At 73.0% G+C, this 56,600-nt stretch carries 48 protein-coding genes and 1 pseudogene (1 of these 49 only partly in view); 31 read left to right on the forward strand and 18 right to left on the reverse strand.

From position 1 onward, the window contains the following. From ACWEBX_RS04420 to ACWEBX_RS04450, 7 genes and pseudogenes are all read left to right on the forward strand, one after another. A protein-coding gene (locus ACWEBX_RS04420; protein WP_451883400.1) for a RidA family protein crosses the window boundary here: on the forward strand, positions 1-412 show its 3' portion. 5 nt of this gene lie to the left of the window's left edge; the window shows 412 of its 417 coding nt (coding positions 6-417); its start codon lies beyond the left edge, outside the window; the stop codon is at positions 410-412. Beyond that, the gene (hisF, locus tag ACWEBX_RS04425; RefSeq protein ID WP_355760004.1) at positions 409-1,164 is read left to right on the forward strand and encodes an imidazole glycerol phosphate synthase subunit HisF; all 756 of its coding nucleotides are present in this window, start codon (positions 409-411) and stop codon (positions 1,162-1,164) included. The genes ACWEBX_RS04420 and hisF overlap by 4 nt, the downstream gene beginning before the upstream one ends. A 517-nt stretch (positions 1,165-1,681) precedes the next feature. Further along, positions 1,682-2,653, forward strand: coding sequence for a bis(hydroxyethyl) terephthalate hydrolase (bdeA, locus tag ACWEBX_RS04430; protein WP_451883401.1), 972 nt, complete (start codon positions 1,682-1,684; stop codon positions 2,651-2,653). Positions 2,654-3,960: 1,307 nt separating this feature from the next. Continuing rightward, a pseudogene (locus ACWEBX_RS04435) lies at positions 3,961-5,148 on the forward strand (helix-turn-helix transcriptional regulator); the annotation flags it as partial. A gap of 112 nt (positions 5,149-5,260) precedes the next feature. Continuing rightward, a complete protein-coding gene (locus tag ACWEBX_RS04440; RefSeq protein WP_451883402.1) occupies positions 5,261-6,742 on the forward strand; it encodes a PucR family transcriptional regulator in 1,482 nt (493 codons plus the stop codon). Between the two features lie 121 nt (positions 6,743-6,863). Next, positions 6,864-7,451, forward strand: a complete 588-nt coding sequence (locus tag ACWEBX_RS04445) for an ArsR/SmtB family transcription factor (protein ID WP_451883403.1) — start codon at positions 6,864-6,866, stop codon at positions 7,449-7,451. A 37-nt stretch (positions 7,452-7,488) separates the two neighbouring features. Continuing rightward, complete coding sequence (locus tag ACWEBX_RS04450) at positions 7,489-8,754, forward strand: MFS transporter (RefSeq protein WP_451883404.1); 1,266 nt, start codon at positions 7,489-7,491, stop codon at positions 8,752-8,754. A gap of 57 nt (positions 8,755-8,811) precedes the next feature. Here ACWEBX_RS04450 and ACWEBX_RS04455 read toward each other — a convergent pair whose 3' ends face one another. After that, entirely contained in the window at positions 8,812-9,447 is a 636-nt protein-coding gene (locus tag ACWEBX_RS04455; protein ID WP_451883405.1) for a TIGR03085 family metal-binding protein, read from the reverse strand. 142 nt (positions 9,448-9,589) lie between these two features. Between ACWEBX_RS04455 and hisI the strand changes: the two genes are divergently transcribed. From hisI to lgt, 11 genes are all read left to right on the forward strand, one after another. Then, positions 9,590-10,003 carry a phosphoribosyl-AMP cyclohydrolase gene (hisI, locus tag ACWEBX_RS04460; protein ID WP_451883406.1) on the forward strand — a complete coding sequence of 138 codons (414 nt, stop codon included), beginning with the start codon at positions 9,590-9,592 and terminating at the stop codon, positions 10,001-10,003. An 11-nt stretch (positions 10,004-10,014) separates the two neighbouring features. After that, positions 10,015-11,517 (forward strand): anthranilate synthase component I, encoded by a 1,503-nt coding sequence (locus ACWEBX_RS04465; RefSeq protein WP_451883407.1) that lies wholly within the window; start codon positions 10,015-10,017, stop codon positions 11,515-11,517. Positions 11,518-11,663: 146 nt separating this feature from the next. Next, positions 11,664-12,317, forward strand: coding sequence for a TIGR02234 family membrane protein (locus ACWEBX_RS04470; protein WP_451883408.1), 654 nt, complete (start codon positions 11,664-11,666; stop codon positions 12,315-12,317). Positions 12,318-12,476: 159 nt separating this feature from the next. Beyond that, entirely contained in the window at positions 12,477-12,722 is a 246-nt protein-coding gene (locus tag ACWEBX_RS04475) for an HGxxPAAW family protein (RefSeq protein ID WP_451883409.1), read from the forward strand. Between the two features lie 92 nt (positions 12,723-12,814). Further along, positions 12,815-13,264 (forward strand): DUF2752 domain-containing protein, encoded by a 450-nt coding sequence (locus ACWEBX_RS04480; protein ID WP_451883410.1) that lies wholly within the window; start codon positions 12,815-12,817, stop codon positions 13,262-13,264. Between the two features lie 165 nt (positions 13,265-13,429). Next, positions 13,430-14,239, forward strand: a complete 810-nt coding sequence (gene trpC, locus ACWEBX_RS04485) for an indole-3-glycerol phosphate synthase TrpC (protein ID WP_451883411.1) — start codon at positions 13,430-13,432, stop codon at positions 14,237-14,239. A gap of 325 nt (positions 14,240-14,564) precedes the next feature. Next, the gene (gene trpM / locus ACWEBX_RS04490) at positions 14,565-14,684 is read left to right on the forward strand and encodes a tryptophan biosynthesis modulator TrpM (RefSeq protein ID WP_451883447.1); all 120 of its coding nucleotides are present in this window, start codon (positions 14,565-14,567) and stop codon (positions 14,682-14,684) included. A gap of 289 nt (positions 14,685-14,973) precedes the next feature. Then, on the forward strand, positions 14,974-16,266 hold the full coding sequence (gene trpB / locus ACWEBX_RS04495) for a tryptophan synthase subunit beta (protein WP_451883412.1): 1,293 nt from the start codon (positions 14,974-14,976) through the stop codon (positions 16,264-16,266). Further along, the gene (gene trpA, locus ACWEBX_RS04500) at positions 16,263-17,078 is read left to right on the forward strand and encodes a tryptophan synthase subunit alpha (RefSeq protein ID WP_451883413.1); all 816 of its coding nucleotides are present in this window, start codon (positions 16,263-16,265) and stop codon (positions 17,076-17,078) included. Before trpB ends, trpA begins: the two co-directional genes overlap by 4 nt. A 126-nt stretch (positions 17,079-17,204) precedes the next feature. Further along, the gene (locus ACWEBX_RS04505) at positions 17,205-17,981 is read left to right on the forward strand and encodes a DsbA family protein (RefSeq protein ID WP_451883414.1); all 777 of its coding nucleotides are present in this window, start codon (positions 17,205-17,207) and stop codon (positions 17,979-17,981) included. A gap of 118 nt (positions 17,982-18,099) precedes the next feature. Then, on the forward strand, positions 18,100-19,248 hold the full coding sequence (lgt, locus tag ACWEBX_RS04510; RefSeq protein ID WP_451883415.1) for a prolipoprotein diacylglyceryl transferase: 1,149 nt from the start codon (positions 18,100-18,102) through the stop codon (positions 19,246-19,248). Between the two features lie 113 nt (positions 19,249-19,361). Here the strand turns inward: lgt and ACWEBX_RS04515 are convergent, their stop codons facing one another. The 7 genes from ACWEBX_RS04515 to ACWEBX_RS04545 are packed head-to-tail and all read right to left on the reverse strand — an operon-like array spanning position 19,362 to position 27,424. Next, positions 19,362-20,201, reverse strand: coding sequence for an HpcH/HpaI aldolase/citrate lyase family protein (locus ACWEBX_RS04515; protein WP_451883416.1), 840 nt, complete (start codon positions 20,199-20,201; stop codon positions 19,362-19,364). Further along, the gene (locus ACWEBX_RS04520) at positions 20,198-21,400 is read right to left on the reverse strand and encodes a CaiB/BaiF CoA transferase family protein (protein WP_451883417.1); all 1,203 of its coding nucleotides are present in this window, start codon (positions 21,398-21,400) and stop codon (positions 20,198-20,200) included. The genes ACWEBX_RS04515 and ACWEBX_RS04520 overlap by 4 nt, the downstream gene beginning before the upstream one ends. Then, positions 21,397-22,290, reverse strand: a complete 894-nt coding sequence (rbsK, locus tag ACWEBX_RS04525; RefSeq protein WP_451883418.1) for a ribokinase — start codon at positions 22,288-22,290, stop codon at positions 21,397-21,399. Before rbsK ends, ACWEBX_RS04520 begins: the two co-directional genes overlap by 4 nt. Beyond that, the gene (locus ACWEBX_RS04530) at positions 22,287-23,651 is read right to left on the reverse strand and encodes an ADP-ribosylglycohydrolase family protein (protein WP_451883419.1); all 1,365 of its coding nucleotides are present in this window, start codon (positions 23,649-23,651) and stop codon (positions 22,287-22,289) included. Before ACWEBX_RS04530 ends, rbsK begins: the two co-directional genes overlap by 4 nt. Next, positions 23,639-24,808 (reverse strand): ADP-ribosylglycohydrolase family protein, encoded by a 1,170-nt coding sequence (locus tag ACWEBX_RS04535; RefSeq protein ID WP_451883420.1) that lies wholly within the window; start codon positions 24,806-24,808, stop codon positions 23,639-23,641. The genes ACWEBX_RS04530 and ACWEBX_RS04535 overlap by 13 nt, the downstream gene beginning before the upstream one ends. Before the next feature lie 7 nt (positions 24,809-24,815). Continuing rightward, complete coding sequence (locus ACWEBX_RS04540; RefSeq protein ID WP_451883421.1) at positions 24,816-26,309, reverse strand: ADP-ribosylglycohydrolase family protein; 1,494 nt, start codon at positions 26,307-26,309, stop codon at positions 24,816-24,818. Next, positions 26,306-27,424: an ADP-ribosylglycohydrolase family protein gene (locus tag ACWEBX_RS04545; RefSeq protein WP_451883422.1), complete on the reverse strand. Its 1,119-nt coding sequence runs from the start codon at positions 27,422-27,424 to the stop codon at positions 26,306-26,308. Before ACWEBX_RS04545 ends, ACWEBX_RS04540 begins: the two co-directional genes overlap by 4 nt. Positions 27,425-27,696: 272 nt before the next feature. On the opposite strand from ACWEBX_RS04545, the gene ACWEBX_RS04550 reads away from it, so the two are divergent. From ACWEBX_RS04550 to ACWEBX_RS04560, 3 genes are all read left to right on the forward strand, one after another. Then, positions 27,697-28,428 (forward strand): VIT1/CCC1 transporter family protein, encoded by a 732-nt coding sequence (locus ACWEBX_RS04550; protein WP_451883423.1) that lies wholly within the window; start codon positions 27,697-27,699, stop codon positions 28,426-28,428. Positions 28,429-28,823: 395 nt separating this feature from the next. Continuing rightward, complete coding sequence (gltB, locus tag ACWEBX_RS04555; RefSeq protein ID WP_451883424.1) at positions 28,824-33,419, forward strand: glutamate synthase large subunit; 4,596 nt, start codon at positions 28,824-28,826, stop codon at positions 33,417-33,419. After that, the gene (locus ACWEBX_RS04560) at positions 33,412-34,872 is read left to right on the forward strand and encodes a glutamate synthase subunit beta (RefSeq protein WP_451883425.1); all 1,461 of its coding nucleotides are present in this window, start codon (positions 33,412-33,414) and stop codon (positions 34,870-34,872) included. Before gltB ends, ACWEBX_RS04560 begins: the two co-directional genes overlap by 8 nt. Before the next feature lie 138 nt (positions 34,873-35,010). On the opposite strand, the gene ACWEBX_RS04565 is transcribed toward ACWEBX_RS04560, so the two are convergent. Continuing rightward, a complete protein-coding gene (locus tag ACWEBX_RS04565) occupies positions 35,011-35,901 on the reverse strand; it encodes a chitosanase (protein ID WP_451883426.1) in 891 nt (296 codons plus the stop codon). Positions 35,902-36,227: 326 nt separating this feature from the next. Continuing rightward, complete coding sequence (locus ACWEBX_RS04570; RefSeq protein ID WP_451883427.1) at positions 36,228-37,148, reverse strand: rhomboid family intramembrane serine protease; 921 nt, start codon at positions 37,146-37,148, stop codon at positions 36,228-36,230. A 217-nt stretch (positions 37,149-37,365) separates the two neighbouring features. Here ACWEBX_RS04570 and ACWEBX_RS04575 point away from each other — a divergent pair, with 217 nt between their 5' ends. Then, on the forward strand, positions 37,366-38,085 hold the full coding sequence (locus tag ACWEBX_RS04575) for a vWA domain-containing protein (RefSeq protein WP_451883428.1): 720 nt from the start codon (positions 37,366-37,368) through the stop codon (positions 38,083-38,085). A 132-nt stretch (positions 38,086-38,217) separates the two neighbouring features. Then, positions 38,218-39,936 (forward strand): cytochrome bc1 complex cytochrome b subunit, encoded by a 1,719-nt coding sequence (gene qcrB / locus ACWEBX_RS04580; protein WP_451883429.1) that lies wholly within the window; start codon positions 38,218-38,220, stop codon positions 39,934-39,936. Here the strand turns inward: qcrB and ACWEBX_RS04585 are convergent. After that, positions 39,908-41,023 (reverse strand): acyl-CoA dehydrogenase family protein, encoded by a 1,116-nt coding sequence (locus ACWEBX_RS04585; RefSeq protein ID WP_451883430.1) that lies wholly within the window; start codon positions 41,021-41,023, stop codon positions 39,908-39,910. The two genes, qcrB and ACWEBX_RS04585, sit on opposite strands and share 29 nt — an antisense overlap. Further along, entirely contained in the window at positions 41,023-42,168 is a 1,146-nt protein-coding gene (locus ACWEBX_RS04590) for an acyl-CoA dehydrogenase family protein (protein ID WP_451883431.1), read from the reverse strand. The genes ACWEBX_RS04585 and ACWEBX_RS04590 overlap by 1 nt, the downstream gene beginning before the upstream one ends. 58 nt (positions 42,169-42,226) lie before the next feature. Here ACWEBX_RS04590 and ACWEBX_RS04595 point away from each other — a divergent pair, with 58 nt between their 5' ends. Genes ACWEBX_RS04595 through ACWEBX_RS04605 form a run of 3 tightly spaced genes read left to right on the forward strand, consistent with a single transcriptional unit; the run spans position 42,227 to position 44,840 of the window. Further along, positions 42,227-43,018 (forward strand): SDR family oxidoreductase, encoded by a 792-nt coding sequence (locus ACWEBX_RS04595; RefSeq protein ID WP_451883432.1) that lies wholly within the window; start codon positions 42,227-42,229, stop codon positions 43,016-43,018. Positions 43,019-43,033: 15 nt separating this feature from the next. Beyond that, the gene (locus tag ACWEBX_RS04600) at positions 43,034-43,651 is read left to right on the forward strand and encodes a TetR/AcrR family transcriptional regulator (protein ID WP_451883433.1); all 618 of its coding nucleotides are present in this window, start codon (positions 43,034-43,036) and stop codon (positions 43,649-43,651) included. 31 nt (positions 43,652-43,682) lie between these two features. After that, positions 43,683-44,840 (forward strand): acetyl-CoA C-acetyltransferase, encoded by a 1,158-nt coding sequence (locus ACWEBX_RS04605; RefSeq protein WP_451883434.1) that lies wholly within the window; start codon positions 43,683-43,685, stop codon positions 44,838-44,840. Between the two features lie 45 nt (positions 44,841-44,885). Here ACWEBX_RS04605 and ACWEBX_RS04610 read toward each other — a convergent pair whose 3' ends face one another. From ACWEBX_RS04610 to ACWEBX_RS04625, 4 genes are all read right to left on the reverse strand, one after another. Further along, the gene (locus ACWEBX_RS04610; RefSeq protein ID WP_451883435.1) at positions 44,886-45,980 is read right to left on the reverse strand and encodes an NAD(P)H-dependent flavin oxidoreductase; all 1,095 of its coding nucleotides are present in this window, start codon (positions 45,978-45,980) and stop codon (positions 44,886-44,888) included. Further along, positions 45,980-46,753, reverse strand: coding sequence for a CoA-transferase subunit beta (locus tag ACWEBX_RS04615; RefSeq protein ID WP_451883436.1), 774 nt, complete (start codon positions 46,751-46,753; stop codon positions 45,980-45,982). Before ACWEBX_RS04615 ends, ACWEBX_RS04610 begins: the two co-directional genes overlap by 1 nt. A 68-nt stretch (positions 46,754-46,821) precedes the next feature. Beyond that, the gene (locus ACWEBX_RS04620) at positions 46,822-47,688 is read right to left on the reverse strand and encodes a CoA transferase subunit A (protein WP_451883437.1); all 867 of its coding nucleotides are present in this window, start codon (positions 47,686-47,688) and stop codon (positions 46,822-46,824) included. Next, complete coding sequence (locus ACWEBX_RS04625; RefSeq protein ID WP_451883438.1) at positions 47,685-48,437, reverse strand: enoyl-CoA hydratase family protein; 753 nt, start codon at positions 48,435-48,437, stop codon at positions 47,685-47,687. The genes ACWEBX_RS04620 and ACWEBX_RS04625 overlap by 4 nt, the downstream gene beginning before the upstream one ends. A gap of 100 nt (positions 48,438-48,537) precedes the next feature. Between ACWEBX_RS04625 and ACWEBX_RS04630 the strand changes: the two genes are divergently transcribed. Both ACWEBX_RS04630 and ACWEBX_RS04635 read left to right on the forward strand, forming a co-directional pair. Next, positions 48,538-49,314 carry an SDR family oxidoreductase gene (locus tag ACWEBX_RS04630; protein ID WP_451883448.1) on the forward strand — a complete coding sequence of 259 codons (777 nt, stop codon included), beginning with the start codon at positions 48,538-48,540 and terminating at the stop codon, positions 49,312-49,314. Then, entirely contained in the window at positions 49,311-50,225 is a 915-nt protein-coding gene (locus ACWEBX_RS04635; RefSeq protein WP_451883439.1) for an SDR family oxidoreductase, read from the forward strand. The genes ACWEBX_RS04630 and ACWEBX_RS04635 overlap by 4 nt, the downstream gene beginning before the upstream one ends. Positions 50,226-50,470: 245 nt before the next feature. Here ACWEBX_RS04635 and ACWEBX_RS04640 read toward each other — a convergent pair whose 3' ends face one another. Beyond that, positions 50,471-51,217, reverse strand: coding sequence for an ankyrin repeat domain-containing protein (locus ACWEBX_RS04640; RefSeq protein WP_451883440.1), 747 nt, complete (start codon positions 51,215-51,217; stop codon positions 50,471-50,473). A gap of 151 nt (positions 51,218-51,368) precedes the next feature. After that, positions 51,369-52,262, reverse strand: coding sequence for a hypothetical protein (locus tag ACWEBX_RS04645; RefSeq protein ID WP_451883441.1), 894 nt, complete (start codon positions 52,260-52,262; stop codon positions 51,369-51,371). A 242-nt stretch (positions 52,263-52,504) separates the two neighbouring features. On the opposite strand from ACWEBX_RS04645, the gene ACWEBX_RS04650 reads away from it, so the two are divergent. From ACWEBX_RS04650 to pepN, 3 genes are all read left to right on the forward strand, one after another. Beyond that, positions 52,505-53,287: a S1 family peptidase gene (locus ACWEBX_RS04650; protein ID WP_451883442.1), complete on the forward strand. Its 783-nt coding sequence runs from the start codon at positions 52,505-52,507 to the stop codon at positions 53,285-53,287. A gap of 105 nt (positions 53,288-53,392) precedes the next feature. Further along, positions 53,393-53,764, forward strand: a complete 372-nt coding sequence (locus tag ACWEBX_RS04655) for a chorismate mutase (RefSeq protein ID WP_451883443.1) — start codon at positions 53,393-53,395, stop codon at positions 53,762-53,764. A 280-nt stretch (positions 53,765-54,044) separates the two neighbouring features. Beyond that, on the forward strand, positions 54,045-56,600 hold a 2,556-nt coding region (pepN, locus tag ACWEBX_RS04660; protein ID WP_451883444.1), incomplete at its 3' end, for an aminopeptidase N.

Raw genomic sequence — 56,600 nt, forward strand, 5'->3', positions numbered from 1 at the left:
CGCCGTCCGCCGCGTCACGACCGGCGCGCCCTGGGAGGAGGCCTTCGGGTACTCCCGAGCGGTGGAGCTGCCCAACGGCCTGGTGCTGGTGTCCGGCTGCACCTCCGTGGTCGACGGACAGATCGTCGATGGCGCCCCGTACGAGCAGGCCGTCAACTCCTTCGGCGCTGCGTTCGCGGCACTGGAGCAGCTCGGCCTGGGCCGTGACCACGTCGTCCGAACGCGTATGTACATCACCCATGCCCGGGACGTCGAGGATGTTGGACGCGCCCACAAGGAGCTGTTCGACGCCGTCCGCCCCGCCGCATCCATGATCATCGTCGAGGGTTTCGTGGACCCGCGTCTGGTGGTCGAGGTCGAGGTAGAGGCGTTCCGCGCAGACCACACGGAGCAGGGAGAAACGCGGTCATGACCCTGGCGGTCCGAGTGATTCCCTGCCTGGACGTGGACAACGGCCGGGTCGTCAAGGGCGTCAACTTCCAGAACCTGCGGGACGCGGGCGACCCCGTCGAGATGGCCAAGGTGTACGACGCCGAGGGCGCCGACGAGCTCACGTTCCTGGACATCACCGCGTCCTCTGGCAACCGTGAGACCACGTACGACGTGGTGCGCCGCACGGCCGAGCAGGTCTTCATCCCGCTGACGGTCGGCGGCGGTGTCCGCACCGCCGAGGACGTCGACAAGCTGCTGCGTGCCGGTGCCGACAAGGTCGGCGTCAACACGGCCGCCATCGCCCGCCCCGAGCTCATCCGCGAGATCGCGGAGCGGTTCGGGCGGCAGGTGCTCGTGCTGTCGGTGGACGCGCGCAGGACCGAGGGCGGTTCCTTCGAGGTGACCACCCACGGCGGCCGCCAGGGCACCGGCATCGACGCCGTCGAGTGGGCGCACCGGGCCGCCGAGCTGGGCGCGGGCGAGATCCTGCTCAACTCGATGGACGCCGACGGCACGAAGGACGGCTACGACATCGAGATGATCGAGGCCGTACGCAAGCACGTCACCGTTCCGCTGATCGCCAGCGGCGGCGCGGGCCGGCTCGACCACTTCCCGCCGGCCATCGGGGCGGGCGCCGACGCGGTGCTGGCCGCGTCCGTCTTCCACTTCGGCGACCTGCGGATCGGCGAGGTCAAGGAGACCCTGCGCGAGGCGGGACATCCCGTCCGCTGACGATCCTGGCCGGGGGCCTTCAACGGGGCCTCCGGTCGGCCGGACTCCCCTGGTGGCCGCCCCGGGCGGGTACAGCTCACGTCATGGCCCGCACCCGGCAGCCTTCGCTGCCGGGTGCGGGCCCTGGCCGTTTTCCTGGGCCGGTGGGGCCGGCGGGGCGGTGTTCTATGGGTCGGCGCGGTCATGCCGTGGGGCGGGCACGGTCGTGTTTCGCGGGGCGGGCGCCCTCGTGTCCCGGGGAGACGCGTTCGCGGGAAACGGGGCTCGTAGTGGGGCGATGAAGCCCCGTTCCGGGAAGTGAGGGAGAGGCGGGGGCGGCGAGGGTGGCGCGCACGGCTGGTGGTTCTGCCGATGTGCGGGACGGGGCCGGGGCGGACAGTTGCCACCGCAACCACGGAGACGGACCCCCGCCGTGACGTGGCGCGCGCCTTCCGGTACCCCGTGCCAGGGCGGCGCTCGGACCACGGCGCGGGGTCCGTACTCCCTCACCCCGCCTCACCGAGAGGACGCACCCACCGTGCAGCAGCCGAACCGCGCACTCCCCGTCGGACCCGAATCGTCCCCCCGCCGACCGCACCGGCCGGCCGGCCGTCTGGTGCGGGCCGGACTCGCGGTGCTCCTGGCCGCGGGCGGCCTCGTCGCCGCGCAGGCCACCGGGGCACAGGCCGTCGTCGCAGCACAGGCCGTCTCGGCGCAGGCCGCGGCGAACCCGTACGAGCGCGGCCCCGCTCCCACGAACGCCAGTATCGAGGCCTCCCGTGGTTCGTACGCCGTCTCCACCACCACCGTCTCCTCCCTGTCCGTGAGCGGCTTCGGCGGCGGCACCGTCTACTACCCGACCTCGACCGGCGACGGCACCTTCGGCGCGGTCGTCATCTCACCCGGGTACACCGCCTACCAGTCCTCCATCTCCTGGCTCGGGCCCCGGCTCGCCTCCCAGGGCTTCGTGGTGTTCACCATCGACACCCTCACCACCCTCGACCAGCCCGACAGCCGCGGCCGCCAGTTGCTGGCCGCGCTCGACTACCTGACCCAGAGCAGTTCCGTGCGGACCAGGATCGACAGCACCCGGCTCGGCGTCATGGGCCACTCGATGGGCGGTGGCGGCACACTGGAGGCCGCGAAGAGCCGTCCCTCGCTCCAGGCGGCGATCCCGCTCACCGGCTGGAACCTGGACACCACCTGGCCGGAGATCAAGACGCCGACACTGATCGTGGGAGCGGACGGCGACACGATCGCACCGGTCGCCACGCACTCCGAGCCCTTCTACGCGAGTCTGCCGAGCACGCTCGACAAGGCCTACCTGGAGCTCAGGGGTGCCACCCACTTCACGCCCAACAGCTCGAACACGACGATCGCGAAGTACAGCATCTCGTGGCTCAAGCGATTCATCGACAATGACACCCGCTACGAGCAGTTCCTCTGCCCGCTGCCCCAGGCCTCGCTGACGATCGCCGAGTACCGGGGCAACTGCCCGCACACCTCCTGACCCGCGCCGCACCGTCCGTTCCGCACAGTCCGTCCCGCACCGTCCGTCCGTGCGCGGGTGACGGCCGCCGATCCCGGTGGCCGTCACCCGCGTGCGTGCGCGTCCGGGGAACCGCGCCGCGGTCCTTGTGAGGGCGCACAAGCCTTGCCCGCCGGGCGTGGGACCGTGCCCAGCAGCGGCCGTGTCCGCGCAGGTCAGAGAGGGTTCCGTGCCCGCTCGGGCAAGCGAACGCGGGGCTTCCGCCGTTGTTTACGCAGAAGTAACGTGACGGCGTGACCGGAAACGCGACTGCGCGAATTTCCCTCGGGGCGCCGGCCCGGACCCCGTTACCGCCGCCCGGGGCGCCCCGCCCGCCCCGGGCTTGTTCCGCGCCCGCGGGGCTCGGGACGTCCGGCCCGATCGGGACGACGTGTCCGGCCCAGCCGGCCGACCCGGCCGACGCGTCGGCCACGCCCGCCGGGCTTGCCGGGCCTGTCGGCCCCGAGGAGACCGGTCCGGCCGAGGCCGGACTGGTGTTGCTGGTGGTGGCCGAGGGGGAGCGGGACGCGAGGGCCGACGGGGTGGATGCCTCCGTGGTTCTCCGGGCGGCCGAAGCCTGCGGCCTCGGGGCGGGTGTCCTCGATGCCGCCGAGGCCGCGGGGCACCTCCGGCTCGACGGAGGCCGTATCCGACTCCTCGATCCGGGCCTGGCCCGTACCGTTCACGCCACCGTCCCGCCCGCCCGTCGGCGCGCGGCGCACCGACTGCTGGCCGATGCCCACACCGGGGGCCCGAGCGCCCTGCCCGTCCTCTTCCACCGGGCCTCGGCGGCCGCCGCTCCCGCCCCGGGTCTCGGCGACGCGCTCGCCGCCGCGGCGCGGTCGCCGGACGGCCGGCCGACGCACGCGGAGCGCTCGGAGGCCTGGGCGAGGGCGGCCGGACTCGCCGTCGACCAGGGGCTGCGCGCCGTCCGTCTGGTCGACGCGGCCGACCAGGCCCGACTGGCCGGACTGCCGCACCGTGCGCGGGAGCTGCTCGTCCGGGCCGGGCGCGAGCGTCCGGCCGGCGCCGTGCGTGGCGCGGCCCAACTGGTGAGCGGGCTGCTCGCGCTCCAGGACGGCCCGGTCGCCGACGCCCGCGACGTACTGCTACTGGCCGCCGAGTCACTGGACCCGGCCGACGTGCGCCGCGCCCTGGCCGCCCGGCTCGCCGCCGTCGAGGCGTCCTGGGTGACGGGAGACGCGGCGGCCTGCGCGGAAGCCCTGGACCAGGGTCCGGCACAGCCGGGATCCGACCCGTGGCTCGCCGCGTACCGGGCGGGGATGTCCGCGGTGATGCGCGGCCGCCTGGACTCCGGCCGGCAGCCCTTGCGGGAGGTGGTGGCCGGGGCGGGGGCCGCGGCCGGGGTCCACGACGGCCCGGAGACCCTGCTCCGGGCCGGGAGCGCCGCCCTCGTCGTCGGGGACCTCGCCGCCGCCGCTCGCGCCAACTCCCGCGCCCTCGCCGTCGCCAGGGCCACAGGCCCGTACATCCTGGTCGCCCAGGCGCTGGAACGGCTGGCCTACGGAGAGCTGCGGGCCGGCCGTCACGCCCGTGCCCGCGCCCACGCCGAGGACGGCCTGCGCACGGCACTCGGTGCCGGCCAGGACAACCTCGCGGCGCACCACCACGCGATCCTCGCCCTGGTGGCGTCCGTGGAGGGCTCCCCGGAGACCGTCGCGGAGCACGCCGCGGCCGCCGAACGCGTCGCCGCGGCCCACGGTCTCGCGCAGGCGGCCACGCTGTCCCAGTGGGCGCGGGCCCGCGCCGATCTGGCCCGCGGCCGGCTCCCCGAGGCCGCGGCTCGGCTCGGCCCCCTGGTCGGTGCCGGCCCGCGCCGCGGTCACTTCGCGATACGGATGCTCGCCGTCCCCTGCTTCGTGGAGGCGGCGGCCCGCACGGGACAGACGGAGGCCGCCCGGTCGGCGGTCGCCGCGTTCGCCCGCTGGTCCGAGCAGGGCTCGGATCCCCAGGCCCCGGCCCAACTGGCGCGCTGCCGGGCGTTGCTGAGTGGCCCCGAGGAGTGCGAGGCGCTGTTCGCCGCCGCGCTGGTCCGGCACGACGAGGTGGCCGGGGACTTCGAGCGCGGCCGCACCCAACTTCTCTACGGGGCCTGGCTGCGGCGGCGGCGCAGGCCCGGTGAGGCGCGGGGCCGGCTGCGGGACGCGCTGGTGTCCTTCGAGCGCGGCGGGGCGCTCGGCTGGGCCGCGCAGGCGCGGGCGGAACTGCGGGCCACCGGGGACGCCGGACCCGGTGAACCGGCCGGTCCGCTCACGCTTCTGACGCCCCAGCAGCTCCGGATCGCCCGGTGTGTCGCGGAGGGGGCCACCAATCGGGAAGTCGCGCTGCGCCTGTCCGTGAGCCCCCGCACCGTGGACCACCACCTGCGAAATGTCTTCGCCGCGCTGGGGGTCCGCTCCCGCGTCGAGCTGTCCCGACTGGTGGACCGGGCCGAGAAGACCACCGCACACCCCTAGGTACCGACCGGGCGGTATGTCATCCTGCGGGATCAGGAGGTCCGGGCCACCCGTGTGCCGCGCGTCGGCCGAGCGGGCGTCCCGACCGAGCCGACCCCGGTGGAGGACAGCGATGCAGCACCTCGTACCCGCCCACGTCCGGTCCCAGCCCGGGCCCCGGCCCCCGGCCGCCCGCCCGGCCGTCGACGCGGAGGCGCTCTCGGTGCTGCACCGCGCCGCCCGGGCGCTCATCGCGGGGCTGCCCGAACTGTCCGAACGCCTGGTGGACCTCCTGGTGGCGCGTGAACCCGCGTACCGCGCGGCCATGGAGACGGACGCGGAGAGCGTTCGCGACGAGGTGCGGCGCTCGCTGCGGCTCAACGTCGGTTCCCTGATCCAGCCCGGTGAACTGCGCGAGGCCGCCCACCGCTGCTCCTGGGCCATCGGCAGGGCCCGTGCCGAACGCGGCCTTCCGCTGGACGCGTTGCTGCGCGCCTTCCGGCTGGGCGGCGGCATGATCTGGCAGGAGCTCGTCGACGAGACGACCCGCCGCCATCCCTCCGACGCGCGCCTGCTCGTACATGTGGCCGCCGACGTCTGGAACTTCGTCGACGACCACTGCGCCGTGGTCACCGACGCCTACCGCCAGACCGAGCGCGAGCTGATGTGGCGCAGGGAGAACCGGCTGCGGCTGATGACGGCCGCGCTCCTCGACGGCACCGCCCGGATCACCGATCTGCCGGCCACCGCCGCCGCCCTGGGGCTTCCCGAACAGGGCCGGTACGCGGTCGTGCTGGTCCGGCTGCCCGCCGGCCGGGCGTTCTCGGACGTACGCGGTCAGGTGGGCCTCTCCGGCCTGCGGATCCTCTGGTACCGCGACCGCGACCGCGACGCCGAGGGCACCTACGGCATCGTCCTGCTCGGCGACCGCCCTCACGACGGGGGCCGGCCCGGCCGCGGCCACGACGACGGCCTCCTCGACGCGGGCCCCGGGCCGGCGTCCGCCCCGGTGACGGTGACGGGGACGTGTCCGGACGGCGCGGGCCGGGCGTCCGGCGCGGACCGGACGAACGGCGCGGACCGCGCGGACGGTGTGGACCGCGCGGACGGCCGGGGCGGCGAGCGCCCCGGAACGCACGGGCGCGGCCTGGACGCCGGGGAGATCGCCCGCCGGCTGACCGCCCCACCGCCGGCGCGGGTCGGAGTGAGCCCGGTCGTGGAGGGGCTCACGGCGATCGGCGACGCCCGCCGCCTCGCCGACACGGCGCTGCGGGCCTGCCCGCGCTCCGGCGGAACCGTCGTCCTGGAGGAGCACCTGCCCGCCGCGCTCGTCGTCTCCGCGCCGGTCCTCGGCGCGGCACTCTCCGAGCGGGTCCTCGGGCCGCTGCTGCGCCTGGACCTGTCCGACCGGGACATCATGCTGGACACGCTGACCGTCTGGCTCGACTGCGACGGTTCCGCCCAGCGGGCCGCGGGCCGCCTCTACTGCCACCGCAACACGGTCCTGAACCGGCTGCGCCGCTGCGAACAGCTCACCGGCCGCTCCCTGACCCGGCCGGCGGACGTGGTCGAGCTGTCGCTGGCCCTGGCGGCGCATTCACTGCTCGATCCGTGAGGGTTCCTTCTCCGGAGGTGCGGGGCTCCCTTTCCAGAGGTGCGAAGTTCCCTCGGAGACGCGAAAGAAAAGTTGCGCAATATTGGTTGCGCAACTTTTCTTTCGTATCTACGGTGAGGGTATGACACGCAAGGAAGGCCGCCGGATCACGGACATGGGCGCGCTCAAGGCGATCGCCCATCCGCTGCGCATGCAGCTCTACCGCGCCTTGCACATCGCGGGTGCCGCAACCGCCTCCCAACTGGGGGAGCAGGTCGACGAGGCGCCCTCGCTCGTCAGCTACCACCTGCGCAAACTCGCCGAGCACGGGCTGATCGAGGAGGCGGAGCCGCGCAGCGGGGACGGCCGTGAGCGCTGGTGGCAGCCCGCGTCGGAGGGGTTGAGCGTCCACGACGAGGACTTCCGGAACGCACCGGAGACGTTCGCCGCCCACACCGCGTTCGCGCGGCTCCTCGTCGACCAGCGCGCCGACCTCTACCGGCGCTATCTGGACGAGCGGCACGCCTGGGGCGCCGAATGGGCCGGCGCGTCCTCCGACACCGAGTCCACCCTGCGTCTGACGCCGGCCGAACTGACCGAACTCAACCAGGAGTTGCTCGCCGTCATCCGGAAGTACGACGAGGCGGGCCGCGCGGACGAAGCGGCCGGTGACACCGAAGGACGCGAGAACGTCGCGCTGCACGTGTACGGATTCCCGTTCCGTGTCTGACCCCGAGAGCACGTCCGCCCCGAAAGGACCCGGCCCCGTGACCGCGACCGTCATACCCGGCCCCGCCCGGACCGCCGCGCACGCTCCCGGCAAGGCCGCCCACCGCGACGGCAACGTCCTGCGCTGGCTCGGTGCCTACACCTCGTCGATGATCGGCGACAACGTCTACTACATCGCGTTGTCCTGGGCCGCCGTCCAGGCCGGCACCCCTTCCCAGGCCGGGCTCGTGATGTCCGTCAGCGCCGTACCGCGGGCCCTGCTGATGCTGGGCGGGGGAGTGGTCGCCGACCGGTTCGGGCCGCGGAAGGTCGTCATCGGCAGTGACGCGGTGCGCTGCGCGACCGTGCTGGCGCTCGCCGCGCTGCTCTTCGCGACCAGCCCGGGGCTGTGGCTGCTGGGCCTGGCCGCCGTCGTCTTCGGCGTCGTCGACGCCGTGTTCATGCCCGCCGTGGGTGCCCTCCCCGCCCGTGTCACCGGCCGCGACCAGCTCGCCCGGGTGCAGGGCATGCGGGGTCTCGCCATGCGCTCCGCCAATGTGCTGGGCGCCCCGCTCGGGGGCCTCGCCGTCGCCCTCGGCGGTGCGGCCACCGCGTTCGCGCTGGCCGGCCTGCTCATCGCCGTGTCGGTGCCGCTGCTGGTCTCCGTACGCATGCGGGAACTCACCCCGGACGACGAGGCGGACGAGGCCGGCCGCACCGCCTGGCACGACCTCCGCGACGGTCTGTGCTACATCCGCGGCCACCACGTCCTCGCCCCGCTCATCGCGGTCATCGCCCTGGGTGACCTCGGCTTCGTGGGACCGTTCAACGTCGGGCTGACCCTGCTCGCCGACCGGCGCGGCTGGGGCGCGTCCGGGATGGGCTGGGTGATCGCCGCGTTCGGCACCGGCGCCGGAGCCGCGGCGCTGCTGCTGACCCTGCGCGGACGGCTCCCGCGCGCGGGCACCGTCGCCGCCGTGGCCATCCTCGGCGGTTCCGTGGCCATCGGCGCGCTCGCCTTCGTGCCGGGCGTCGCCGGGGCCGTCGGTGTCGCCCTCGTCGTCGGGCTGCTCGCCGGGCTCAGCGGCGCCCTGTGCGGAGCGCTGATCCAGACCCAGTCCGACCCCGCCTACCTGGGCCGGGTCAGCGCCGTCGCCGGCATCGTCAGCCTCGGACTCGCGCCGCTCAGCATGCCGGTGACCGCCGCCGCGATCGGCTGGTGGGGGACCGGCCCGGTCTTCGTCACCAGCGCCGTCGTGTGCGGCCTCGGCGGGGTCCTCGCCCTGTGCGTACGAGACCTGCGACGCGCCGAACTGCCCCGCTGACCGCCGGTCCCGTCCCGGCGGGCTCCGGATCCCTGGATCCCGAGCTGCTTCGCGTCCCTAGATCCCGAGCTGCTTCGCCTCATGGAGCTTGGTGATCGCGTCCTTGTCGCCGTCCAGCTCGACGTCCGCCACGCCCTGCCGGCCGAACGCGAACAGCAGCAGCTCCGAGGGCTCGCCCGTCACCGTCACCACCGGTGTCGCCTTGTTCAGCACCGTCGTCTGGCCGTTCGGGCGGCGCAGCACCACGCCCGTGGGAACGCCGCGGCCCATCAGCCGGGCCGTGCGGTCCAGGCGCGACCACAGGGCCTCCTGGAACACCGTGTCCAGCTCGCGCGGCGTCCAGTCCGGCTGCGCGCGCCGCACGTCCTCGGTGTGGACGTAGAACTCCACCACGTTCGACGCCTCGTCCAACTGCTTCAGGGTGAAAGGCGAGAATCGCGGCGGCCCCGTACGGATGAGCTGGATCAACTCCTCGTACGGCTTGCCGGCGAACTCCGTCATCACCCGCTCCAGCCGGGGCGCGAGCTGTTTGACGACGAGACCGCCCGCGGCGTCGGGGCGGCGCTCGCGCACCACCACGTGCGCGGCGAGGTCCCGGGCGTTCCAGCCCTCGCACAGCGTCGGGGCGTCCGGTCCCACGGCTTCCAACAGATCGGCCAGGAGGAGCCGTTCGCGCTTCGCATGGGTCGACATGCCTGCCAGCCTACGACCGGGCGGCCGCCCCGCCCAGTGGAGAGCGCGCCACGACCGGCCGGGTCCCACCTGTGGACGAACGCGAGGTCCGGCCTGTGGACAACGGACGGGCGGGAGCGCCCGGCGCGGCACAATGGCACCCATGACCAGCACGCCTCCCGCCAGCAGTCTGGACCCCGAGATCGCCGCCCGCCTCAAGCGCAGCGCCGACGGACTCGTCCCCGCCATCGCCCAGCAGTACGACACCGGTGAGGTGCTGATGCTCGGCTGGATGGACGACGAGGCGCTGCACCGCACCCTCACCACCGGCCGCTGCACCTACTGGTCGCGCAGCCGCCGGGAGTACTGGGTCAAGGGCGACACCTCCGGCCACTTCCAGCACGTCAGATCCGTGGCCCTGGACTGCGACGCGGACACCCTGCTGGTGCGTGTCGACCAGGTGGGCGCCGCCTGCCACACCGGCGCCCGCACCTGCTTCGACGCGGATGTGCTGCTCAAGGACGCCGGCGACAGGGCCGAGGACGCCGATTCCGGCGCACCGGCCCGGAATCAGTAGGGTCAGCCGCCATGGACCTCGAGACGTTCCGCAAGCTGGCCACCGACCGCCGTGTCATCCCCGTCAGCCGCAAACTGCTCGCGGACGGCGACACGCCGGTCGCGCTCTACCGCAAGCTGGCCGCCGAGCGCCCCGGCACGTTCCTGCTCGAATCCGCGGAGAACGGCCGGACCTCCCTGTCCTGGTCCCGCTACTCCTTCGTCGGTGTCCGCTCCGCCGCGACGCTCACCGAGCGCGACGGACAGGCGCACTGGCTCGGCACCCCGCCCGTCGGCGTCCCCGTCGACGGCGACCCGCTCGCGGCCCTGCGCGCCACCATCGAGGCGCTGCACACCCCGCAGGGCGAGGGACTGCCGCCCTTCACCGGCGGCATGGTCGGCTATCTGGGCTACGACATCGTGCGCCGCCTGGAGAAGATCGGCCCCGGCGAGCGGGACGACCTGAAGCTGCCCGAGCTGACGATGCTGCTCACCAGCGACCTCGCCGTCCTGGACCACTGGGACGGCTCGGTCCAGCTCATCGCCAACGCGATCAACCACAACGACCTGGACACGGGCGTCGACGAGGCGTACGCGGACGCCGTCGCCCGCCTCGACGCCATGGAAGCCGACCTCTCCCGGCCGGTGTCCCAGCCGCCCGCCGCGCTCCCGCCCTCCGAACTCCCCGAGTACACCGCGCTCTGGGGCGGCCCCGACTTCCAGGACGCCGTCGAGGACATCAAGGAGCGCATCCGGGCCGGCGAGGCCTTCCAGGTCGTCCCCTCCCAGCGCTTCGAAACCCCCTGCACGGCCAGCGCGTTGGACGTCTACCGCGTCCTGCGGGCGACCAACCCCTCGCCGTACATGTACCTGTTCCGCTTCGACGGCTTCGACGTCGTCGGCTCCTCCCCGGAGGCCCTGGTCAAGGTCGAGGGCGGACAGGCCATGGTGCACCCCATCGCCGGCACCCGGCCGCGCGGCGCGACCGTCCAGGACGACCAGGCCCTCGCCGACGAGCTGCTCGCCGACCCCAAGGAGCGCGCCGAGCACCTCATGCTCGTCGACCTCGGGCGCAACGACCTCGGACGGGTCTGCGAGCCCGGCTCCGTCGAGGTCGTCGACTTCATGTCCATCGAGCGGTACTCGCACGTGATGCACATCGTCTCCACGGTGACCGGCCGGGTCGCCGCCGGCCGTACGGCCTTCGACGTGCTCACCGCCTGCTTCCCCGCCGGAACGCTCTCCGGAGCGCCCAAGCCGCGCGCGATGCAGATCATCGACGAACTGGAACCGTCCCGGCGCGGGTTGTACGGCGGTTGCGTCGGCTACCTCGACTTCGCGGGCGACTCCGACACCGCCATCGCCATCCGTACGGCCCTGCTGCGCGACGGCACGGCCTACGTCCAGGCCGGCGCGGGCATCGTCGCCGACTCGGTCCCGGCGGCCGAGGACGACGAGTGCCGCAACAAGGCGGCGGCGGTGTTGCGAGCGGTCCACACCGCCAACCGCCTCGGCCGCCAGGCCGTGTCCGCCTAGGCCCGACCTACACGGCGAGTGGCCTCGGGCGGGGCCGGTCCGGGGCCGTACGACCCGTGCGAACCGCTCCCGAACAGCCCGAACAGCCCGAATAGGACGAGGCTCACGCAACCCCGACTGACGGTTCGCCCGGGGTTCAGGCGATAGTGGGGTCTGTGACTGCTGTACCTCACCCCCGAACCGAAGCCGCGGGACCCGCCCGGTCCGGCCGCCGCAGCCTTGCCGTGACCCTGCTGAGCGGCGCGCTCGGCGCGGCCGTCGCCCTGCTCGCCAGCCGGCAGAGCTGGGGGCGGGGGACCGCGACCGTGGCCGGCGGCGACTTCCCGCTGACCGTCAAGGGCAGCGACGTCACGGGTGTGCCCGCGGCGCTCGCGATAGTCGGCCTCGCCGCGCTCGTCGCCGTCTTCGCCGTCCGCCGCTCCGGCCGCCTCCTGGTCTCCGCGCTCCTCGCGCTCTCCGGCGCGGGCATCGCCGTCGCCTCCGTCCTCGGCGCGAGCGACAGCTCCGCCCTCGACGAGCGGGCCGCCTCCGCCTCCGGCAACACCGCCGCCACCGCGGCCGGGCTCAGCCACACCGCCTGGCCGTACGTGGCCGCGGCGGCCGGCGCGCTCATCCTGCTGGCCGGGCTGCTCGCGCTGCGCCACGGCCGCTCCTGGCCCGCCATGTCCGGCCGCTACGAGCGGGACGGCAGGCCCCGGCCCCGCAAGGCCAAGCCGGTCGACCCGGACCGCCCCGAGGACCTCTGGAAGGCCCTCGACCGCGGCGAGGACCCCACCGGCCCCGACCCGGACACCCCCTAGGCCACGTTCGGGGACGTCCCCGCGTCCGGGTCCTCCGCCGTGAGCGGCCCGGACCGGCACGCGCGGGGGTGACCCCCCGCTCACGGCGGACCCGTGCGTACGGGACAATGGGCGGTGAGCGTCCGACTCACGCACGCATACAGCAACGAGGAGCAAGTCATGGCGGGCAGCAGCCACGGTCACACCCCGGCCGCCTGGACCGGTGTCATCATCGCCTTCATCGGTTTCTGCGTCGCGGGTGCCTTCATGGTCAAGGCCGAACCGCTGGGCTTCTGGGCCGGCATGGTCGTCGTCGCCCTCGGCGGTGTCGTGGGCGTGGTCATGCGGAGCATGGGCCTCGGCCAGCCGAAGGCCGCCCCGCACCCCGCGAACACGGCGCGCTCGACCGTGGGCGCCGACGCCTGACCCACTGAGGCTGTACGGAAGGCGGACCCGGCGATTCGCCGGGGCCGCCTTCCTCGTACCCGGGCGAGCGCCCGGCCCGCGCGAGAGGCAGAATGCGTCGCGTGAACGCCGAAACCCAGAGGGTGACGCGGACCGGGCCGGACGCGGGTGTGCTGCGGCGGCTGGCCGTTCCGGGCGGGCTGCTCGCGGCCGTCGCGGGGGCCTTCGCGTACGTCGGGGCCGTCGACCCCAACGAGCCCGGCCACTACCCCGTCTGCCCGCTGCTGCGCCTCACGGGCGTGTACTGCCCCGGCTGCGGCGGTCTGCGCAGCGCGCACGCCTTCGCGCACGGGGACCTCGCCACGGCGCTCACGGACAACGCGCTCGCCGTCGGCGGGTACCTGGCCTTCGCGGTGCTGTGGGCCGTCTGGGTGATCCGCATCGTGCTCGGACGGCCCACCCGGCTCGACCTCGGACCCGTCCACCTCTGGAGCCTGGGCGCGTTGACGCTGGTCTTCACCGTTGTCCGGAATCTTCCCTCCGGCGGCTGGCTGCACCCTTGATCAAATGACAAATGTCCAGGTAGTGGGACCGGCGTCAACCGGATGCGAGGGCTACGCCTTCCTCCGGATACCATCGCAGTGACCCGACTTTTCCGTCAGAGACGGTGAACCCGGGTCGCCGATCGACTGCTTCAACCGTCCACCGCAGGGAAGGGGGCCGCTCGCGTGAGTGTGCTCGACGAGATCATCGACGGAGTCCGTGCCGACCTCGCGGAGCGGCAGGCGCGCGTCAGCCTCGACGAGCTCAAGGAGCGCGCGGCGAAGGCTCCGGCGGCCAAGGACGGCGTGGCCGCCCTGCGCGGCGACAGCGTCAAGGTCATCTGCGAGGTCAAGCGCTCCAGCCCCTCCAAGGGCGCGCTCGCCGCGATCGCCGACCCGGCGGCCCTGGCCGCCGACTACGAGGCGGGCGGCGCGGCCGTCATCTCCGTGCTCACCGAACAGCGCCGCTTCGGCGGTTCGCTCGCCGACCTGGAGGCCGTCCGCGCCCGGGTGGACATCCCGGTGCTGCGCAAGGACTTCATCGTCACGTCGTACCAGCTCTGGGAGGCCCGCGCGTACGGCGCCGACCTGGCGCTGCTCATCGTCGCGGCCCTCGAACAGCCGGCCCTGGAGTCCCTCATCGAGCGCGCCGAGTCCATCGGGCTCACGCCGCTGGTCGAGGTGCACGACGAGGACGAGGTCGAGCGCGCGGTGGACGCCGGCGCGAAGATCATCGGCGTCAACGCGCGCAACCTGAAGACGCTGAAGGTCGACCGTACGACCTTCGAGCGGGTCGCCCCCGAGATCCCCGACAGCCTCGTCAAGATCGCCGAGTCCGGTGTCCGCGGCCCCCACGACCTCATCGCGTACGCCAACGCGGGCGCCGACGCGGTCCTGGTCGGCGAGTCCCTCGTCACCGGCCGCGACCCGAAGACCGCCGTCTCCGACCTGGTCGCGGCAGGCGCCCACCCGGCCCTGCGGCACGGACGGGACTGACCCGCAGGTGGCCGCCCCGACCCTCGCCCCCGCCGTACCCCGTCCGGGCCTTCGCCCCGACGGCGTACCGGCGCGCGCGGGGTCGGCCGCTCCGGCGTCGGCCGGCGCGCTCCCACGGGCGAGGACCGGATCGCCCGGGCCCGCGGCGCGCGGCGAGGGCCCGCTGCCGCCCGTCGCGCACCCTTCGCTCCCCGGGGACCCGTACGCCGGGCGCCTCGGCGTGCCCGCCGCCGCCGTGCTTCCCGTGCTTTCGGCGGCCCGTGATCCCTACGCCCGACTCGCCCGCGGCTGCCGTCCGCGCGGCTGCAGGGCACCCGCACGCCGGGTGCACGGGCGCCGGGTCCGTTACGTCATCGGCGACGAGCCGGGTCAGGTCAACGGCATGCGATGGCCCGAGCGCGTACGCGCGCTCACGCCCTCCCCGCCCGGTCACTCTCACAGGTGAACCGGGCCTGATCCCCTCGGCCCCGCGCCGGACCGGTCACCGTGTGTGTGAACCGGGCCGCGTCCACGGCCGGGCGGACCGGGCCGCGTCCCACCCCGCACCGAGACCGCGCCGGAATCCGGCACGCGGTCCCCGCGACGGCTCGTCCGTCGGGTGCGCGGGCGGACCGCGACAGGACGGGCGACGTCACCGGCGCAGGAGCCGGTGTCACTGGAGCGTGGGTGCGTCCGGTTCTCCGTGACCCTGTCCGATCCCGTGACCGGGGCTGTCGCCCCTGCGAGGTATCCGTATGCCCAGCGAGTTCTTCATTCCCGACCCCGACGGTCAAGTCCCGAGCGCCGAGGGCTACTTCGGCGCGTTCGGCGGCAAGTTCATCCCCGAGGCGCTGGTCGCCGCCGTGGACGAGGTCGCCGTCGAGTACGACAAGGCGAAGGCGGACCCCGAGTTCGCCCGCGAGCTCGACGACCTGCTCGTCCACTACACCGGACGCCCGAGCTCCCTCACCGAAGTGCCGCGCTTCGCCCGGCACGCCGGTGGCGCGCGGATCTTCCTCAAGCGCGAGGACCTGAACCACACCGGCTCGCACAAGATCAACAACGTGCTCGGCCAGGCCCTGCTCACGAAGCGGATGGGCAAGACCCGGGTCATCGCGGAGACCGGCGCCGGCCAGCACGGCGTCGCCACGGCCACCGCCTGCGCGCTCTTCGGCCTCGAATGCACCATCTACATGGGCGAGATCGACACCCAGCGCCAGGCGCTGAACGTGGCCCGGATGCGCATGCTCGGCGCCGAGGTCATCGCCGTGAAGTCCGGCTCCCGCACCCTCAAGGACGCCATCAACGAGGCGTTCCGCGACTGGGTCGCCAACGTCGACCACACGCACTACCTCTTCGGCACCGTCGCGGGACCGCACCCCTTCCCCGCCATGGTCCGCGACTTCCACCGCGTCATCGGCGTCGAGGCCCGCCGCCAGATCCTGGAGCGCGCCGGACGGCTGCCCGACGCCGCCGTCGCCTGCGTCGGCGGCGGCTCCAACGCCATCGGCCTCTTCCACGCCTTCATCCCGGACGCGGACGTACGCCTGATCGGCTGCGAGCCCGCCGGACACGGCGTGGAGACCGGCGAGCACGCGGCGACCCTGACCGCGGGCGAACCCGGCATCCTGCACGGATCACGGTCGTACGTCCTCCAGGACGAGGAGGGCCAGATCACCGAGCCCTACTCCATCTCGGCCGGACTCGACTACCCCGGCATCGGCCCGGAGCACTCCTACCTCAAGGACAGCGGCCGCGCCGAGTACCGCGCGGTCACCGACGACGCGGCGATGCAGGCCCTGCGGCTGCTCTCCCGCACCGAGGGCATCATCCCGGCCATCGAGAGCGCCCACGCTCTCGCCGGAGCCCTGGAGGTCGGCAGGGAGCTGGGCAAGGACGGGCTGATCGTCATCAACCTGTCCGGGCGCGGCGACAAGGACATGGACACGGCCGCCCGCTACTTCGGCCTCTACGAGAACGGCGTGGACGCGATCGTCGCCGCCGACGCCGACAGCGAGAACGCCGAGATCGAGGGGGACGCCAAGTGAGCGGCAACATCCAGCTGTTGAGCGACACCCTCGCGGGCGCGAAGGCGGAGGGGCGGTCCGCCCTCATCGCCTATCTGCCGGCCGGCTTCCCGACCGTCGACGGCGGCATCGCGGCGATCAAGGCCGTCTTCGAGGGCGGCGCCGACGTCGTCGAGGTCGGGCTGCCGCACAGCGACCCCGTCCTCGACGGCCCCGTCATCCAGACCGCCGACGACATCGCCCTGCGCGGCGGCGTCAGGATCGCGGACGTCATGCGGACCGTCCGGGAAGCCTTCGAGGCCACCGGCAAGCCCGTCCTCGTGATGACGTACTGGAACCCGATCGACCGCTACGGCGTCGAGCGCTTCACGGCCGAGCTCGCCGAGGCGGGCGGCGCGGGCTGCATCCTGCCCGACCTGCCCGTCCAGGAGTCGGCCCTGTGGAGGGAGCACGCCGAGAAGCACGGCCTCGCGACCGTCTTCGTCGTCGCGCCGAGCAGCAAGGACGCCCGCCTCGCCGAGATCACCGCGGCCGGCAGCGGCTTCGTGTACGCGGCCTCGCTGATGGGGGTCACCGGAACCCGGGAGTCGGTCGGGAACCAGGCCCAGGACCTGGTGGCCCGCACCAAGGCCACCACCGAGCTGCCCGTCTGCGTCGGCCTCGGCGTCTCCAACGCCACCCAGGCCGCCGAGGTGGCCGGCTTCGCGGACGGCGTGATCGTCGGTTCGGCGTTCGTCAAGCGGATGCTGGACGCGCCGGACGAGGCGGCCGGCCTCGAAGCCGTACGGGAACTCGCGGCCGACCTCGCGAAGGGTGTGCGCACAACGGTGTGACGCGACGGAGCGGATCCGTGCGGCGACGACCGGCGGATCCGTGCGAAACAGACAATCCGCTCACTCGAACGAGTGGACCTCGGTCCGGGGAGGCGCGCTGCGCCTCCCCGGTTCGTTCTGCCGGATGTGAGCGAGAAGAACCGTGACGGAAAGCGCAACGCCCGCGAGCGGCTGGCGGTCGAGCGAGAGAAGCAGAAGGCCGCGGACAAGCGCCGCCGGGCGCTGATCGTGGGGGCGTCGGTGATCTGCGTCCTCGGCCTGGCCGCCGTGATCGGCGTGGTGGCCGCCAACTCGGGCAAGGACAAGAAGAGCGACACCTCGGGTCCGGTCGTGTCGCCCTCGGGCGCCACCGGCAAGGACAGTCTCGCGATCCCCGTCGGCAAGGACGGCGCCAAGTCGACCCTGACGGTGTGGGAGGACTTCCGCTGCCCGGCCTGCCAGGCCTTCGAGACGGCCTACCGTCCGACGATCCAGGAACTGACCGACGCCGGGAAGCTGCGCGTCGAGTATCACCTCGTCACCCTGATCGACGGGAACATGGGCGGCAGCGGCTCCCTCAAGGCCGCCAACGCCGCCGCGTGCGCCCAGGACGCCGGGAAGTTCCGCGCCTACCACGACGTGCTGTACGAGAACCAGCCCAAGGAGACCGACGACGCCTTCGCCGACAACGCCAAGCTCATCGAGCTCGCCGGCAAGGTCGACGGCCTGGACACCCCGGCCTTCCGCGCCTGCGTCAACGACGGCACGCACGACGCCTGGGTCCGGAAGTCGCAGGCGGCGTTCCAGGCCGGCGGTTTCTCGGGCACCCCGACCGTGCTCCTGGGCGGCAAGAACATCTACGCGGACCAGACGATGACCCCCGCCAAGCTCAAGCAGATGGTGGAAGAGGCCAACAAGGGCTGAGCCGCTCCCGCGGCCCCGGTGCCCCCGTCCTCCACCGGCCGGGGGCACCGCACGTTATGGACCCGTTGCGGGGCTGCCCGCCGTGGGCGGCGTCCGGCACGGTAGCGTCGACCTTGCCATGGAACTTGCCTACATTCCCAGCCCGTCGCACGGTGTGCTGCACCTCGGCCCCATTCCGTTGCGCGGCTACGCGTTCTGCATCATCATCGGCGTCTTTCTGGCCGTCTGGCTCGGAAACAAGCGCTGGATCGCCCGGGGAGGGCGGGCCGGCACGGTGGCCGACATCGCGGTCTGGGCCGTCCCCTTCGGCCTCGTCGGCGGCCGGCTCTACCACGTGATCACGGACTACGAGCTGTATTTCAGCGAGGGCCGTGACTGGGTGGACGCCTTCAAGATCTGGCAGGGCGGGCTCGGTATCTGGGGCGCCATCGCCCTCGGTGCGCTGGGCGCCTGGATCGGCTGCCGCCGCCGCGGTATCCCGCTGCCCGCCTGGGCCGACGCCGTGGCACCCGGCATCGCCTTCGCCCAGGCGTCCGGGCGCTGGGGCAACTGGTTCAACCAGGAGCTGTACGGCAGGGCCACGGACCTCCCGTGGGCGCTGCACATCACGTCCTCCACGGACGGCCGTGTCCCCGGCTACTACCACCCGACCTTCCTGTACGAGTCCCTGTGGTGCGTCGGCGTCGGTTTCCTGGTCATCTGGGCCGACCGCCGCTTCAAGCTCGGCCACGGGCGCGCCTTCGCCCTGTACGTCGCCGCCTACTGCGTCGGCCGCGGCTGGATCGAGTACATGCGGGTCGACGACGCCCACCACATCCTGGGTCTGCGTCTGAACGACTGGACCGCGATCGTGGTCTTCCTCCTCGCGGTGGTCTACATCGTGATCTCGTCCCGGCTGCGTCCGGGCCGGGAGGAGGTCGTGGAGCCGCGCGCCGAGGAGGACGCGCCGGCCGTCGAGGGCGACGAGACCGCGTCCGCCGAGGACGCGGCCGACAAGGCCGAGGACAAGTCCGAGGGCGAGGCCGGGGACGAGACCGGGACCGTCGGCAAGGACAAGGGCAAGTCCGAGGTCGAGGACGGGACCGGCGACGACCCGGTCGATCTCGGCAAGGAGACCGTCGGCGAGTCCGCCGCGACCGTCGACTCCGCCACGTCCAGCGACTCCGCCAAGCCCGCTTCCGCGCGGGAGTCCGAGGAGGACTCCGAGGACGGGTCCGGTGCCGCGTCCGTGGCGCGGGACGAGGCCGGGTCGGCCAAGAAGGGCTGAGTCCTCCCCGTACCCGCACGTACACGCAAAGGGGGCGCCGCGTCCGGGACGCGGCGCCCCCTTCGTGTCGCCCTGGGCCGGCCGCGCTGGGCCGCTTGCCCAGGCCCGTGGTCTCAGGTCAGGCGCTGGGCGAGGGCGAGGATGCGGCGGGCGCCCGTGACCACCGCCGCGTCGACGAAGCGGCCGTCCGGCAGGGCCTGCGCGCCCGGATCCGCGGCGGCCGCCCGGATGACGGCCTCGGCGGAATCGACCTCGGCCGGAGTGGGGAGGTAGGCCCGCTCGATGATGGGGAGCTGGCGGGGGTGGATCGCCGCGCGCCCGAGGAAGCCGAGGGCGCGACCCCGTGCGCAGGACGAGGCCAGGCCCTCGACGTCGCGGATGTCGGGGTAGACCGACTGGGCCGGCGGCGGCAGCCCCGCCGCCCGCGCGGCCACCACCAGGCGGGCCCGGGACCAGTCGAGGCCCGCGTCGTCACGGACGCCGAGGTCGGCCCGCAGATCGGTCTCGCCGAGCGAGACCCCGCGCAGCGCGCGATGGGACGAGGCGATGGAGTAGGCCCGCTCGATGCCCAGAGCGGTCTCCAGTAGGGCGTAGAGCGGGACGGTGCCGCCCTCCGCGGGGGTCGCGCTCTCCGCCACCCGTACGACGTCGGAGCGCGAGGTCACCTTCGGCAGCCGCAGGCCGGACAGGCCGCGCAGCGGCGAGAGCGTCTTCAGGTCGGCGTCGCAGAAGGGGCCGTCGAGGGCGTTGACCCGGACATGCACCGGGACGGGCGGCGGCTCGGCGAGCAGGTCGGCGGTGGCCGAGCGGGCGTACTCCTTGCGGTGCGGCGCGACCGCGTCCTCCAGGTCGACGAGGACGACGTCAGCGCCGGAGGCCAGTGCCTTGGCCACCACCTCGGGACGGTCACCCGGCACGTACAGCCAGGTCAGCGGCAGGAGGTCGGCGGTCACAGTGCCCCCTCCGCCCTCAGTGCCCCGATCTCGGCCGTTGTCAGGCCGAGTTCACCGAGCACGGCGTCGGTGTCCGCGCCGTGCGGGCGGCCCGCCCAGCGGATCGCACCGGGTGTGGCGGAGAGCCGGAAGAGGACGTTCTGCATGCGCAGCGGACCCAGTTCGGGGTCCTCGACGCGGGTGACCGAGTCCAGGGCCTGGTACTGGGGGTCGCTCATGATGTCCCGGACGTCCTGGACCGGCGCGATCGCCGCCTCGGCCTTCTCGAAGGCGGCGAGGACCTCGTCCCGGCCGCGCTCGGCGATCCACGCGCCGACCGCCCCGTCCAGGATGTCCGCGTGGCGTGCCCGGTCCTCGCCGGTCGCGAACCACGGCTCGTCGATCACGTCGGGGCGGCCGACCAGCCGCATCACCCGCTCGGCGATCGACTGCGCCGAGGTCGAGACCGCGACCCAGGAGCCGTCCGCCGTGCGGTAGGTGTTGCGGGGCGCGTTGTTCGCCGAGCGGTTGCCGGTGCGGGGCTGCACATGGCCGAGCTGGTCGTACCAGATCGGCTGCGGGCCGAGGACGGTCAGGATCGGCTCGATGATCGCCATGTCGATCACCTGGCCCTCGCCGGTGCGGTCGCGCGCCCGCAGCGCGGTGAGCACGGCGTACGCGGTCGTGAGGCCGGCGATCGAGTCGGCCAGGCCGAACGGCGGGAGGGTCGGCGGGGCGTCGGGTTCGCCGGTGACGGCCGCGAAGCCGCTCATGGCCTCCGCGAGCGTGCCGAAGCCGGGACGGTGCGCGTACGGGCCGAACTGGCCGAAGGCGGTGACCCGGGCGAGGATCAGCCGTGGGTTGGCCGCGGACAGCTCCGCCCATCCCAGGTCCCATTTCTCCAGGGTGCCCGGACGGAAGTTCTCGATGATCACGTCGGCGTCGGCGGCGAGCCGGAGCAGGGTCGCGCGGCCGCCGCGTTTCGACAGGTCGAGCGTGATCGTGCGCTTGTTGCGGCCGAGGATCTTCCACCACAGACCGACGCCGTCCTTCGAGGGGCCGTGACCCCGGGACGCGTCCGGCCGGGCGGGGTGTTCGATCTTGACGACCTCCGCGCCGAAGTCGCCGAGCATGGTGGCGGCGAGTGGCCCGGCGAACAGGGTCGCGAGATCGAGGACGCGCAGGCCGGCGAGGGAGCCGCCCTCGCTGGGCCCGCTCATGCGCCGGCCTGGGTGTCGATCTCGGAGCGGTACGGCATCGAGGACGTCGCCCCGTGCCGCTGCACCGACACCGAGGCGGCCGCCGACGCCCACACCATGGCCTCCGACATCTCCCGGCCCTCCGCGAGCGCCACCGCCAGGGTGCCGACGAAGGTGTCCCCCGCCGCGGTGGAGTCGACGGCGGTCACCTTGGGCGCGGGCACCGCGATGGTTTTCGCGCCCCGGGTCGCGTACAGGCTGCCCTCGGCGCCCAGGGTGACGACGACCTCCGGGACCTGTTCGAGGAGCGCCGCGGCGGCCCCGCGCGGGTCGGTGAAGCCGGTGAGCGCGGCGGCCTCGTGCTGATTGGGCACCAACAGGTCGATGGTGGAGAGTAGTTGGGGCGACAGGAACTGGGCGGGGGCCGGGGTCAGGATCGTACGGACGCCGTGTCTGCGGGCGGCCTCGGCGCCGGAGAGCACGGCCTCCAGCGGGATCTCGAGCTGGAGGAGCAGCGCGTCGGCGCTGGCGATGAGGCCCTCGTCGCCGGGGGCCAGGCAGGTGACGGTGCCGTTGGCGCCGGGGATGACGACGATCGCGTTGCCGCCCTCGTCGTCCACCACGATGTGAGCGGTGCCCGACGGGCCCTCGGTGGTGCGCAGATGGTCGGTGTTCACGCCGAAGTGCTCCAGTGTGGAGCGGAGCTGGCTGCCGAAGGAGTCGGCGCCCACCGCGCCGATCAGCGATACGTCGGCGCCCGCGTGCGCGGCGGCCACCGCCTGGTTCGCGCCCTTGCCGCCGGGGACCGTGCGGAACTCCCGTCCCGTCACGGTCTCTCCGCGCTGCGGGGCCTTGGCGACATACGCGACGAGGTCCATGTTCGTGCTGCCGAGCACGGCGATATGGGTCATGGGCGAACGGTCTCCCGTTGTGTGAGGTGGGCGAGGGCGTCGAAGCCGATGCCGTTGAAGTCGGCGACGGAGGTGGCGAGCCGGTTCTTGAGGGGGCCCGTGAAGTGGTCGGGCAGAGCGGCGGGGTCGCCCGTGAGGAGGCCGGCGATGCTTCCGGCCGTCGCCCCGTTCGAGTCGGTGTCCAGACCGCCGGACACCGCCCGGCAGACGGAGCCGCCGAAGTCGCCGTCCGCGTGGGTGAGGGCGGCGGTGATCAGCGCGGTGTTGGGGACGGCGTGGACCCAGTGGCAGCCGCGGTGGGTGGCGTGCAGTTCGTCCACGACCGTGTCGAAGTCCGGTGTCGTACGGGCCAGGCGGACGGCGTGGCGGACCGCCCGGGCCAGCCGGGAGCCGGGCGGGACCACTCTCAGTCCGGTGCGCAGGCAGGCGTGGACGTCGCGGGTCGCGCCGGCCGCCTCCGCGATGGCGGCGGCGGTGAACATCGCCGCGTAGACGCCGTTGGCCGTGTGGGTGAGGGCGGCGTCGCGGTACGCCTGCTCCGCGGCCCCCGCCGGGTCGCCGGGGTTGGTCCAGCCGTGCACGTCCGCGCGGATCAGGGCGCCGATCCACTCGCGGAACGGGTTGTGGTGGCGGGCGGTGTCCGGGGGCTCGACCCCGCCGAGGAGGTTGCGGTACGCGACGCGCTCGGCGGTGAAGGTGCGGCCGGCGGGGAGTTCGTCGAGCCAGAGGCGGGCCACGTCCGCGGTGGTGAAGTCCCGGCCGTACCGCTGGAGCAACAGCAGGTTCAGGAGCGGGTAGTTGAGGTCGTCGTCCTCCGGCATGCCATCGATGTTCTCGGCCAGGGAGGTGGCGGCGGAGCGCCGGTTCCAGGGGTGGGCGTCCAGCAGGTCCCGCGGTACACCCCGCGCGGTGAACCAGGTGCGCAGGGGCCGGTTGCCGGAGGCTTCGGCCAGGGCCCGGATCGCTTCCAGGGGGAGTTTCTCCACGGGTTTGCCGAGCAGGCAACCGACGGCCCGCCCGAGCCAGGCCGCCTCCAGGCGGGCCGGGCCGGGAGCGGGCAGGGGCGCGTACCGCGGGGGCGGCCAGTCGGGGCACTGGGCCTTGATCAGTGCCAGATCCGTCGGTTCGTCGTCGGCCAGCCTGCCCGGCAGGGCGGCGAGTTCGTCGAGGAGCCCGGCGGCCAGCCGGCGCAGGGACGGCGAGGCCGGGGCCGCCGACGCGCCCGCGCGCAGCGGGGCGGTCCGGCCGCCCGCCGCGTACCAGCGGGCGGCGACGTCCGCCGGGTCCCGGCCGTCCTGCACGGCCTGGTGGAGCTCGTGCCCGAGGAGGTCCTCGGGCTGCACCCAGGTCAGCCGGAGCACGGTGTTCCCGCCAGCGCGGTGTACGCCGCCTCGTGGGCCCGGCGGCGGTGGACGTCACGGTCGAAGATCTCCCGGGTCACCTCGGCCAGCGTACGCGCGGGGGCGTCGAGGTCGAGGCGGCTGGACTCGGCCACCGTCTTGGCCCAGTCGTGCGGGACCTCGGAGCCGAGCGCGCCCGCGAGGGCTCCGGCCATGGTGGCGATGGAGTCGCAGTCGCGCCCGTAGTTGACCGAACCGAGGACCGCGTGCCGGAAGTCGCCGCCGGACACCAGCAACATGCCCAGCGCGACGGGGAGTTCCTCGATGGAGTGGAGACGTGAGGGGCGGCGGGCGCCGAGCGAGGGGGAGCGGTAGTCGGGGCCGACGGTGTCGAAGGGGGCCACCGCCCGGCGCAGCGGGACGAGCGCCGACTCGAAGTCCGTGTGGTGCGAGGCGACTTCGCAGACCGCCTCGACGGCGGCGCGGGTGCCGTCCTTGGCCAGGGCCAGAGCCGCGGCGACGACCGAGGCGGGGGTCGCGCCGGGGGTGCAGGCCGCCGCCACGGCCGCCGCGAAGACACCCGCGGCCTCGCGGCCGTACGAGGACTGGTGGGCGCCCGCGATGTCGAGCGCCTCGGCGTACGCGCCCGCCGGGTTCGCCGCGTTGACGAGTCCGACCGGGGCCATGTACATCGCGGCACCGCAGTTGACGATGTTGCCCGTGCCGGCCTCCCGGGGGTCGACGTGGCCGTAGTGGAGGCGGGCGACCAGCCATTTCTCGGCGAGGAAGATCCGCTGGAGGGGGAGGGCCTCGGCCTCCAGTTCCGGGATCCAGCGGGGGGTTGTCATCAGGTCGGGGACGAGGTGCCCGGCGACCGCGTAGGCGTCGAGGTGGTCGCGGACTTCCGCGTACACCCGTACCAGCGCATGGGTCATCAGGGTGTCGTCGGTGACGTGTCCGTCGCCCTTGTGGTACGGGGCGATGGGGCGGGCGGTGGGCCAGGCGTCGCCGTTCCAGGGGCCGACGACGCCGTGCACGCGGCCGCCGTGGCGTTCGGCGATCTGCTCCGGGGAGTACCCCTCGACGGGTCCGCCGAGGGCGTCGCCGACGGCGGCTCCGACGAGGGCTCCGGTGATCCGTTCGTCGAGGGTTCCCGTTCCTTCTCCTTTGGGCGTCATGCCCGAATCATCCCTCTGGGGCGGCCAGTTCCGGGGAATCGAGCGGGTCGGCGAGTCCTGTCGCCTCCAGGAGTTCGGCGAGCCCGATGAGATCCGTGCCGGTCAGCCGGGGGAGCGCGCATCCGGACAGAGTGCGGCAGGCGTCGCGCCAGGAGGAGGGGATCGCGGCGGCGCCGCCGAGCGCCCCGGTGAGCGCTCCGGCCAGGGCGGGGGCCGAGTCGGCGACCCGGGAGAGGCAGGCGGCGGCCGGTACGGCCTCGGCGATGCGGCCGCGCGCGGCCAGCGCCAGGGCCAGGGCGACGGGGACGGTCTCGGCGGCCGCGATCCCGTAGCTGTAGACGTGGTCGACGATCCGGTGCTCGAGCAGGGGGACCAGCGCGAAGGTGCTCTCGCTGCCCTGGGCCAGCGCGAGGGCGTCGCGGGCGTTGCGGCCGATCTCCGTGGCGGCGGGCAGTTCGGTGAGAGCCGCCTCCACACAGGTGCCGACGTCGTGGCCGGCGAGGGCGAGCGCCACGGCGGCGGCCATGGCGCGGGCGCCGTGCACCCCGTCGCCGTCCTGGGTGTAGCGGGCGTCGAACTCGGCGAGTTCCGCGGCGAGTCGGGGGTCTCCCGGGTGTGCCACGGCGAGCACGCAGGCCCGTACGCAGGCCGCGTCGTCGAAGTAGTGGGGGTTGTCGTGGCCGGTGGCGGGCGGGCGCAGACCGGTGGCGAGGTTGCCGAGTCCGGCCCGCACCGAGATCCGGGCGCGCAGCGGGAGCAGGGCGGACTCGACCTCGGGGGCCCGGTCCGCGGCGGCGGCGACCTCGCTGGCGACGGCGTTCCAGGACAGGTCGATGGACGCGCGCATCCTGCGGCTCAGGCTCAGGTCGCCGAGCGCGCCGGTCTCCCCGGCCCGCAGGACGGCCTCCGCCGCGAACGCCGCCCACTCGGCGTCGTCCGACGGGCCGAGCCGCAGTGGTTCCGGCGGCTGGTTCAGGGCGATCGGCACGGGCAGGGTGGTCGTCGCGTTCTGCTCCGCGAAGGTGTCCAGCTCGCGGGTCAGCCGCCGGGTCCACTCGGGCATCCGCGCGGCCCGGTGCCGCGCGGCGGGCCACCCGGCGGCATCCCCGGCGGCCAGCCCGAGCAGCAGTCCCTCGATCCGGCGCACACCTGCTTCCCCGGGCGCCCCGGCCGGTGAGCCCCCGGCCTCCCGGACCACGGGGGCGGCCGGCGCGGGGGCGCCCGGCTCCGCGGCCCGGCGGTCCGCCGGATCGCCCCCTCCGAGCAGCGCCCCGGCGCGTACGGCACCGGCGAGGACACCCCCGGCGACAGCCACGGCCTTCGCCCCGGCGGCGAGCACCACGGGCTCCGCCCGCCCGGCGGGTGGCGCGGGGTCGGCGTGGGGCGTTCGGGCCGGTTCGTCGGCTGATGCCGGGGTGGGCGTGTTCTCCGGGGGCGTCGCCGGTGTCGCGCCCTCGGCCGGTGCCGGGGCGCGGTCGTCTCCGGCCGGGCCGGGGCTCATGACCGCGCCTCGTCGTCGTCGCGGCCGGTGGACGCGCGCCTGTCCGCGTCCGGCGACCGGACCGCGTACCCGGGTTCCGGCGTGGGCGGTACGCGGCCCCCCGCGCCCCACTTCTCCTCGTGCTCCGGGGTCAGCAGTTCCGCGACGTCCAGGATGTGGTGGCCCTCCATGGAGGGCAGGCAGCTCCCGCGGGCCGGTCCGATGGCCGCCGCCCACTCGGCGGGGACCGAGGACATCCCCCGGGTCGCGCCGGCCAGCGCCCCGGCCACCGCGGCCGTCGTGTCGGCGTCGCGTCCCATGTTCACGGCGGTCAGGACCGACTCGGTGAACTCTCCGTCCGCCGCCGCGTAGGCGCCGAAGGCGAGGGCCACGGCCTCGGGGGCCAGGTCGGTCCACGGGTAGCCGCCGATCACGACCGCGGAACGCACCGCGCGTTCGCCGCGGTGCGCCACCGCGACCGCGCGGCGCAGCGAGCGGGCCGTCCAGGAGTCGTCCGGGACGACGGCCAGGGCGGAGGCGACGACCGTGGCGGTGGAGGCGCCCGCCATCGCGGCGGCGACCCCCGCCGCGACGGCCTGCCCGCCGTAGATGCCCTCGCCCTCGTGGCTCACCGAGCCGTCGATCGCCACGAGCCGGGCCGCCTCGGCGGGCCGGCCGGCGGCGAAGACGCCGAAGGGCGCCGCGCGCATGGCCAGACCGTCGCTCCAGGCGTGCCGGTGCTGGGCGGAGATGGGCGCCGCGAGCCCCCGGCGCAGGTTCTCCAGCGTGCCGCGCTCGCTGAACCCGGCGCCGCGGAACGGCCCCTCGTCGCGGTCCGCGATCCACTGGTGCCAGGCCGATTCGACGTGCGCCACGGTCAGCGCCGAGCCGTGCCGGGCCAGCAGCAGTCCCGAGAAGATCGCGTACTCGGTGTCGTCCGTCCCGGCCGGATGTTCGGCGACGTACCCGGTGATCCGGCCCCACCGGGCGCGGATCTCCGACGGCTTCATGTTCTCGGCGGGTGCGCCCAGCGCGTCCCCGACGGCGAGTCCGAGCAGTGCGCCGCGTGCCCGGTCACGGAGAGCGGCGGCGCTCCCGGGTGCCGGGGCCGAGGGAATGCAGGCGATGGAAGCCATACGTGCTTCTCCTCTCAGGGCCCCTGCCGGCGCGCGGAATGCGGCGCGCGGAACCCTTTGCGGATCTGTCCCACCTTGGCGGTTGACAGGAGCCTCATGGGCTCCACTGTCACCCGGTCGACATATGTGCATGACATGCCACGGATGAGCGTCGAAGGGTAAAACCGCAGGTTAGCCCAGCCTTTCCTTGCTGGCGGCGGGGAATTTCTCGGCGTACTTTTGGGGTTGTCGAAAAGTGGAAGCAGTCCAATCAGGCTCTCAGGGGGACGAGTATGGCGATCATCGAGACCGAGGCGGCGCTGCATGTGGCGCACCGCGACAACCACACCCACCGCGACGTCAACGGCGGATGGCTGCGCCCGGCGGTGTTCGGCGCCATGGACGGCCTGGTCTCCAACCTCGCCCTGATGACCGGCGTCGCCGGCGGCTCCGTGTCCCAGCAGACGATCGTCATCACCGGACTCGCGGGCCTCGCCGCCGGAGCCTTCTCCATGGCCGCCGGCGAGTACACCTCCGTCGCCTCGCAGCGTGAGCTCGTCGAGGCCGAACTCGACGTCGAGCGGCGCGAACTGCGCAAGCACCCCAAGGACGAGGAGCGCGAGCTGGCCGCGCTCTACGAGGCCCGCGGCGTCGAGGCGTCCCTGGCCCGCGAGGTCGCCCGGCAGCTCTCCCGCGATCCCGAGCAGGCCCTGGAGATCCACGCCCGCGAGGAACTCGGCATCGACCCCGGCGACCTGCCCTCCCCGGCCGTCGCCGCCGTGTCCAGCTTCGGCTCGTTCGCGCTCGGCGCCCTCCTGCCCGTACTGCCGTATCTGCTGGGCGCGACCGTGCTGTGGCCCGCGCTGCTGCTCGCCATGATCGGGCTCTTCGCGTGCGGTGCCGTCGTGGCCAAGGTGACCGCGCGGTCCTGGTGGTTCAGCGGACTGCGGCAGCTCGCTCTCGGTGGCGCCGCGGCAGGTGTGACGTACGCCCTCGGCACTTTGTTCGGCGCGGCCGTAGGATGAGGCCTCGATCACCTATGCACGGGACTGCATAAGTAATTGTTACCCGGCGGTTTCGATTCCGTGGCTGCTGGGAATGAGCCGTAAGCGCCGCGGGCAATGACGCCCGCGCCGCATCCCTCGTGCCGGACCACCACCTCCGCCGCGAACCGGACCGATGGTCATCGATCTGTCCGCTCAGGTCCCAAACCTTCCACCGCTGAAGCCCGACATCCCCGGCGCGGCTCCTATGGTGTCCGCATGTTGGAACGAAGTATCCGGTTCACGAGAACCACTCCATCATGTAACCTGCACGAAATTTTGCACCCAGCAGAGGGCCAGAGTCGTCCCTCGGCAGATGTCTCCCCAGTGCCCGAGAGCCAGGGAGACCCCCCGCCCCGACGACGACGGGAGAGCCGATGCGTACTCCGCGCCAGCCGTCCCAGCACTCCACGAACGACCAGAAGTGGTCCTTCATGGATGCTCGCCCTGCTGCGCAGGGTATGTACGACCCCCGCAACGAGCACGACGCCTGCGGCGTCGGCTTCGTGGCCACCCTCACCGGCGAGGCGAGCCATGCGCTGGTCGAGCAGGCGCTCACCGTTCTGCGCAACCTGGAACACCGCGGTGCCACCGGCTCCGAGCCCGACTCGGGTGACGGCGCCGGCATCCTGTCCCAGGTCCCGGACGCCTTCCTCCGCGAAGTGGCCGGATTCGAGCTTCCCGCAGCCGGTGCGTACGCGGTGGGCATCGCCTTCCTCCCGAACGAGGGCACGGCCAACGCCGTCTCGCAGATCGAGACGATCGCCGCCGAAGAGGGCCTCACCGTCCTCGGCTGGCGCGAGGTCCCCGTCGCCCCCGAGCTCCTCGGCGCCACCGCCCGCTCGACGATGCCGGCCTTCCGCCAGATCTTCGTCACCGACGGCGAGAACGAGGGCATCGCCCTCGACCGCAGCGCCTTCGTGCTGCGCAAGCGCGCCGAGCGCGAGGCAGGGGTCTACTTCCCCTCGCTGTCCGCCCGGACCATCGTCTACAAGGGCATGCTGACCACCGGCCAGCTCGAGCCCTTCTTCCCGGACCTGTCCGACCGCCGCTTCGCCTCCGCGATCGCGCTCGTGCACTCCCGCTTCTCCACCAACACCTTCCCGAGCTGGCCGCTCGCCCACCCGTACCGCTTCGTCGCGCACAACGGCGAGATCAACACGGTCAAGGGCAACCGCAACTGGATGGTCGCCCGCGAGTCCCAGCTCGCCTCGGACCTCTTCGGTGACAACGACAAGCTGCAGCGGATCTTCCCCGTCTGCACCCCGGACGCCTCCGACTCGGCCTCCTTCGACGAGGTGCTCGAACTCCTGCACCTCGGCGGCCGTTCGCTGCCGCACTCCGTGCTCATGATGATCCCGGAGGCGTGGGAGAACCACGACTCCATGGACCCGGCCCGGCGCGCCTTCTACCAGTTCCACTCCACGATGATGGAGCCCTGGGACGGCCCGGCCTGTGTCACCTTCACCGACGGCACCCAGGTCGGCGCGGTCCTCGACCGCAACGGACTGCGCCCCGGCCGCTACTGGGTCACCGACGAGGGCCTCGTCGTCCTCGGCTCCGAGGTCGGCGTCCTCGACATCGACCCCGCGCGGGTCGTCCGCAAGGGCCGCCTCCAGCCCGGCAAGATGTTCCTCGTCGACACCGTCGAGCACCGCATCATCGAGGACGACGAGATCAAGGCCGGCCTCGCCGCCGAGAAGCCGTACGCGGACTGGCTGGAAGCCGGCGAGATGGAGCTCTCCGACCTGCCCGAGCGTGAGCACATCGTGCACACCCACGCCTCGGTCACCCGCCGCCAGCAGACCTTCGGCTACACGGAGGAGGAGCTGCGGATCATCCTCGCGCCGATGGCCAAGGCCGCCGCCGAGCCGATCGGCTCGATGGGCACCGACTCGCCGATCGCCGCGCTCTCGCAGCGCCCGCGGCTGCTCTTCGACTACTTCACCCAGCTCTTCGCCCAGGTCACCAACCCGCCGCTGGACGCGATCCGCGAAGAGCTGGTCACCTCCCTGCGCTCCTCGCTGGGCCCGGCGAGCAACCTGCTGGACCCGACGGCCGCCTCCTGTCGCAGCGTCACCCTGCCCTTCCCGGTGATCGACAACGACGAGCTGGCCAAGCTCATCCACATCAACGCCGACGGCGACATGCCCGGCATGAAGGCCGCGACCCTGTCCGGCCTGTACCGGGTCTCCGGCGGCGGCGACACCCTCGCCGCCCGCATCGACGAGATCTGCGCCGAGGCCGACGCCGCCATCGAGAACGGCGCCCGCCTGATCGTCCTGTCGGACCGTCACTCCGACGCCGAGCACGCGCCGATCCCCTCGCTGCTGCTCACCGCGGCCGTCCACCACCACCTCATCCGCACCAAGCAGCGCACCCAGGTGGGCCTGCTGGTCGAGGCCGGAGACGTCCGCGAGGTCCACCACGTCGCCCTGCTCATCGGCTTCGGCGCCGCGGCGGTCAACCCGTACCTCGCGATGGAGTCCGTCGAGGACCTCGTCCGCGCCGACACCTTCCTGCAGGGCATCGAGGCCGAGCAGGCCATCCGCAACCTGATCTACGCGCTCGGCAAGGGCGTCCTGAAGGTCATGTCCAAGATGGGCATCTCGACCGTCGCCTCCTACCGCGGCGCCCAGGTCTTCGAGGCCGTCGGCCTGGAGAAGGCCTTCGTCGAGAAGTACTTCAACGGCACGGCCTCCAAGATCGGCGGCGCCGGCCTCGACGTCGTCGCCAAGGAGGTCGCCGCCCGGCACGCCAAGGCCTACCCCGCCTCCGGCATCGCCCCGGCGCACCGCGCCCTGGAGATCGGCGGCGAGTACCAGTGGCGCCGCGAGGGCGAGCCGCACCTGTTCGACCCGGAGACGGTCTTCCGCCTCCAGCACTCGACGCGCTCCGGCAGCTACGAGATCTTCAAGAAGTACACCGACCGCGTCAACGAGCAGTCCGAGCGCCTGATGACGCTGCGCGGCCTGTTCGGCTTCGCGTCGGACCGCCCGTCGATCTCCCTCGACGAGGTCGAGCCGGTCTCCGAGATCGTCAAGCGCTTCTCCACCGGCGCCATGTCGTACGGCTCCATCTCCAAGGAGGCGCACGAAACCCTCGCCATCGCCATGAACCAGCTCGGCGGCAAGTCGAACACCGGTGAGGGCGGCGAGGACGCGGACCGGCTGTACGACCCGGCGCGCCGCTCCAGCATCAAGCAGGTCGCCTCCGGCCGCTTCGGTGTGACCTCCGAGTACCTGGTCAACGCGGACGACATCCAGATCAAGATGGCCCAGGGCGCCAAGCCCGGCGAGGGCGGCCAGCTCCCCGGCCACAAGGTCTACCCGTGGGTGGCCAAGACCCGTCACTCGACCCCGGGTGTCGGCCTGATCTCCCCGCCGCCGCACCACGACATCTACTCCATCGAGGACCTGGCCCAGCTCATCCACGACCTCAAGAACGCCAACCCGCAGGCCCGCATCCACGTGAAGCTGGTCTCCGAGGTCGGCGTCGGCACGGTCGCGGCGGGCGTGTCCAAGGCCCACGCGGACGTCGTGCTCATCTCCGGCCACGACGGCGGAACGGGCGCCTCCCCGCTCACCTCGCTCAAGCACGCGGGCGGCCCCTGGGAGCTCGGCCTCGCCGAGACCCAGCAGACCCTGCTGCTCAACGGCCTGCGCGACCGCATCGTCGTGCAGACCGACGGCCAGCTCAAGACCGGCCGCGACGTCGTCATCGCCGCGCTGCTCGGCGCCGAGGAGTTCGGTTTCGCGACCGCGCCGCTCGTCGTCTCCGGCTGCGTCATGATGCGCGTCTGCCACCTGGACACCTGCCCGGTCGGCATCGCCACCCAGAACCCGGTGCTGCGCGACCGGTTCGCCGGCAAGGCCGAGTACATCGTCAACTTCTTCAAGTTCATCGCCGAAGAGGTCCGCGAGATCCTCGCCGAGCTCGGCTTCCGCAGCATCGAGGAGGCCGTCGGCCACGCCGAGAACCTCGACGTCGAGCGCGCCGTCACCCACTGGAAGGCGCAGGGCCTGGACCTGTCCCCGCTCTTCTACGTGCCCGAACTGCCCGAGGGCGCGGCGCTGCACCAGGTCATCGAGCAGGACCACGGCCTGGAGAAGGCGCTCGACAACGAGCTCATCAAGCTCGCCGCCGACGCGCTGGCCGCGGACTCCGCGACCGACGCCCAGCCGGTCCGGGCCCAGGTCGCGATCCGCAACATCAACCGCACCGTCGGCACCATGCTCGGCCACGAGGTGACGAAGAAGTTCGGTGGCGCGGGCCTGCCCGACGACACCATCGACATCACCTTCACCGGCTCGGCGGGCCAGTCCTTCGGCGCCTTCCTCCCGCGCGGTGTCACGCTGCGCCTGGAGGGCGACGCCAACGACTACGTCGGCAAGGGCCTCTCCGGCGGCCGTGTCGTCGTCCGCCCCGACCGGGGCGCCGACCACCTCGCCGAATACTCGACGATCGCGGGCAACACCATCGCCTACGGCGCGACCGGCGGCGAGCTGTTCCTGCGCGGCCGCACCGGCGAGCGCTTCTGCGTCCGCAACTCGGGCGCGCTGGTGGTCTCCGAGGGCGTGGGCGACCACGGCTGCGAGTACATGACCGGCGGTCACGCGGTCGTCCTCGGCGAGACGGGCCGCAACTTCGCGGCCGGCATGTCCGGCGGCGTCGCCTACGTGATCGACCTCGACCGCGACAACGTGAACGTCGCCAGCGTGGACGCCGTCGTGGAGCTCGACGACGCCGACAAGCAGTGGCTGCACGACGTCGTGCGCCGGCACGCGGAGGAGACCGGCTCGACGGTCGCCGAGAAGCTGCTCGCCGAGTGGCCCGTCGCCGTCGAGCGCTTCAGCAAGATCATCCCCAGCACGTACAAGGCAGTGCTCGCCGCCAAGGACGCCGCCGAGCGAGCCGGACTCGACGAGTCCGCGATCACCGAGAAGATGATGGAGGCGGCGACCAATGGCTGATCCCAAGGGCTTTCTGAACCACGGCCGTGAGGTCGCCAGGTCCCGGCCGGTCCAGGAGCGGCTCAAGGACTGGAACGAGGTCTACGTTCCGGGCTCGCTGCTCCCGATCATCTCCAAGCAGGCCTCGCGCTGCATGGACTGCGGCATCCCGTTCTGCCACAACGGCTGTCCGCTGGGCAACCTGATCCCCGAGTGGAACGACTACGCGTACCGCGAGGACTGGCAGGCCGCCTCCGAGCGGCTGCACGCCACGAACAACTTCCCGGAGTTCACCGGCAGGCTGTGCCCCGCGCCGTGCGAGTCCGCGTGCGTGCTGGGCATCAACCAGCCCGCCGTGACCATCAAGAACGTCGAGGTCTCGATCATCGACAAGGCGTGGGACAGCGGCTCCGTCGCGGCCCAGGCCCCCGAGCGCCTCTCCGGCAAGACCGTCGCGGTCATCGGGTCCGGCCCGGCCGGACTCGCCGCCGCCCAGCAGCTCACGAGGGCCGGTCACACGGTCGCGGTGTACGAGCGCGCCGACCGCGTCGGCGGTCTGCTCCGCTACGGCATCCCCGAGTTCAAGATGGAGAAGCGGCACATCAACCGCCGCATCGAGCAGATGCGCGCGGAGGGCACCCGCTTCCGTACGGGCATCGAGATCGGCCGCGACCTCAAGGCGACGGACCTGCGCAAGCGGTACGACGCCGTGGTCATCGCCGCCGGTGCCACGACCGCCCGTGACCTGCCCGTCCCCGGGCGGGAGCTGACCGGCATCCACCAGGCCATGGAGTTCCTGCCGCTGGCGAACAAGGTGCAGGAGGGCGACTTCGTGGCGCCCCCGATCACCGCCGAGGGCAAGCACGTCGTGGTCATCGGCGGCGGCGACACGGGCGCGGACTGCGTGGGCACCGCCCACCGTCAGGGCGCGGCCTCGGTCACGCAGCTCGAGATCATGCCGCGGCCGGGCGAGGAGCGGAACCCGGGCCAGCCCTGGCCGACGTTCCCGATGCTCTACAAGGTCACCTCCGCGCACGAGGAGGGCGGCGAGCGCGTCTACGCGGTCTCCACCACCCACTTCGAGGGCGACGAGGACGGCAACGTCCAGTGGCTGCACCTGGTCGAGGTAGAGTTCACCGGCGGCAAGCTGAACCAGAAGCCGGGCACGGAGCGCAAGATCCCCGCCCAGCTCGTGACGCTGGCGATGGGGTTCACCGGCACGGACGTCGAGAACGGCGTGGTCTCCCAGTTCGGTCTGGAGCTCGACGAGCGCGGCAACATCGCCCGCGACGCCGACTTCGCGACCAACGTTCCCGGAGTGTTCGTCGCCGGTGACGCGGGCCGCGGCCAGTCCCTCATCGTCTGGGCCATCGCGGAGGGCCGCTCGGCCGCCCGCGGTGTCGACCGCTTCCTCACCGGAGCGAGCGACCTGCCGGCCCCGATCCGCCCGACGGACCGTTCGCTGACGGTCTGACCCATGGATGCGTGACCTGACACGGTCACTCGAGAACGTCCCGCACAAAGGCGTGCGGAACACGAGACGGCGCCTGCCCCCCTGTCCCCGACCGGACGACCGGGCAGGCGCCGCCGCATGTCCGCATTCGCCCGGCGCCTACGGCACGCGGTAGGTCTCGCCGTACACCTTCCACTCCAGCGGTGTGCGCAGGCCGAGGTTGCCCTCGTCGAGGAACCGGCGCTGGGCCGTGTCGACGCGGGTGGTGTCACGGTCGGGGTCTTCGGACTTCATGGCCGCGCGGCGGATGTCCAGGAAGGTGCCGAGGTACGTCTTCTCGTCGCCGCCCTCGGACGGCGGGTCCGCCTCGCGCACGGCGCGCTCGCGCAGCCCGTAGAAGCTGTGGTCGCCGGTCCCCGGACCGTGCAGCACCATGGCGTCGTAGTAGATGAACTGGCCGAGCGTGCCGAGACCGTCGCGCTTGGCGAGCCGGACCGCGGGGTCGAAGTAGACCCGGTCGCGCTCGGAGTCCTGGGCCTCGCGGAACGCTGCGAGGCCGGCCTCGTGACGCCAGGCGGCCGGGAAGTTCGGGTCCAGGCCCTCGTGGGAGTCGGTGCCGTCGACCTCGCGCAGGGCCGGGAGATAGCGGGCGAGCCCGTTGCCCGGGTGTGCCTCGGTGTAGCGCTCGACGAGGGTGAGCAGGTCGTGGGTGCCGGTGCAGAAGCCGACGACGCCCGCCGTGTAGCCCTGGCCGTCGCCGATGTCCTCGATGTAGCCGTACGCCTCGTGCCACGTCAGCGTGGAGTTCTCGGCACTCGCCACGATCTTCTGGGCGAGTTCCTTCTTGCCGGGAGCGGCGAGGCCCGCCGGCCGCCCGGCGACGACCGTGGCGTCGGCCGTCCGCGTCAATTTGGCCTGCACGTGGGACCGGGCCGCGGGCGGCGCGCCGCTCTTGGCGTCGGCCGTGGCGTGCTCGGGCGTGGCGAGATGGACCGCCGCCGTGATCAGCACGGCGGCCAGAACGAAGAACAGACAATCCGCGCGTTTCATGCGGCACAGGGTACGCACGGCGGGCGCGCGGACAAGGCCGTTGCCGGGCCGCGCGGGCGCCGCACACGTGTGCCACGAGGCACCCGGCACGCGGGCGGCGGCTGTCGACCCGCTCCGCCACCGCGGCCGGGGCCGTGCCGGGGCCCGTCCCGGATCACGGGGTGCGGGTCACCGGGCGTGGGTCACGGCCGTGGCTCGTGCCGGGCCCTTCCCGGGCTGTGGGGAGCGGGGGCGTGGGGTCGCGGGGAGCGGGGAACGAACGGGGCGCGGGGAACCGCCGGGGCTCCGTGCCGACGTACGGGCTCCGCCGTCCGTTCCCGCGTCGGCTAGACCGCGCCTGTCCGCAGCGCCGACACCTTCAGCACCGTGAGGACCACCAGCAGGGCGAGCAGGCCCACGCAGACGGCGGCCTGGACCAGGGTCCGGCGGCGGTCGCGGGGAGCGTACGCGTAGGCCGCGGTCACGAGTCCGCCCGCGAGCAGCCCGCCCAGATGCCCCTGCCAGGACGTGAGCCCCGCCGAGATCAGGAGCCAGATCAGCAGGCCCGCCATGAACCGGTTGACACCGGCCATGTCCGCGCCGACGCGGCGGGCCATCACGTAGTAGGCGGCGCTGATGCCGAAGATCGCGCCGGACGCGCCGATCGTCTGCACCTCCGGCGCGATCAGCAGCACGAGGACCGAGCCGCCGAGCGCCGACAGCAGATACAGCGCGAGGTAGCGGACCCGGCCGAGCTGGGCCTCGACGATCCGGCCGATGTTCCACAGCGCGAACATGTTCATCACGATGTGGGCGATCCCGAACGTGCCCTCCGTGGGCGGCAGATGGAGGAACACGCCGGTCAGCAGCCGGTACCACTCCCCGTCGACGAGGCCCTCCGCGTGGAAGGACGAGGGGTACGGGAAGTCCCAGAGGTAGTGGCCACCCTCCGAGTCCGTGAGACCCGCGCCGAGCATCGCGAACCGGTCCACGACCGAGGAGCGCAGCAGCTCGGCCACATAGGCCAGCACGTTCAGGCCGATGAGGACGTACGTCACCGCCGGGACCGTCGATATCCGGCCGCCGAACGCCGTGCGGGCCTGCCGGACGGACCGCGCGCCCTCCTTCACGCACTCCACGCACTGGTGACCGACGGCCGCCTCACGCATGCAGCTCGGACATATGTAGCGGTCGCAACGGGTGCAGCGCACATGCGACTCCACCTTGGGGTGGCGGTAGCAGGTGGTGACGGCGGACTCGGACTCCACGGCCGGCTCCTAGGAACGCACGGGTACAGGGGGAAGGTGAGCCGGTGGGGGCGGCGGTGATCAAACTATCCAACCCCCCGGCCCGCGGGGAACGGCAGGGCCACGATCCGGCCCGCCGTGGAGGTACCCCCGTGCCCGCGCTCCGGAGCGGCCGGGACGGTGCCGGGACGGTCACGTAATCTCGGCGTTCCGCAGTCCTCGTGCGACGGGAGTCCGCATGGCCGGAATCAGCCTCACCAAGATCGAGGAGACCGCGCCCGCGCTGGTGGGTCCCTACAAGAGCGCCGGAGTCAGTCTCACCCGGCACGGACTGAGCGGCCAACGGGCCGCCGTGTACCTGGTGGTGGACTACTCGGGGTCGATGAAGCCGTACTACGACGACGGCAGTGTGCAGGCACTCGCCGACCGGGTGCTCGGCCTGTCCGCCCACCTCGACGACGACGGCATCGTCCCCGTCGTCTTCTTCTCCACGGACGTCGACGCGGTCACCGACATCGCGCTCGACAACCACCCGGGGCGGATCGAACGGATCGCGGCGGGGCTCGGACACATGGGCAGGACCAGCTACCACCTCGCCATGGACGCCGTCATCGACCACTACCTCGACAGCGGTTCCGACGCCCCGGCCCTCGTCGTCTTCCAGACCGACGGAGGACCCATCAACAAGCTCGCCGCCGAACGGTATGTGTGCAAGGCCGCCAGACTGCCCATGTTCTGGCAGTTCATCGGGTTCGGCGACCGGGGCAGCAGACAGTTCGACTTCCTGCGCAAACTCGACGAACTGGCCGTGCCGCACAAGCGGGTCGTCGACAACGCGGGCTTCTTCCACGCCGGTTCGGATCCGCGCCGGGTGAGCGACGGGGAGCTGTACGACCGGCTGGTCGCGGAGTTCCCGCGGTGGCTGGCGGCGGCACGCGCCCGCGGAATCCTGGCCTGACCCGCCCGCGCCCGCCCGGCCGGGGCAGGGACACCGCCCGCCCCGCCCGGTCCGCCCCAACAGCCCGCCCATGACGCCCCGTTGGCTTGGAACGACCGACGTGCCACCCTGGTGGGCCGAGGGGAGCGGCGAATGGGCGCACGAGAGATCGACTCCGGCGGGACCGCGGGGAGTTCGGCGAACGGAGCACCCGGGAGCGCGACATCGGGGACTCCGGGCGACACGACCGTACGGGCCCGGCGCGCACCGGAGACCGGTAAGGGGGAGCGGCTCGCCGACTGGGCCGACGGACGCCTCGGCGTCTACTCCCTGGCCAAGGCCAACATGCGCAAGGTCTTCCCGGACCACTGGTCGTTCATGCTGGGCGAGGTCTGCCTCTACAGCTTCCTCGTCCTGATCCTCACCGGCGTCTATCTCACCCTGTTCTTCGAACCGAGCGGCGTCGAGGTCGTCTACCACGGCTCCTACGGGCCGCTGAACGGCATCGTCATGACCCGGGCGTACGAGTCCACGCTCGACATCAGCTTCGACGTGCGCGGCGGGCTGCTGATCCGCCAGATCCACCACTGGGCCGCGCTCGTCTTCCTCGCCGGGATGCTCGTGCACATGATGCGGGTGTTCTTCACCGGAGCGTTCCGCAAGCCGCGCGAGGTCAACTGGCTGTTCGGCTGGACCCTGCTGATGCTCGGCCTCATCACCGGACTGACCGGCTACTCGCTCCCCGACGACCTGCTCTCCGGCACCGGCGTCCGCTTCGCCGACGGCGCCATCCTGTCGGTCCCCGTCGTGGGGACGTACCTCTCCTTCTTCCTCTTCGGCGGGGAGTTCCCCGGGCACGACATCATCCCGAGGTTCTTCCCCATCCACGTCCTGCTGCTGCCGGGCATCATGCTGGGACTGGTCGTCGCCCATCTGATCCTGGTCTTCCACCACAAGCACACGCAGTACCCGGGGCCCGGAAAGGACCAGAAGTCGGTCGTCGGCATGCCCTTCATGCCCGTCTACATGGCCAAGGCCGGCGGGTTCTTCTTCCTGGTCTTCGGCGTCCTGGCGATCATGGGAGCGATCGCCACCATCAACCCGGTGTGGGCGTTCGGGCCCTACCGCCCCGACCTGGTCACCACCGGCGCCCAGCCCGACTGGTACCTCGGCTTCTCCGAAGGGCTCATCCGCGTGATGCCGGGATGGGAGATCAACGCCTTCGGCCACACCCTCCAGCTCGGCGTCTTCATCCCCTTCTCGCTCTTCCCGCTCATCATGGCCGCCATCGCCGCCTACCCCTTCATCGAGGCCTGGGTCACCGGCGACCGGCGCGAGCACCACATCCTGGACCGGCCGCGCAACGTGCCCACCCGCACCGCGCTCGGCGTCGCCTGGCTGACCCTGTACGCCGTCCTGCTCGTCGGCGGGGGCAACGACCTGTGGGCCATCCAGTTCCATCTGTCGATCAACGCGATCACCTGGTTCGTCCGCGTCGCCGTCTTCGCCGGGCCCGCGCTCGCCTACGTCGTCACGAAACGGATCTGTCTGGGGCTGCAACGCGCCGACCGCGACCAGGTGCTGCACGGTCGCGAGACCGGCACGATCAAGATGCTGCCGCACGGCGAGTACATCGAGGTCCACGAACCGCTCGGCCGGGCCCGGCGGTTCACCCTCACCCAGCACGAACAGGCGCCGCCCTACGAGGTGGGCCCGCTCGTCGACGCGAACGGCGTGGCCCGTCGCGTCGGTCCGGCCGCACGACTGCGCGCCCGGCTGGCACGCGCCCTGTACGGGCCCGGCACCAGGATCCCGAAGCCGACGGCCGAGGAGTACCGGTCGCTCACGAGCGGGGACGACCACCACCACTGAGACCGGCCAGCGCCTCGGCCCTGCACTCGGCCGGGGTGCCCCAGGCCGAACGCAGGGCGCGGGCCTTGGTGAACCACAACGACAGGTCGTACTCGGCCGTGTAGCCGATCGCGCCGTGCAACTGCAGCGCGGCCCGCGCCGTCGTGTACGCGGCCTCGCACGCCGCGACCTTCGCGGCGGCCACCTCCGCCGGTGCCATCGACAGCGCGGCCCCGAACAGCAGCGGGCGCGCGAACTCCAGGGCGATCAGCGCGTCCGCGAGCCGGTGCTTGACCGCCTGGAACGAACCGACGGGCACCCCGAACTGGGTCCGCCGGCCGACGTACTCGACGGTACGGCCGAGGAGCGCGAGGCCCACCCCGAGAGCCTGGGCGGCCGTGGCGAGCCGGGCCCAGACCAGCGCCCGCGCCGTGGCACCCTCGACGCACGGGCCCGCGGCCAGGAGTTCGCCGCCGCCCTCCGGACGGGCGAGCCGGCGCGCCCCGTCCACGGACGCCCGCACCGGCCCGTGACCGGGCGCGAGCCGCAGCCCGTCACCGTCCACCACGAGCGACACCGTCGCCGCGTCCGCGTCGAGCGCGTAACCGCCGGACAGGGCTGCCGGGTTCGGGTCCGGCGCGTGGCCGCCGGAAGGTGGCGCCGTCGCGTCGGGCCTGTGCCCGCCGGACGGTGCCGGAGCGCCCGCCGCGGGCGCGTGGCCGTCGGGCAGGACCAGTGTGGCCAGGTACTTGCCCGAGGCGAGCCCCGGCAGCAGCCGCTCGGCCGGACCCGGCTCGCCCAGCGCGCTCAGCTCACCCAGCAGGACGGCGGCGGCGACCGTCTCCACCACCGGACCCGGAACCGCGTGCCGGCCCAGCTCCACGAAAGCGACCGCCAGTTCCACGGGAAGCGGTCCCACTCCCTCGTACGCCTCCGGGACCGCCAGCGCGAAGACGCCCGCCTCGGCCAGCCGCGACCACAGGGCCCGCCCCGGCGCGTGGTCGCCGCCCGCCCACGCACGCACCGCCGACGGCGTGTCCGCGGCCGCCAGCATCGCGTCCAGGGAGGCGGCGAAGGCGCGCTGTTCGGCGTCGAGGAGGAAGCGCATCAGCGGCGGCCCTTCGGCAGGCCGAGCAGCCGCTCGGCGATGATGTCGCGCTGGATCTCGTTGGTGCCCGCGTAGACGGGACCCGCGAGCGCGAAGACGTACCCCTCGCACCACGCGGTGTCCGCCGACTCGCCCTCGGCGCCGAGCAGATCCAGAGCCGTCTCGTGCAGCGCGATGTCGAGCTCGGACCAGAACACCTTGTTCAGGCTGGACTCCGGCCCGATGCCCTCCCCTTCGAGCAGCCGGGAGGCATGGGCGTACGCGAAGAGCTGGTAGGCGCGCGCACCGATCACCGCGTCGGCCACCCGGTCGCGCAGCGCCGAGTCCGACGGGTCGCCGTGGGCGTGCCACAGCGCGGCCAGCCGGTCCGCGGCCGCCACGAAGCGGCCCGGCGAACGCAGGGTCAGACCCCGTTCGTTGCCCGCCGTCGACATCGCCACCCGCCAGCCCTGACCCGGCTCGCCGATCACGTCCCCGTCGGGCACGAACACGTCGTCCAGGAACAGCTCCGCGAAGGCCGGCCGGCCGTCCAGGCGCCCGATCGGGCGGACCGTCACACCCGGCGCGCACAGGTCGAACATCACATACGTCAGGCCCTGGTGGCGTTTCGCCAGGCCCGGCTCACTGCGGAACAGGCCGAAGGCCCGGTCGGCGAACGCGGCCCGCGACGACCACGTCTTGTGCCCCCGCAGGAGCCAGCCGCCGTCCACGCGCACCGCGCGCGACCTCAGCGAGGCCAGGTCCGAACCCGCCTCGGGCTCGGACCAGGCCTGCGCCCAGACCACCTCACCCGTGGCCATCGGGGGCAGCACCCGCGCACGCTGCTCGGCGGTGCCGTGCTCGAACAGGGTCGGCGCCAGCAGACTGATGCCGTTCTGCCCGACCCGGCCCGGCGCGCCCGCCGCGTGATACTCCTCCTCGAACCCCAGCCAGCGCACGAGGTCCGCGTCCCGGCCGCCGTACTCCGCGGGCCACGACACCACCGACCAGCGGTCCGCGGCCAGTTCGGCCTCCCACGCGCGATGCGCCGCGAAGCCCTCCTCGGTCTCCAGGGAGGGCAGCGCGGCCGCCGGGACATGGACGTCCAGCCAGGCACGGGCCTCGGCACGGAACGCCTCGTCGGCGGGGGAGCGGGTGAGATCCATCGGCGGCACCTTCCGGCGGAGCTTCCCTAACAAGTGTTTGGTAGGTTAGCTTGGAGTCATGAGCGACGTCGAGAGCCCGGCGTACGTACCCGGCCACGGACTGCTGAAGGGCCGCACCGCCGTCATCACCGCCGCCGCGGGCGCGGGCATCGGCGGAGCCACCGCGCGCCGGTTCCTGGAGGAGGGCGCCCGCGTCCTGATCAGCGACGCCCACACCCGCCGGCTCAAGGAGACCGCCGAGACCCTGGCCGCGGAGTTCGGCCCCGCCCGGATCACCGCACTGCCCTGCGACGTGACGGCCGAGGACCAGGTCCAGGCCCTCTACGACACCGCCGAGAACCTCCACGGCCGACTGGACATCGTCGTCAACAACGCGGGCCTCGGCGGCACCTCGTCCCTCGTCGACATGACCGACGAACAGTGGTCCGCGGTCCTCGACGTGACCTTGAACGGCACCTTCCGCTGCACCCGGGCCGCCCTCAAACGACTCAAGGAACACGGCGGCGGAGGAGTCGTCGTCAACAACGCCTCCGTCGTCGGCTGGCGCGCCCAGGCCGGACAGGCCCACTACGCCGCGGCGAAAGCGGGCGTCATGGCCCTCACCCGCTGCGCCGCGATCGAGGCCGCCGCCTACGGCGTCCGCGTCAACGCCGTCTCTCCCAGCCTCGCCATGCACCCCCACCTGGTGAAGGTCACCACCCCCGAACTGCTCGAAGAGCTCACCGCCCGCGAGGCCTTCGGCCGCCACGCCGAACCCTGGGAGGTGGCCAACGTGATCGTGTTCCTCGCCTCCGGCTACTCCTCGTACCTGACCGGCGAGGTCGTGTCCGTGAGCAGCCAGCATGCGTAGGACGACAATGACCCGGTGCCTACCAAGAAGAAGCCCCAGGTGACCGCCACCCCCGAGCGCCGCCGCGAACTGCTCGGCACCGCCGCCGAGGTGTTCGCCGAACAGGGCTACAACGCCACCACCGTCCGCAAGATCGCGGACGAGGCCGGGATGCTCGCGGGCAGCCTCTACTACCACTTCGACTCCAAGGAATCGATGCTGGAGGAGATCCTGCGGACCTTCCTCGACGAGCTCTGGGACGGCTACGACACGGTCCTCGACGCCGGACTCGGCCCCCGCCAGACCCTGGAAGCCCTGGTCACCGAATCCTTCCGGGAGATCGACCGGCACCGCGCGGCCGTCGCGATCTACCAGAAGGAGGCCCGCCACCTCGCCGCACAGGAGCGCTTCGCCTTCCTCGCCGAGTCCCAGCGCAACTTCGAGAAGGCCTGGCTGAGCACCCTGGAACGCGGCGTCGGCGCCGAGGTCTTCCGCGCCGACCTCGACATCCGCCTCACCTACCGCTTCGTGCGCGACACCGTGTGGGTCGCCGCCTCCTGGTACCGGCCCGGCGGTCAGCACACCCCCGAGGAGATCGCCCGGCAGTACCTGTCGATGGTGCTCGACGGCATCTCCGTCCGCGAGGAGACGTAAGCGAACCACCCACACACCCAAGGGAGTCGTCATGGCCGAGGCCTACATCGTCGAAGCGGTCCGCACACCCGTCGGGCGACGCGGGGGAGGACTCGCCGGCGTCCACCCGGCCGACCTCGCCGCACACGTGCTCAAGGCCCTCGTCGAACGCTCCGGCGTGGACCCGGCCGCCGTCGACGACGTCGTCCTCGGCTGCCTGGACACCGTCGGACCGCAGGCCGGCGACATCGCCCGCACGAGCTGGCTCGCGGCAGGCCTGCCCGAAGAGGTCCCGGGAGTCACCGTCGACCGGCAGTGCGGCTCCTCCCAGCAGGCCGTGCACTTCGCCGCCCAGGGCGTGATGTCCGGCACCCAGGACCTCGTCGTCGCCGGCGGCGTGCAGAACATGAGCCGGATACCCATCGCCTTCGCCTCCCGCCAGGCCGCCGAACCCCTCGGCCTCACCGAAGGCCCGTTCGCGGGCAGCGAGGGCTGGCGGGCACGCTACGGCGACCGCCCCGTCAACCAGTTCCACGGCGCCGAACTCATCGCCGCGAAATGGGGCATCAGCCGCCGCGACCAGGAGGAGTTCGCCCTCCGCTCCCACCAGCGGGCGATCCGCGCCGCCGACGAGGGCCGCTTCGCCCGCGAGACCGTCGCCCTCGGCGACGTCACCGCCGACGAGGGACCACGCCGCGACACCACCCCGGAGAAGATGGCGGCGCTGAAACCCGTCGTCGACGGCGGCACCATCACCGCCGCCTGCTCCTCCCAGGTCTCCGACGGCGCCGCCGCGATGCTGCTCGCCTCCGAACGGGCGGTCCGCGAACACGGACTCACCCCCCGTGCCCGCATTCACCACCTCTCCGTACGCGGCGAGGACCCCATCCGGATGCTCTCGGCCCCCATCCCGGCCACCGCCCACGCCCTGAAGAAGACCGGCATGTCCCTGGCCGGCATCGACCTCGTCGAGATCAACGAGGCGTTCGCCCCGGTCGTCCTCGCCTGGCTCAAGGAGACCGGCGCCGACCCCGAGAAGGTCAACGTCAACGGCGGCGCCATCGCCCTCGGCCACCCGCTCGGCGCCACCGGCGTCCGCCTGATGACCACCCTGCTGCACGAACTGGAACGCACCGGCGGCCGGTTCGGCCTCCAGACGATGTGCGAGGGCGGCGGCCAGGCCAACGTGACGATCATCGAACGGATCTGAGAGCCCCCCGACGGGAGGGGACCGGACCCGTGCGCCCGGCAGGCCCTAAGCGGGCGGCCCGCCGCAGGCCTCGGCCCACGACGGATCCGCGCCGCCCGCCGCCGGAAGTGACCCCAGCGTCGCGTGGGCCTGCGCCATCACCCGCTCGACCAGTTCCGCGCACGACGGGAGATCCTCGATCACGCCCGCCACCTGTCCCGCCGCCATCACCCCCAGGTCCGTCCGGCCGTCCACCATCGACGCCTTCAGGAGCATCGGGGTGTTGGCGGCGAGCAGGACCTGGCTCCAGGTCAGATCCCTGCCGTGTCTCATGGCGAGACCGTCACGGATCATCCGGGACCAGGGGAGCCCGGACAGACGCCGGAACCCGGCGGCCCGGCGCACCGCCCGGACCAGCGCCCCGGCGCGCCCCGCCCCCTCCAGCGCGTCGACGAGCTCACTGCGCAGCATGCGGTGCGGCAGCCCGTCCACGGCCGTCGTCACGGTCACATCCCTCACCGTCGCCGCCAGATACCTCGCCTTCACCGCGTCGGGCACGGTCGAGTCCGAGGTCAGCAGGAACCGCGTGCCCATCGCTATGCCCGCCGCCCCGTAGGCCAGCGCCGCCACCAGACCCCGCCCGTCGTGGAAGCCGCCCGCCGCCACCACCGGGATGTCCACGGCGTCCACCACCTGGGGCAGCAGCACGCTCGTCGCCACCTCCCCGGTGTGGCCGCCGCCCTCGCCGCCCTGCACGATCACCGCGTCGGCACCCCAGGCGGCCACCTTCTCGGCGTGCCGCCGCGCCCCGACGGACGGCACGACGACCACCCCCGCCTCCTTCAGTCCGGCGATCAGCTCGCGGGACGGGGCGAGCGCGAACGACGCGACGCGCACACCCTCCTCGACGATGATCCGCACCCGGTCGCCCGCGTCCCCGGCATCCGCACGCAGATTCACCCCGAAGGGCTGGTCCGTACGGGACTTGACCTCCCTCACGGCGTCACGGAGCTGGTCGAGCGTCATCGTCGCCGAGGCCAGGATGCCGAGCGCGCCCGCGTTCGCCGTCGCCGAGACGAGACGGGGCCCGGCCACCCAGCCCATGCCGGTCTGCACGACGGGATGCCGGACACCGACGAGCCGGGTCAGCGCGGTCTCCATCAGCGCCCGCCCCCGCCCGGACCACCGGTCGAGGTGCCCCGCGGGTCGGGCACCTCGCGTTCACGCCGGCCGGCCGGGTCGATCAGCGTGCGGATCAGCTCCAGCTCCCGCGCGCTCGGCTCACGGGTGAACGGCACCTCGTCCGGGACGCTCAGCCCGAACCCCGTCGCCTCCTCGACCTGCTCGACGCTCACACCCGGGTGGACGGACGCCAGCCGCATCGAGTGGTCGGGCGTCGCGAAGTCGAGGACGGCCAGGTCGGTCACCACCCGGGGGAGACGATGGAAACGGGTGGCGCTCGGGCCTGCGGCGACGGCCCGGTCGTACCCCACCCCGCACACCATGTCGACCCGCTCCACGAACACGCGGGCCGAGTGTCTGGGGATCCAGTAACTGGTCGGATTGTTCAGGGTGTTGACCGGAGCCCCGCGCACGCCCAGCAACTGGCGCCGGGGCCGGGACCAGTCGCCGACGCACGCGATGTTCTGGTTGCCGAACCGGTCGATCTGGCTCGCGCCCATCATCACGTGCCGCCGTCCGCCGGTCACCGCCGTCAGATGTCTGCGGTACGGCAGCCAGCCCTCCGGAGTGCCGTCGAGACCGATGAGCAGTGCCTCTCCGTCGGTCAGCAGCAGATCCGGCGAGAAGGTGTACCGGGCCAGCCGGGCGCCGATCGACGGGATCAGGCCCATCGGGCTGGCGAGCACCTCTCCGTCGCCCCGCCACGCCTCGGCGCACGCGATCACGCAGTACTCGGCCCGGGTGACGCTCACGGGTCCCGCTCCTTCCGCGTTCTCCGGTCCCGCTCCCTCCGTGCTCACCGGCCCCGCTCCCTTCGTACTCACCGGTCCCGCTCCTTCCGCCAGGCCTGTACGGCGCTCTGGTAGGCGTGTTCACCGCCGCCGAGGAACCGCTCGGCGAACTCGGCGTACGGCGTGGTCGCGTACAGCTTCTGGAAGGCCTCGTCCCGTCCGTAGTCCGGGACGCACGAGGTGAAGTGCGCCCCGTTCGGCGTCTCCACCACACCGGTCACCGACGACCGCTGGAGCAGCAGCGTCTGCGGCGCCGCCTCCTTGGTCAGCTCCGCGGTGTCGACGATCCGCTCGCAGGAGACGTACGCCGCGTCCGCCGCCTCGCAGAACAGGTCGTCGAAGTACGGATCGGGGCCCAGATACTGGCCGTTGCCCGCGCGGTCCGCCCGGTTCATGTGGACCAGGGCCGCGTCCAGGCGCAGCGCCGGCATGGCGACGAGCTCCTCCCGGATCCCCGAGACCGGGTCCGGATACGGCGAAGTGACCGTCCGCAGGCTCGGATCGACCCGCATCACGTCCGAGCCGAGCCCCGCCCGCACCGGCATGAACGGCAGTCGGTTCGCCGCCGCGTGCAGCCCCCACATGAACATCGCCTCGTCCACCTCCCTCAGTTCGAACGCCCCGCGCTCGCGGGCCGCGCGGTAGTGCGGTTCGAGCGGAACGGAGTCGAGCGTCACGAAGGCGGTGACCAGTGTGCGGATCCGGCCGGCCGCGGCGAGCAGACCGACGTCCGGGCCGCCGTACGACACGACGGTCAGATCGGTGATCTCGCTGCGGAGCAACGCTCTCACCAGGGCCATCGGCTTGCGGCGCGAGCCCCAGCCGCCGATGCCGAGCGTCATCCCGCTCTCCAGCCGGCCGACGACGTCCCGCGCCGACATGGTCTTGTCGCTCACCGGGGGGCCTCCTCGCCGAAGGTGTCGCGGACGCGGGCGGCCACACCGGCGAGAGAGGCCTCGAAGGTGAAGCCCTGCTCGAAGCGGTAGCTGCGGCGCACGTCGACGGGATCGATGCCGTTGATGGCGGCCTTGGCGAGCCGGACGAGCTGCCCGTCCTTGGCCGCTATCTCGCGCGCCAGCTCCAGCGCCGCGGACCGCAGCTCCTCGCGCGGCACGACCCGCCACACCGAACCGTGGGCGTGCAGTTCGGCCGCCGTCACCGTCCGCGAGGTGTAGTACAGGACCCGCATCAGATGCTGGGGGACGAGACGGGACAGATGCGTGGCCGCCCCCAGCGCGCCGCGGTCCAGCTCGGGCAGCCCGAAGACGGCGTCCTCGCTCGCCACGATCGCGTCCGCGTTCCCCACGAGCCCGATGCCGCCGCCCAGGCAGAAACCGTGCACCGCGGCCACGACGGGCACCTCGCACTCGTACACCGCGGCGAAGGCCTCCGCGCAGCCGCGGTTCGCGCCGATCAGAGCGCCCCCGCCGGTGGGATCGCGCTGCAGCTCCTTGATGTCGACGCCCGCGTTGAACCCGCGCCCCTCCGCTCTGAGGACGACACAGCGGACCCCGGGTTCGGCGCCCGCCGCGCGCACGGCGTCGGCGAGGGCGAACCAGCCGCGCACCGGCAGCGCGTTCACCGGCGGGAAGTCGACCGTGACGACGGAAATCCCCTTTTCCGGGGACGAGGTGGAGACACCCATGGCTGCATCAGCTACCTTTCCACCAAACGTTTGTTAGGTGTGATGCGAAGCTAGCAGCGATCGCGGCCGCGCGGGAGGCCCTGTGGACAACGCGGACACCATGGACCGGCCCGGACCTGCCGCGGACCTCGGCGGCCGGACCGTCGTCGTCACCGGCGGCACCCGAGGCGTCGGGGCGGGCATCACCCGTGCCTTCGAGCGAGCCGGCGCCCACGTCGTGGTCTGCGCCCGGCGGCCGCCCGAAAACCCCCTCGGCAAAGCCGACTTCGTCCCCCTCGACGTGCGCGACGCGGCCGCGGTACGAGCCTTCTTCGACGCCCTGCCCCGGCTCGACGTCCTGGTCAACAACGCGGGCGGCGCCCCCTACCGCCCGCTGGCCGACGCGGACGCCGAGCGGCACGCCCGGGTCATCGAGCTCAACCTCGTCGCTCCCCTCACCGCGTCGATCGCGGCCCGCGACCACCTCAGACGGACCAGGGGCTCGATCGTGATGATCGGCAGCGTGAGCGGCTCACGCCCCTCGCCCGGTTCCGCCGCCTACGGCGCCGCCAAGGCGGGACTGGAGAACCTGGCCCGTTCGATGGCCGTCGAGTGGGCGCCGGAGATCCGGGTCAACACCCTGGTCGTCGGCATGGTCCGCACCGAACTCGCCCATCTGCACTACGGCGGCGAGGACGGCCTCGCCGCCGTCGCCGGCACCGTCCCGCTGGGCCGCCTCGCCCGGCCCGCCGACGTCGGCGCCGCCGCTGTCTTCCTCGCCTCCGACGCCGCCGCCTACATCAGCGGCGCCTCCCTCCTCGTCCACGGAGGCGGGGAACGGCCCGCCTTCCTCGACGCCGCCACCGCCAACAAGGACCAGTCGGGAGAGACACGATGAGCGCACGACTGCTGTGCGAGGGGCGGGTCGTGATCGTCACGGGCGCGGGCCGCGGGCTCGGCAGGGCGCACGCCCTGGCGTACGCCGCCGAGGGCGCACGGCTCGTGGTCAACGACCTCGGCGTCGGCCTCGACGGCGTCCCCGCGGCGGACAGCCCGGCCCGGCGGGTGGCCGAGGAGATCCGCGCGGCGGGCGGCGAGGCGGTGGCCCACGGCGGCGACATCGCGACGGCCGAGGGCGCCGCGTCCCTCGTCCGCGCCGCGCTGGAGACGTACGGGCGTCTCGACACCCTCGTCAACAACGCCGGATTCCTGCGCGACCGGATGCTGGTCAACCTCGACGAGGACGACTGGGACGCCGTGACGCGGGTCCACCTGAAGGGGCACTTCCTGCCGCTCAGGCAGGCGGCGGCGCACTGGCGCGCGGAGGCGAGGGCGGGCCGCTCGCCCGACGCCAGGGTCGTCAACACCAGCAGCGGCGCGGGCCTGCTCGGGTCCGTCGGTCAGGGCAACTACAGCGCCGCCAAGGCCGGCATCGTCGCGCTGACCCTGGTCGCGGCCGCCGAGATGGAGCGTTACGGCATCCAGGTCAACGCCATCGCCCCGGCCGCCCGTACCCGGATGACCGAGCGCACCTTCGCCGACACGATGGCCGCCCCCGGCAGCGGATTCGACGCCATGGACCCCGGCAACGTCTCGCCGCTGGTCGTCTGGCTCGGATCGGCGGCCAGTGCCGGGGTCACCGGCCGGGTCTTCGAGACCGAGGGCGGCCGGATCACGGTCATGGAGGGCTGGCGGCCGGGCCCGAGCGCCGACAAGGGAGCCCGCTGGACCCCGGCGGAGGCAGGCGAGACGGCCCGCGAACTGCTGACACGGGCGGGGACTCCGGGGGCGGTGTACGGGGCGCGGTAGGCGACCCGGCGGCAGGTTGCTCCGAGGCCGGTGAGTCCCGCCGGCGCCGGGGACGGGGACGGAGGTCGGCGTGCGCTGCCGGTGCCGGGGACGGCAGGGCTCGGAGTGCTGCCGGGGACCCGGTCGCGGAGGGACTTCCGGGGGCGGCGGCCTCGGTGCGGTTCCCGCCCTGGAGCCTCACGGGACCGGTGTGCGTGCTGCCGTACCGTTCCCGGAGCCGTCGGAGCCGTCGGAGCCGTCGGAGCTCAGTGGCCGGGGCGGGTCGTACTGGCCTTCAGCAGGGCGACGATCTCCGTGTGGCCGGTCTCCAGGTCGTCGCCCGCGAACGGCCTGCCCCGTTCGTCCAGGAGCCGGACCTCGACGGTGACGCCCTCGGGCGACGGATGCCGGTGGGTAACCGCCGCGTGGCCGGCGCCGTGCGTGCGGGCCAGGCCCTCCCGGAGCTCGGCCTCGACGCCGACGCCGAGCAGCCGGCGGGCCTCCGCCAGCGCCTCGCCCCGCGCGCCCGCCCCGCGCGCGAGCAGGGCCCGTACACAGCCGGCCGAGCCCCGGTGCGCGGCCGTCACCAGCGGGGGCTCGCCCGCCGGCCCCGGCAGGTCGGGGTCCGCGCCCGCCGCGAGGAGCGCCTCCGCGACGGCGGTGTGTCCTCCTCGCAGGGCCCAGGTCAGCGCGGTGAAACCGAACGCCTCCACCGTGTCCGGGTACGCCCCCGCCGCGAGCAGGGCGCGGACCACCTCCGTGTGACCGCCGCAGGCGGCCCCGCACAGGGGAGCGTCCGTGCCCAGGCTGAGCCGATCGGGCTCGGCGCCCGCCGCCAGCAGCAGCCGTACGACGGCGGGCCGGTCGCTCACCGCGGCCAGGTACAGGGCGCTCTGGCCGTCCTCGTCGACCGCCTCCGGGCTCACCCCGGCGCGCAGCAGCCGTACGACCGCGTCCTCGTCGCCCTCGTACACGGCGGGGAAGAGAAGTGCGGTCGGTTCGTTCGTGCTCATCCTTCGACCCTCGCTCGCCACCGACACGCGAGGCAAAGGCTTTCGGGGTGTTCTGCCTCACCCGGCCCGCGCCCCGGCCCGACCCTTGGCGCCACGAACGGCGCACGCGCGGGGCGGCACCCAGGGTGAGCCACCAGGGCCTGTCCGGCGCCTAGGTGTCGCACTCCAGCACCGTCCGGCACAGCGCGCACCGCGCCCGTACGCGGCCCCGCACCGGCACCCTGATGCGCTGGTGGCAGGTCGGGCACGGGAAGGAGACGCGCAGGGGTCCGCGCTCGTCGGGCGCGAAGGCGTAGGGGACGCCGGAGGGGTCGGGGGTGTGATGGTCCTGGGCGTGCCGGCGGTCCCTGGCGTAGCGGCGGCGGCCCGCCCAGCCGGCCGCGGTCAGCGGGGGCTGCCGCCCGTCGCGCAGGGCCAGTTCCATGCCCTTGGTGTAGGCGGTGAACGCCTGCGGGCTGGTGAACCACACCGAGGGGTCCTCGCCGAAGACCAGGGCGCGCTTGGCGAGGACATAGCCGAACTCCTCGGGTGTCAGATAGCCGAGCTTCTGCGAGGAGGCGCCGTCCTCACGGTAGGCGTCGAGGAGCAGCCAGCCCGCGCCGAGGTAGGCCGCGGCCGTGTCGGTGAGGATCTCGGTGTCGCGGGTGCCGGGGAACGAGAGGTCCAGGCGGTGCAGATAGACATGCATCACCTCGTGGGCGAGGGCGGCGCCGATGTCCCTGCGATGGGTGCGGAAGCGGTCGTTGAGCTCGATGAAGTACTCGGGTCCCGCGGCGAGTTCGACATGCGCCGCGTGGGTCATCTCGCGGAAGCCGATGATCATCCGGGCGTCCGGCAGCCGGTAGTGCCGCACCATCTCACGGGCGACGCGCTGGGCACCCAGATGCAGGTCGTCGACGTCGGCGAAGGCCACGTCGGCGGGCGCCACGCTGGTCGCGAAGGTGTGGACGGTGTCGTACGAGAGCCGCTTGTAGAGCGCGGTGACCGAGGCCCGCACCGTGTCCAGATGAGGGAAGCCGTGCTCGACGGGTCCGCCGTTCGCCACGCCCGCACCCCCAGAAGACGCCGGAACTCCTCTCCACTGTAGGCGGGGTTCCGCCCGGTGGCGGGGGAGCGGGGCGGGGGAGCGCGGCGGAAGGCCGCGAGTGGCCGGAATGCGGCTCTTGCCCGGCGCGGCGGCCGGTCCTCATAATCCCCACCAGCTTGGCAGGTGCATGCCATTCACGGTTCCCCGTGTATGTCCCCGTGCGCCCGCCTCGCGGACAACCCCCCACGAAAGGAAGCGCGTTGAAGTCTCTCAGGAAGTACGGCGTCATCAGAAGACTGCTCACCGTCGGCGCGATCGCACTCGCCACCGTGTCCCTCCAGCCGCTGACCGCCCACGCCGCACCCGCACCCGTCGTCGGCGGGACACGCGCCGCCCAGGGCGAATTCCCCTTCATGGTCCGCCTCTCCATGGGCTGCGGCGGCGCCCTCTACACCCAGAGCATCGTCCTGACCGCCGCGCACTGCGTGAACGGCTCCGGCACCAATACCTCCATCACCGCCACCGCCGGCGTCGTCGACCTCCAGAGCAGCAGCGCCGTCAAGGTCAAGTCCACCAAGGTGCTCCAGGCTCCCGGCTACACCGGCAAGGGCAAGGACTGGGCCCTCATCAAGCTCGCCAGGCCCATCAACCTGCCCACTCTGAAGATCGCCACCAACACCGCCTACAACAACGGCAACTTCACCGTCGCCGGCTGGGGCGCCACCCGCGAAGGCGGCGGACAGCAGCGCTACCTGCTCAAGGCCACCGTCCCCTTCGTCGACGACGCCACCTGCAAGCAGGCGTACGGCAGCGACCTCGTCCCCGGCGACGAGATCTGCGCCGGGTTCGTCGCCCAGGGCGGCGTCGACACCTGTCAGGGCGACTCCGGCGGACCCATGTTCCGCAAGGACGACACCGGCGCCTACCTCCAGGTCGGCATCGTGAGCTGGGGCGAGGGCTGTGCCGAGCCCGGGTACCCCGGCGTCTACAGCGAGGTCTCGACCTTCGCCGCCGACATAGCCAGGGCGGCCGCCGGACTCTGATCCCGTACGGCCCGTGAGCGCGGCGCCCGCGACCCCGGTCGCGGGCGACCGCGCACGGCGTCCCGTCAGGATCGGGCCCCCGCGGGCCACGTAGGGTTGGCTGTCATGACCACCAGCAAGCCCCAGGAAGCCGGCCCCGACATCAGCGCGGAGCTGGCCCGGCTGCGCGACAGCATCGACAACATCGACGCCGCCGTCGTCCACATGCTCGCCGAACGCTTCAAATGCACCCAGCAGGTCGGCCACCTCAAGGCCGCCCACCAGCTCCCGCCCGCCGACCCCTCCCGCGAGGCCCACCAGATCGCCCGGCTGCGCCGCCTCGCCGAGAGCGCCAAGCTCGATCCGGCCTTCGCCGAGAAGCTGCTGAACTTCATCATCGCCGAGGTCATCCGGCACCACGAGCGCATCGCGGACGACGCGGGCGGCAGCCCGGCCGGCGCCACGGACGCGACCGGCACCTCCGACACGGGGGAGTGACAGCGGCGGGGCGCCGTCCCGCCGTTGGCCCGTGGCCGCGTCGTGACCGCCCCGGCCGCGCCGTGACCGCGCTCTGGCTGTGCCGGGATCGCCCTCGTCCGTGGTGCGATCGCCCCTCGGCTGTGCCGCGATCGCGGAGCCGGCCGTGCCGTGACCGCCCCCGGCCGTGCGGCGACCGCCCCTCGGCGTTCCGTGACCGCGCCCCGCGATCAGACATACGCAGAGCGTACATATCGCACCACCCCTGTGTCCCGACCGCGCCATCGGGCAGCATGGCCTCATGTCCGTACTGACGCGCGACGAAGCGCAGACCCGTGCCAAGCTCCTCGACGTCCACCACTACGGGATCGAACTCGATCTGACAGGAGGGGACGAGACCTTCGACTCCCTGACCGTCATCCGGTTCACCTCCCGCACCGACGCGGACACCTTCGTCGAGCTGAAGCCCGCCGAACTGCGCTCCGTCACCCTGGACGGCCGGCCTCTCGACCCCGAGACCCTGGACGAGAACCGGCTGCCCCTCAAGGGACTCACCGCCGGCGAGCACGAACTGCGCGTCGACGCCTCCATGCGCTACTCCCGTACCGGGGAGGGCATGCACCGCTTCACCGACCCCACCGACGGCGAGACCTACCTCTACACCCAGCTCTTCATGGAAGACGTCCAGCGCGTCTTCGCCGCCTTCGACCAGCCCGACCTCAAGTCCGTCTTCGAGCTCTCCGTCACCGCACCCGAAGGCTGGACCGTCCTCGCCAACGGCGTCACCGAACACCTCGGAGACGGCCGCTGGCAAGCCGCCCCCACCCCGCTGATCTCCACCTACCTAGTCGCCGTCGCCGCCGGCCCCTGGCACTCGGTGCGCACCGAACACGCCGGCCTGCCCTTCGGCCTCCACTGCCGCCGCTCGCTGGCCCCCTACCTCGACGCCGACGCCGACGAGATCCTCGACGTCACCCGCGCCTGCTTCGACCGCTACCACGAGAAGTTCGACGAGCCCTACCCCTTCGACTCCTACGACCAGGCGTTCGTCCCCGAGTTCAACGCCGGCGCCATGGAGAACCCCGGACTCGTCACCTTCCGCGACGAGTTCGTCTACCGCTCCGCCGTCACCGACACCGAGCGGCAGACCCGCGCCATGGTCATCGCCCACGAGATGGCCCACATGTGGTTCGGCGACCTCGTCACCCTGCGCTGGTGGGACGACATCTGGCTCAACGAGTCCTTCGCCGAGTACATGGGCTACCAGACCCTCACCGAAGCCACCCGCTTCACCGACACCTGGGTCGACTTCGGCGTCGCCCGCAAGTCCTGGGGCTACGACGCTGACCAGCGCCCCTCCACCCACCCCGTCGCCCCCGATCCGGACGCCGTCCCCGACACCGCGTCCGCCATGCTCAACTTCGACGGCATCTCCTACGCCAAGGGCGCCTCCGCCCTGCGCCAGCTCGTCGCCTGGCTCGGCGAGAAGGACTTCCTCGCGGGCATCAACACCCACTTCGCCCGCCACAAGTTCGCCAACGCCACCCTCGCCGACTTCATCGACAACCTCGCCTCCGCCACCGAACGCGACGTCCACGCCTGGGCCGACGCCTGGCTGCGCACCACCGGCGTCGACACCCTCAGGCCCGGGATCACCGAAGCCGACGGCCAGTGGCACCTCACCGTCGACCGCGACGGCAGCCGCCCCCACCGCATCGCCGTCGGCGCCTACGACACCGTCCCCGGCGAGGGCGACCGCCTCACCCTGCGCGAGCGCTTCGAACTCGACGTCCCCCGGGGCGACGTCGGCGCCCCCAGGCCCGGCCGCCGCCCCGACCTGCTCCTTCTCAACGACGGCGACCTCACCTACGCCAAGGTCCGCTTCGACACCAAGTCCTTCCAGACCGTACGAGCCGCCCTCGGGGGCCTCCCCGACCCGCTCACCCGGGCCGTCGTCTGGAACGCCCTGCGCGACGCCGTACGCGACGGCGAACTGCCCGCCATGGCCTACATCGAGACCGCCCGCACCCACCTGCCGCGCGAGACCGACCTCGCCGTCGTCCAGGGCGTCCTGACCTTCGCCACCGCCCATGTAGCGGGCCGGTACCTGAGTCCCGAGGAGCGGCCCACCGCCCTCACCACCCTCACCGACCTGTGCCGCGACCTCATCCGCCGCACCGAGGACGGCTCCCGGCCCGGCCTGCGCCTGACCGCCGTACGCCACCTCATCGACGTCGCCGTCCACCCCGACACCATCAGCGCCTGGTTCTCGGAGGGCACCGTCCCCGGCGGCCCCGAACTCGACCCCGAGCTGCGCTGGCGCATCCTCGGCCGGCTCAGCGTCCTCGGCGCCGTCGACGACGCCGTGATCGACGCCGAACTCGTCCAGGACCCCAGCGCCACCGGCCAGGAGGGCGCCGCCCGCTGCCGCGCCGCACTGCCCGACCCCCAGGCCAAGCGCGCCGCCTGGGACGCGATGTTCGCCACCGACGACCTCTCCAACTACCTGTTCACCGCCACCGCCCAGGGCTTCTGGCAGCCCGAACAGGCCGACCTCGTCCGCGAGTACGTCGAGCGGTACTGGCCCGACGCCGTGGCCGTCGCCGAACGACGCGGCCCCGCCATCGCCGAAGCCGCCGGCCGCTGGGCCTTCCCCGCCAGCGCCGTCACCCCGCAGACCCTCGCCCTCGGCGAGAGCTGCCTGCGCGAGGCCGACCCCATCCCGGCCCTGCGCCGCAAGCTCGCCGACCAACTCGACGACCTCGCCCGCGCCCTGGGCCTGCCGAACGACGCCGTGGAGGCGACCGGCGCCCTGCTGGACGCGCTGCGCGAGGAGCGCGAGCGCACGGTCGGCCTC

This window comes from Streptomyces sp. NPDC005070, from assembly GCF_053600395.1.

What these genes read in the sequence shown, in the direction of transcription:
- hisF (WP_355760004.1), top strand. Translation starts at nt 409, where the DNA reads ATGACCCTGGCGGTCCGAGTGATTCCCTGCCTGGACGTGGACAACGGC.
- ACWEBX_RS04440 (WP_451883402.1), top strand. Translation starts at nt 5,261, where the DNA reads ATGCAGCACCTCGTACCCGCCCACGTCCGGTCCCAGCCCGGGCCCCGG.
- ACWEBX_RS04445 (WP_451883403.1), top strand. Translation starts at nt 6,864, where the DNA reads ATGACACGCAAGGAAGGCCGCCGGATCACGGACATGGGCGCGCTCAAG.
- ACWEBX_RS04455 (WP_451883405.1), bottom strand. Translation starts at nt 9,447, where the DNA reads ATGTCGACCCATGCGAAGCGCGAACGGCTCCTCCTGGCCGATCTGTTG.
- hisI (WP_451883406.1), top strand. Translation starts at nt 9,590, where the DNA reads ATGACCAGCACGCCTCCCGCCAGCAGTCTGGACCCCGAGATCGCCGCC.
- ACWEBX_RS04465 (WP_451883407.1), top strand. Translation starts at nt 10,015, where the DNA reads ATGGACCTCGAGACGTTCCGCAAGCTGGCCACCGACCGCCGTGTCATC.
- ACWEBX_RS04475 (WP_451883409.1), top strand. Translation starts at nt 12,477, where the DNA reads ATGGCGGGCAGCAGCCACGGTCACACCCCGGCCGCCTGGACCGGTGTC.
- ACWEBX_RS04480 (WP_451883410.1), top strand. Translation starts at nt 12,815, where the DNA reads ATGCGTCGCGTGAACGCCGAAACCCAGAGGGTGACGCGGACCGGGCCG.
- trpB (WP_451883412.1), top strand. Translation starts at nt 14,974, where the DNA reads ATGCCCAGCGAGTTCTTCATTCCCGACCCCGACGGTCAAGTCCCGAGC.
- lgt (WP_451883415.1), top strand. Translation starts at nt 18,100, where the DNA reads ATGGAACTTGCCTACATTCCCAGCCCGTCGCACGGTGTGCTGCACCTC.
- ACWEBX_RS04520 (WP_451883417.1), bottom strand. Translation starts at nt 21,400, where the DNA reads ATGAGCGGGCCCAGCGAGGGCGGCTCCCTCGCCGGCCTGCGCGTCCTC.
- rbsK (WP_451883418.1), bottom strand. Translation starts at nt 22,290, where the DNA reads ATGACCCATATCGCCGTGCTCGGCAGCACGAACATGGACCTCGTCGCG.
- ACWEBX_RS04535 (WP_451883420.1), bottom strand. Translation starts at nt 24,808, where the DNA reads ATGACGCCCAAAGGAGAAGGAACGGGAACCCTCGACGAACGGATCACC.
- ACWEBX_RS04540 (WP_451883421.1), bottom strand. Translation starts at nt 26,309, where the DNA reads ATGAGCCCCGGCCCGGCCGGAGACGACCGCGCCCCGGCACCGGCCGAG.
- ACWEBX_RS04545 (WP_451883422.1), bottom strand. Translation starts at nt 27,424, where the DNA reads ATGGCTTCCATCGCCTGCATTCCCTCGGCCCCGGCACCCGGGAGCGCC.
- ACWEBX_RS04550 (WP_451883423.1), top strand. Translation starts at nt 27,697, where the DNA reads ATGGCGATCATCGAGACCGAGGCGGCGCTGCATGTGGCGCACCGCGAC.
- gltB (WP_451883424.1), top strand. Translation starts at nt 28,824, where the DNA reads ATGCGTACTCCGCGCCAGCCGTCCCAGCACTCCACGAACGACCAGAAG.
- ACWEBX_RS04560 (WP_451883425.1), top strand. Translation starts at nt 33,412, where the DNA reads ATGGCTGATCCCAAGGGCTTTCTGAACCACGGCCGTGAGGTCGCCAGG.
- ACWEBX_RS04565 (WP_451883426.1), bottom strand. Translation starts at nt 35,901, where the DNA reads ATGAAACGCGCGGATTGTCTGTTCTTCGTTCTGGCCGCCGTGCTGATC.
- ACWEBX_RS04575 (WP_451883428.1), top strand. Translation starts at nt 37,366, where the DNA reads ATGGCCGGAATCAGCCTCACCAAGATCGAGGAGACCGCGCCCGCGCTG.
- qcrB (WP_451883429.1), top strand. Translation starts at nt 38,218, where the DNA reads ATGGGCGCACGAGAGATCGACTCCGGCGGGACCGCGGGGAGTTCGGCG.
- ACWEBX_RS04585 (WP_451883430.1), bottom strand. Translation starts at nt 41,023, where the DNA reads ATGCGCTTCCTCCTCGACGCCGAACAGCGCGCCTTCGCCGCCTCCCTG.
- ACWEBX_RS04590 (WP_451883431.1), bottom strand. Translation starts at nt 42,168, where the DNA reads ATGGATCTCACCCGCTCCCCCGCCGACGAGGCGTTCCGTGCCGAGGCC.
- ACWEBX_RS04595 (WP_451883432.1), top strand. Translation starts at nt 42,227, where the DNA reads ATGAGCGACGTCGAGAGCCCGGCGTACGTACCCGGCCACGGACTGCTG.
- ACWEBX_RS04605 (WP_451883434.1), top strand. Translation starts at nt 43,683, where the DNA reads ATGGCCGAGGCCTACATCGTCGAAGCGGTCCGCACACCCGTCGGGCGA.
- ACWEBX_RS04610 (WP_451883435.1), bottom strand. Translation starts at nt 45,980, where the DNA reads ATGGAGACCGCGCTGACCCGGCTCGTCGGTGTCCGGCATCCCGTCGTG.
- ACWEBX_RS04625 (WP_451883438.1), bottom strand. Translation starts at nt 48,437, where the DNA reads ATGGGTGTCTCCACCTCGTCCCCGGAAAAGGGGATTTCCGTCGTCACG.
- ACWEBX_RS04630 (WP_451883448.1), top strand. Translation starts at nt 48,538, where the DNA reads ATGGACCGGCCCGGACCTGCCGCGGACCTCGGCGGCCGGACCGTCGTC.
- ACWEBX_RS04635 (WP_451883439.1), top strand. Translation starts at nt 49,311, where the DNA reads ATGAGCGCACGACTGCTGTGCGAGGGGCGGGTCGTGATCGTCACGGGC.
- ACWEBX_RS04640 (WP_451883440.1), bottom strand. Translation starts at nt 51,217, where the DNA reads ATGAGCACGAACGAACCGACCGCACTTCTCTTCCCCGCCGTGTACGAG.
- ACWEBX_RS04655 (WP_451883443.1), top strand. Translation starts at nt 53,393, where the DNA reads ATGACCACCAGCAAGCCCCAGGAAGCCGGCCCCGACATCAGCGCGGAG.